This window comes from Arthrobacter sp. GAS37, from assembly GCF_044908325.1.
Lineage (GTDB): Bacteria > Actinomycetota > Actinomycetes > Actinomycetales > Micrococcaceae > Arthrobacter > Arthrobacter ramosus.
Window position 1 is genome coordinate 57,672 of the sequence record NZ_JBIYDB010000014.1, and the last position, 54,105, is coordinate 111,776.

The following is a 54,105-nucleotide window of genomic DNA, read 5'->3' on the forward strand; positions in this document are numbered from 1 at the left end:
CATGTACTCGTCGCGCAGCGCCACCCGGCGGGCGCCTGACGGTTCGATGCGGAGGTAGCCGGACCACTCCATCTCCGCAACCACTTCAGGTTCCAGGACGTCCAACAACACGGCGAGTGGGGCCGTTCGAATGAGGGCAAGAAGCTCCAGCGCTTCCTGGACCGCAGGGCTCTCCCGGGCCAGGCGCGAGCGGACCAGGTCGGTCAGGACTTCCGCGGAAGAAAGGTGGATTTCGCCCTTCATTGCCCAAACCTGCCCGGCCAGATGCAGGTTGCCTGAGCGGAGCTGTTCAGTGACGATGGCTTGGAGTACCAGGGGGTTTCCACCGCTGGACGCGTGCAAAGCGCTTGCAGCCGTAGCGGTCACTCGTTTCCCAAGGACCCCGCCGAGCAGTTTGGCAACTTCCGCGCGGGAAAAAACCTGAAGTTGAACCTCGTCCAGGAGGCCGTCTTTCAATAGCCTGACCAGGTCTTCCGGCATGTCTGTGGCTTGGCGGACAGTGACGAGGACTTTTGCTGTCCCACTGATTAACAAGTGCACCAAAAGGGCCGTGCTCATGCTGTCCAAAGCGGGAAGTTCCGAAAGGACCAACAGCACTTCGCGTCCCGCGGCGTCCGAACTTATCAAGTGCGAGATGCCGTGGATGATCGCGCCAGGGGAATCCGCGGCATCGACTGGCAGCCGCGCGAGCAGATGGGCCAGCGCCCCAAACGGAGTAGTGGCGTCCGTGGAGCCGTGGAGGTGCAGTACGTGGGTCCTTGGAGTGAGCCGGGCCTCCACCGAACGGGCAAAAGTCGCTTTGCCGACGCCGGGCCCGCCAACCACCACTACTCCGTACAACGACGGGTCGTCGAGCGCTTCAATGACCGTGTTCTGAAGATCCTGCCTGACCAGCGACGACCATTTTCGACGTTCTGCAGCGCCCAGTGCTTGCCGTTCCGTTGCGGGTCGCTCTGTTTCAGATTCCGGTGTTGCTCGCAATTTAGATCACGCTACCTTCGCAGCTCTGGCGGACGTGACGTTCAGCGGGTCGTTTGCATTTGTATTTCCTCTTCACCCCCAGCAGTGATTTGCAAAGTATCATAGCGATCGGCGCGAATCAATTAGTCAGCGGACGAACGATCAGGGTACTTGTTAACCACTGAATGAGTGTGCCCGAATCAACTGGCGGGCCCACGCCGCCGGGGTTCCTGGCCGAGCGAAGCGAGGTGAGGGAGGCGGTGGGGCTCAGGCCTTGACCGGGTGGAACTTCTGCTGGGCAGCCAGCAAACCTTCAGTCACCAATACCTCGACAGCATCCGCCGCTTCATCCAGGAGGAATGGAAGCTCTTTCTTCTCGGAGGCTCCAAAATCCCTGAGGACATAATCCGCGGTGTCCATCCTCCCGGGTGGCCTGCCGACCCCGACGCGAACCCGCAGGTAGTCCTTTGTAGCCAAAGCCTTGGAAATATCCCGCAGGCCGTTGTGCCCGCCCTCCCCGCCGCCGATCTTCAATTTAACGGTATTGAAGGGAATATCAATCTCGTCGTGGACGGCAATCACGTGATCCGGAGCGATGTCAAAGAACCTGGCCAGGCCGGAAACGGGTCCCCCGGAAACATTCATATAGCTCATCGGTTTCGCCAGTACTACGCGAGGCCCCCCGATTCCGAGCCTGCCCTCGACCACCTGGGCCCGGGCCTTGTGGGCTTTGAAGCTTCCGCCCATGCGCGCGGCAAGTTCATCCAGGACCATTTGGCCGACGTTGTGGCGGTTGTGGCTGTATTCAGCGCCGGGATTGCCAAGGCCTACGATCAGCCAGGTGTCTGTCATGGAGTCATCCTAGGGAATCAAGAGGGTGGAATGAAAAAGAAGTGGCCGGGCCCCCTCGGGGACCCGGCCACTCGCAAAGGCGTATGCCTCGACTAGTCAGGAAGACTACTCAGCGGCAGGAGCTGCCTCTTCCTCGGCTTCCGTAGTGGCCTCCGAGATGTGGATAACGAGCGTCTCCGGATCGGTAAGCAGTTCCGAGCCCGTCGGCAGGACGATGTCCGAAGCGTGGACGTGCTCGCCCGCCTTGCGGCCTTCGATGCTGATTTCGACGAAGGTCGGCAGGTGCGTAGCCTCGGCTTCGAGGGAAACCGTGGTGGCTTCCTGGTTGGCGACTGCGCCAATGGCAGCTTCACCGATAACGTGGACGGCCACGTCAACGGTAACCTTTTCGCCCTTGCGGACGGTCAGGAGGTCGATGTGCTCGATGATCTGCTTGATCGGGTCGCGCTGGATGTCCTTCACCAGGGCCAGGTGCTCTTCGCCGTTGACGTCAAGGGCCAACAGTGCGTTGGAGACGCGGACGGCCAGGGTGGTGGCACGGCCCGGCAGGTTGATGTGGAGGGGCTCCGCACCGTGACCGTAGATGACGGCCGGGATCTGGCCGGCTGCACGGGCGCGGCGGGCGAAACCCTTGCCGAATTCGGTGCGCAGTTCTGCTGCGAGCTTCTGCTCAGACATGTGTACTCCTTGATTACTGTGGCGCCGGCAAATTGCCGGCAAGTCGATCAGCAAGGGCGGAGGTCTGTGGTGACCTTCCACGCCCGGCGGATTGCCAGCCGCTGAGCAGCAGCTTCAGTCCGCCTTCGTTGAAGGAGATTCAGACCCAGTCGATAACGGAGACCCGCAATCCGGTTTTAACCCGGATGTGCTCTCCCTCGCCAAGGTATCCCCAAGAGTTTAGCAGCCGCGTCCCGCCAAAGGGAAAACGACCCTGGTCCGGGGACTAGGCGTTGCCGTCGAAGAGGCTGGTGACGGAACCGTCGTCGAACACTTCGCGGATCGCGCGCGCAATCAAGGGTGCGATCGAGAGCACCGTGAGCTGCGGGAAGCGCTTGTCGGCCGGAATCGGCAGGGTGTTGGTGACGACCACCTCGCGGGCACCGGAATCGGCCAGGCGCTGTGCCGCCGGCTCGGAGAACACGGCGTGGGTGCACGCGATGATGACGTCCTTGGCACCGGCGTTCTTGAGGACCTGGACAGCGCCGGAGATGGTTCCACCGGTGTCGATCATGTCGTCGATCAGGACGCAGGTGCGGCCTTCGATCTGCCCGACGACGGTCTTGGAGACAGCCTGGTTCGGCACCGTGAGGTCGCGGCTCTTGTGGACGAACGCCAACGGCGCGCCGCCTAGGCGCTCGGCCCACTGTTCCGCAACGCGGACACGGCCGGTGTCCGGCGAGACAACGGTGATGTTGTCCGCTTCGACCCTGGTGCGGATGTAGTCGGCAAGCAGCGGAATGGCCATGAGGTGATCCACGGGGCCGTCGAAGAACCCCTGGATCTGGGACGTGTGCAGGTCTACAGACATGATGCGGTCCGCGCCGGCAGTCTTGTAGAGGTCTGCCACCAAACGGGCGGAGATCGGCTCGCGGCCGCGGCCCTTCTTGTCCTGCCGGGCGTACGGGTAGAACGGCGAAACAACCGTGATCCGCTTCGCGGAGGCGCGCTTCAGGGAATCGATCATGATCAACTGCTCCATGAGCCAGTTGTTCAGCGGGGCCGGGTGCGCCTGGATGACGAAGGCGTCGGTCCCACGGACGCTCTCCGCTGAGCGCACATAGATCTCCCCGTTCGCGAAGTCGTAAGCGTCGATAGGCAGGAGTTCGGTTTCCAACTCCTTGGCGATTTCCTGCGCCAGCTCGGGGTGCGCCCGTCCGGCGGCGAGAACTAGTTTCTTCTCGCCGTGTGCGGTAATTTCGCTCATGCCTGTGTGCCCTCTTCTGTGGTTGCTGGAGTTCTTGAGGAATCGGGGGTGGCAGTGGAGCCATGCGCGGCTTGCGCAGCCTGTGCCAGCTGGGCCGAGTTGCTGCCCTGCCGGTTGGCGATGACCCAGCCCTCGGCGTTTCGCTGGGGAGCAACACTCAGGGTGAGGGCTCCGGCGGGAACGTCTTTGCGGATGATGGCACCGGCGCCGCTGTACGCGCCGTCGCCAATCGTTACGGGGGCCACGAAGACGGTGTTGGAACCGGTCCGTACGCCGGAGCCGATCACCGTGCGGTGCTTCTTCTCGCCGTCGTAGTTGGCCGTGATGTTGCCGCAGCCGATGTTGGTGTCCTCGCCGATCTCGGCGTCGCCGGCATAGCCGAGGTGGGACAGCTTCGAACCGCGGCCGATCGTCACGTTCTTGGTTTCGTAGAAGGCGCCGATCTTGCCCGTCTCCCCAAGGACAGTGCCGGGGCGCAGGTAGGTGAACGGACCCACGCTGGCTCCGGCACCGATAGTGGATCCCGAGCCGTGGGTGCGGGTCACCTTCGCGCCTTCGCCCACCGAAACGTCGGTGAGGGTCGTGTCGGGGCCGACGACGGCGTCGCGCGCCACGGTGGTGGTGCCGTGGAGCTGTGTGTTGGGCAGGAGGCGGACGTCTTCATCCAGGGTTACCGTCGAATCGATCCACGTGGTGGCCGGGTCAACGACCGTGACGCCGGCACGCATCCAGGCTTCAACGATGCGGCGGTTGTGCTCGGCTCCCAGCGCGGCCAGTTGGACGCGGTCGTTGGCGCCTTCCACTTGCCAGCGGTCCTTGGTGACGACGGCGGAAACCCGGCCTCCGGCGTCGCGCGCCAAACCGAGCACGTCGGTGAGGTACTTTTCGCATTGGATATTCTCGGTGGTCACTTTGCGCAACTGCTCGCGAAGCACTTTTGCGTCAAAAGCGTAGATGCCGGAGTTGACCTCTCGGATGGAGCGCTCAGCATCGCTGGCGTCCTTGTGTTCGCGGATGCCCAGCACGGTGCCGTCCTCGGCACGAAGGATGCGGCCATAACCATTGGCGTCGTCGAGGACCGCGGTCAGGACCGTCACTGCGTTGCCCTCGGATTCATGCGTGGCAACAAGCTCGGAGAGAAGGGAACCGGTCAGCAAAGGCACATCGCCATATGTGACCACCACCGTGCCGCTGAGTTCGGCCTTCGCGTCCAAGGCGTCAAGCGCTACTTCCACCGCGCGTCCGGTTCCCGGAACATCGTCCTGGTCCACGATGACGGCGTCGGGATCGATCAGTCCAATGTGCGCGGCGACGAGGTCCCGTTCGTGGCGGACCACCAAGGCCAGCTGCTGGGGATCGATGGAACGCGCCGCGAGGATGGCGTGCGCCACCATGGAGCGTCCGCCGATTTCGTGAAGGATTTTGGGAGTCCGCGACTTCATCCGCGTACCGGCTCCGGCAGCTAGGACAATTACAGCGGCGGGGCCAGTAGTATCGGGGCTCACGAAGTCGCTCTCCTTGCTCGGTTACGTCCGGGCGAACCCGGCTGCGGCATCTGCTCTATCCTACTCTTGCCGGTTCACAGCCTTCCGCGCAGCCAGTGGACAGCTTCGGGAGAGACGGTGCCTTCAGAGGCGGTGCCGGCAGACCACCGACAAGTTCCGCCCATAGGATTCGAACCTATACTCCACGGCTCCAAAGGCCGGGGTGCTGCCATTACACCAGAGCGGACCGTGCGCACGTGGCCCTTGCGGACGCAGGGTCCGCCGGGTTCCCGATTGACCGGGTCGCACACACAAGAATCTAGTTTGCCATGACCATTGCGGTGTTCGCGACTTGGTGCATTCCTGAGTCCTTTTCAGCGGTACTGACGGGCCCTCCCGACGCCGCTTCACGCTTGACATGAGGCATGATGGATGCGTGAGCAACAGCACAGGACTTCCCCGGCAATCGACGGGTTCCAGGGTGATCAACCATGCACCCGCAGCCCAGGTTGCCCGTGCCCGGATGACAGGCTCCCAGCGCCGCTCCCAGCTCATCGAAATAGGCCGGGGCCTCTTCGCCGCCCGCGGCCTTGACGCCACAACCATTGACGAAATCGCAGCCGCCGCAGGCGTGTCCAAGCCCGTGATTTACGAGCACTTCGGGTCGAAGGAAGGCCTCTACACGCAGGTTGTGGAGTTCGAATTCCGGATCCTGCTCGACGCCATCAACGAGTCCCTCGCCGCCGAAGCCAAACCACGCGTCCTCGTTGAACAGGCGGCCCTTGCCTTGCTTGGCTACATCGAAGAGCGGAGTGACGGCTTCCGGATCCTCATGCGCGACGCCCCGCCCTCCCAACCCGAAGGCGCCTTCTCCACCCTGCTCTCCCACGTGGCGGATCGCGTGGAAAACCTGCTCGCCGACGAATTCTCCCGGCGCGGATTCAGCGCAGCCGACGGAGCCATGTACGCCCAAATGCTGGTAGGCATGGTGGCCATGACCGGCCAATGGTGGTTGGACCACCGCGAGCCCGACAAGCGCGCAGTAGCCGCCCACCTGGTCAACCTCGCATGGAACGGCCTGACGGGCCTGCAAAAAGAACCGGAACTGCGGAGCGAGGTCTAGGGCGTCTGGCGCTCCCGTGCTCGACTCCGCGGCCCGACTTCCGTTCGCACATGTCCGTGCTCGTCTAGGCGCGTTTCCGTGGTCATCTCTGCGTCGCTACGGCCGTTCGCACGTGTCCGCGGTCACCTCCGCGGCGCAACGGCCCTTCGCCGTCGCCCTTGGTCGCGTCCGCCGTCACCTTCGCGCGTTTCCTTGGTAGCCCACGCGGCGCAACGGCCCTTCGCCGTCGCTTAGACACAGCGCATAAGGGGCCTTCCGGTCGCAGAGCGACCTCCAAACCCCGATGCGCCGCGATGCGCTCCTACCCGAAGGCCCGCAGCACCGCTCTTGCCAACGTTCCGTTTGGGATCACCCCGATGTGCGCTTCGTTGCTCCGTCCGACGCCCATGTGTCCCGCCGACGCGCAAAATTCCTGTCGACGCCCGTATCCGCGCGTCGTATTCCTCTTTCCGTGTCATAGGCACATTTGGGCGTCGAAACCCGCCCATTCCCCAAGCAACCGCCGTCCGACCCCCGCCCCGACTTCCGACGCTGATGTGCCCTGCCGACACGCAAAATTCCTGTCGACGCCCGTATCCGCGCGTCGGATTCCTCTTTCCGTGTCATAGGCACATTCGGGCGTCGAAACCCGCCCCCGATCCACCAAGCAACCGCCGTCCGACCCCCGCCCCGATTTCCGACGCTGATGTGCCCTGCCGACACGCAAAATTCCTGTCGACGCCCGTATCCGCGCGTCGTATTCCTCTTTCCGTGTCATAGGCACATTTGGGCGTCGAGAAGCGCCCGCGATCCACCAAGCAACCGCTTCCGACCCGCGCCCCGACTTCCGACGCCGACGAGCCCGCCGAAACGCAAAATCCCTGTCGACACCGGAATCCGCGCATCGAATTCCTCGAAATGCGGTGGGGGGCACATTTAGGTGTCGATTCGGACCCCGTCCCCATCTCACGTCTGGCGGACGACGCCGGCAGTCCGCCGCCCCTTAACCGCCGGACGGCGGTTCTTCGGAAAGGAGCGCATCGCGACGCAACGGGCTAGGAGCTCGCTCAGCGAGCGAGTAGCCCCTTTGCGTTGTGTCTAAGCGACGCCGAAGGACCGTTGTCCGGCCCCGGCACCCAAAGTGACCGCGGGAATCCGCGACGTCCCAGCCCGCCTACTCCCCCAGGATCTCCGCCGCCTCAAGCCATTCGAGCTCCAGGCCTTCTTTTTCTTCGAGGAGCTCCTGGAGCTTGGTGTTCAGTTCGCCGAGGCCGTCGAAGTCGCCGGATTGGGACTTGGCCGCCATTTGGACGTGGAGCTTCTCTTCTTGTTGCGCGATCTTGCCCAGCTGCCTGTCGATCCTGTTCAGGTCTTTACGGGCTTCACGCTTCTCTGCTTCGCTCGGCCCGGAAGCGGCGGCACTCGAGCCGCTTGCCGCCGTCGGCCTGGCGCTCCCGCTCGACGCTCCGCCGGTCACCGCACCGCTCGCCAACGCGGCTTCGCGCAATTCCAGGTACTGGTCCACGCCGCCCGGAAGCCCGCGCAGCTTGCCGTCGCCCAGGAGCGCCATTTGGGAATCCGTGACGCGTTCCAGCAGGTAGCGGTCGTGACTGACCACGACGAGCGTGCCGGGCCAGCCGTCCAGGACGTCTTCGACGGCGGCCAGGGTGTCGGTATCGAGGTCGTTGGTGGGTTCGTCGAGCATCAGGACGTTCGGTTCGCCCACCAGCAGGCGCAGGAGTTGCAGGCGGCGCCGCTCACCGCCGGAAAGGTCTGAAACCGGAGTCCACTGCTTTTCCTTCGTGAACCCGAGCTGCTCCACGAGCTGCCCGGCCGAGAACTCCTTGCCACCTACACTGAAGGAGCGCTTTTCGCGTTCGATAACCTCGATCACGCGAAGGTCGGATACGTCGTCGATCTCCTTGACATCCTGGCTGAGCACCGCGGTGACGACGGTCTTGCCACGCTTGACCTTTCCGGAACTCGGCGTGATCTCGCCGTTGAGGAGCCTCAGCAGCGTGGACTTCCCGGCGCCGTTGACGCCCACAAGCCCAAGCCGCTGCCCCGGCGCCAAGCGCAAGGTCACGTCGTCGAAGAGCTTCCGGCCGGCGTCGTCACCCTTGAAGTCGAGGGAGACGCCTTCAAGATCCAGCACGTCCTTGCCGAGCCGGGCGGTTGCCATCTTGCTGAGGGCCACCGAGTCGCGCGGATCAGGAACGTCGGCGATCAGCTCGTTGGCGGCTTCGATGCGGAACTTGGGCTTCGACGTGCGCGCCGGAGCGCCCCTGCGCAGCCACGCCAGTTCCTTCTTGACCAGTTGTTGCCGTTTGCTTTCGACGACGGATGCGGAGCGATCACGCTCGGCGCGGGCCAACACGTAGGCCGCGTAACCGCCGTCGAACGGGTCCACCATGGCGTCGTGCACTTCCCATGTCCGGTTGCAGACTTCGTCCAGGAACCAACGGTCGTGGGTCACCACAAGGAACGCGCCCTGGTTGGCCCGCCAGCGGGTCTTCAAGTGCCGGGAGAGCCAGGCGACCCCTTCCACATCGAGGTGGTTGGTGGGCTCGTCGAGCATGATCACGTCGTGGTCCTCGATGAGGAGCTTGGCCAAGGCGACCCTGCGCTTTTGTCCGCCGGAGAGGGCATGCACGTTGGCGTGCCAATCGACGTCGGCCACGAGGCCGCCCATGATCTCCCGGATTTTGGGGTTCGCGGCCCATTCGTGGTCAGCTTGGTCACCGACGATCGCGGCCCCCACCGTGAGGTCGCCGTCAAGCACGTCGGACTGGTCGAGGTAGCCGACATTGACGTCGCCGCGTTTGGTCACGCGGCCGGAGTCGGGAGTCGAGCGCAATGCCAGCAAGCGCATCAGCGTGGATTTACCGTCACCGTTGCGTCCGACCATGCCGATCCTGTCGCCGTCCTCCAAACCAAGGGTTACGCCGTCGAGGATAGTGCGGGTTGCGAACGAAACGGTGAGGTTTTCACCGCCGAGCAGGTGGGCCACTGGGTACTACTTTCTGGTGTGAATAGTCCGGAAAATCGCTACAGGCGACTTGTCAAAGGAGGGTATCGGAGATGATCCGGGCACCGGGAACCGGGCCGTGCACAGCAAGGGCATTATGTCCCAGGTGCCGGAGGTCCTCGGCGAGTCCCTCGGCCGCCCGGGGGTTGTGTGCGAGCAGAGCCACGGTGGGGCCGGAGCCGGAAACAATCCCGGCAAGGGCGCCGTTCGACTCCCCTATCCCAATGGTGTCCCGCAATTGCGGAGCCAGCTTGATCGAGGCGCGCTGGAGGTCGTTGATAAGGACTTTGCTCAGGGCGTCGGGATTCCCGTCGCGCAGGGCCTGCAGGATCTTGGCGTCGACCTCGAGCGGTTCAGGGATGTCGAGTCCCTCGGTGTTCCGAAGCCTGTCCAAGGTGTGGAAAACCTCGGGTGTGGAGAGTCCGTAGTCGGCGCAGACCAAGACCCAGTCCATCTGCGCTTTCGCGAGGGCGGGTGAGAGTTCGTCGCCGACGCCAAGCCCGACGGCGGTGCCTCCGAGGAGCGAGAACGGCACGTCCGCGCCCAACTCAGCTGCAAGGTGGGCCAGTTCTTCGCGTGACAAACCACTGTTCCAGAGCGCATCGCAGGCCAGGAGCGTTGCCGCGGCGTCGGCAGAGCCGCCGCCCATGCCTCCGGCAACGGGGACGCGCTTGGTGATTTCCAAGTGCACGCCCGTGGGGTTCTCCGAGACATCCCTCATGATGGCAGCAGCCTTGTAGGCCAGGTTCCGCTCGTCCAAGGGGATGTCCACGCCGTCGAGGTCCAAGGTGCTTGAGGGACCGATACTGACCGTAATCCCGGGCCCCTCAGTGCTCGTGGCAGCTACTTCCTCGTACAGGGACACCGCGAGATACACGCTGGCCACCGAGTGGTAGCCGTCGGGCCGCAAGGGACCGACGTTGAGGGAAACGTTCACCTTGCCGGGTGCCCGGACGCGTACGGTCCGTGCGACGAAGCGCCCGCGGTTCACACCGCTGATTGCCGGATTCATGCGTCCAGGGGGTGGCGTGCCTCGGCGATCCGGACAAACGCGTTGATATCGAGCACCTCTCCGCGGGCCGTCGGATCAACGCCTGCAGCCACGATGAAACGTTCGGCCTCCGCCGCGCTCCCGGCCCAAGTTGCCAGGGCCGCGCGGAGCGTTTTCCGGCGCTGGGCAAATGCGGCGTCGATGACCGCGAAGACCTGTTCGCGCGTGGCGTGCGTCGCCGGGGGTGCGCCGCGCGTGAAGGACACGAGCCCGGAGTGGATCTTCGGCGCCGGCCAGAAGACATTCATGCCGATCACGCCGGCCTTGCGCATGTGGCCGTACCAGGCGGCCTTGACCGAGGGGACTCCGTAGATCTTGGAGCCCGGACCCGCGGCCAGCCGGTCCGCCACCTCGTCCTGGACCATGACCAGCCCGTGTTGCAGGCTCGGGAAATGTTGGAGCAGATGCAGGACCACGGGAACCGCCACGTTATACGGCAGGTTGGCCACGAGGGCCGTGGGCTGTACTGGAAGTTCCGTAATCTTCATGGCGTCCGAGAGGACGAGATGGAAATCGTCCACGGCCTCCGGGCGCCACGTGCGCACCGTGTCCGGCAACTTGCCGGCCAGTACGGGATCGATTTCGACGGCGACGACTGTTCTGGCGGCGTCGAGCAAGCCGAGCGTCAACGAACCCAGCCCCGGCCCGACCTCCAGCACGGTTTCCTCGGGATCGATACCGGCGGCAGAGACGATCCTGCGGATCGTGTTGCCGTCGATGACGAAGTTCTGGCCCAGGGTCTTTGTCGGGCGGACACCGATTTCCTCGGCGAGCCGTCGGATGTCCGCAGCTCCCAGGAGGGGTGCGACGGCGGCGGGTTCGGAATTCGGTTCAGTCACCTAGGTATCGTATCGTCTGACCGACTGGCGGGAGCGCCCGCCCGCCGTTTTCACCGCGCGAAAAGGCCGGGCCCGAAGATTCCGGACCCGGCCAATTTCATTTTGCCTAGCTGGAGGCTGCCCAGCCACAGCCCCACGGTCCGAGGCCACGCTGTGCGTAGACGCGGTTGGCGATGTCGATCTGCTGGGCCTTGCTGGCGGCGGCGGCGTTGGGAGCGTAAGCGCCACCGCCGGAACCGATCCAGGTCTGGATGTCGAACTGCAGGCCGCCGTAGTAACCGTTGCCGGTGTTGATGGCCCAGTTCCCGCCGGACTCACACTGTGCAACCTTGTCCCACATTGCCTCGTTTGGCGCGCCAGTGGGTCCGGAAGCCGCGGGGGCAGGCTTGGGGCGTTCCTTGGTTCCGACCGTCACCTTCGCGGAGACCGGCTTGACGGTGACGTCAGAGGAGACCAAAGTCCGCGAAGCTTCACGACCATCCACCAGGACGAGCTTGAACGTCTTGCTGAGCAGTCCAAGGACCCCTTCCTGGGTTACCGTCTTCTGGTCGCTGAACTGGGTGGCGTCTTCCGTGGTGACCGTGTCGAACGGGACGTTCTCCGTCTCGGTTGCGGTCTTGCTGGTGTCCACCCGGGAAACCTTGATGACCATGTTCTGGACAACGGGAGCCGAGTTGGGCTGCGAAACCCGGTCGTTGGCGCCGAGCGAGACGCCGGCATCGCTGAGGACGGTTCCCACGTCGGCCGCCGTCGTGGTCTTTGAAGAGCTCTGACCGTCCACGATCAGGCTGATCGTCTTGGGGGTCAGGATCGAAACATAGGATCCGGAGACGGCCAGCTGCGTGTCTTTAGGCTGGGAGACAGCCGATGCGCTCGCGACGCCGAGTTCGGAGACGAGTCCTTCGACGTTCGGGGCCGTGGTGTTGACCGTCCGCTGGGCGCCATCAAGGCTGACGGTGACGGCCTTGGCCAGGTTGACGTTGATGATGGAGCCGTTCTGCACCGAGGCGTCCAAGGCCGGGGAGACCCGGTCTTCAGCCTTCAGATCAACCTTGGCTGCCTTGACCACCTGGTCAACGGTGTTGCCGAAGGTCTGGACGGAACTCACTTTGCCGTCGACGTTGAGGGTGACTGATTTGTTGTTGCCGGTAAAAGCAACGACTCCCAGTACCAGTGCCAAAAGCACCAGCAGCTGCGCACCTACCTTGACGAAACTGAACTTGCCGCCCGTGGTGAAGAACTTGACCATGTTTGCCCGTAACTTTTGGACCATCCGGGCACGGGGAAAAGCGCACAGGGGCCTCCTGCCGCGGTCCCGGATGCAGGCCGAAGCATGCATGAGGACTGCAGCGGAGTTGTGCGCCGCCACACTCAATTCAACTGAAAACACCAATTGCGAACGGAGTTAGTTGTCCGAAGGCCTTCCCCGACCCCGGCTACTGGTTACCCACTGTAACCGAAGCGTTATAAAGTGACCAAGATTTTTACATACTGGGTATGTAATGCGGATTCTGCTCAGTCCCAGGATCCGTAGGTCGCGACAGTGTTTTGAGCCAGTTGCGAGCACAGCGTGGAAAGCTCTGTTCCGGTCACTTCAGCCATGGAACGGACGGTGTACGGCACCATGTAGCTCGCGTTCGGACGGCCCCGGTAGGGGTGCGGTGTGAGGAACGGGGAATCGGTTTCGACGAGCACCAGGTCCGGATCCGCGATGGCCAGCGCGTCCCTCAGATTTGTCGCGTTCTTGAACGTCATGGTGCCCGCAAAGGACATATACCAGCCGTTCGTGTTACAGATTCGCGCCAGTTCTTCATCGCCCGAGAAGCAATGGAATACCACCCGCTCCGGGGCCCCCTCCTCCCGGAGAACCTGGACGACGTCGTCATGGGCGTCACGGTCGTGGATCTGGAGGGTGAGGTCCAGCCTCTTCGCAATATCGATGTGACGGCGGAACGAATGGCGCTGGTGCACCAGTCCGTCGCCGTGGGTGCGGAAGAAATCAAGCCCGGTCTCGCCGATCGCACGGACCCTCGGGTGGGCCGCCAGCTCTTCGATTTCCGCGAGCGCCGATTCCAGCTCTCCGCGGCCCGCGTAAACAGGGGCATCGTTGGGGTGGATGGCGACAGCTCCGAGGAGCCGCCGGTCCGCGTCAAGCGCCTGGACCGTGAACCGCGATGACTCAAGGTCGCAACCTACCTGCACCGCGCCCTGGACACCTACGGCCTCGGCCGCGTCCAAAGCATCCGCCACCGCGACTTCGAGCAGGCCGTGCCGGAAGTCGAGGTGCGTGTGGTTGTCCATTACGGGGACCGGCAGGGGCTCGGGAGCCGGCGGGTATTCCCTGCGGGAATCGCCGGTTTCGGGCGCGCGGTAGGAAGCCGGCGGGAGGGAATTGCACATGAATCCACCCTATCTTTCTCTGCTGATGCCTTCCTGATCACTCCTCCGGAAGCTGCCTCTGTCTGCGGCGGGCCTAGGCTGGGTAGTCTGGTACAAAAGGCGGTATATCCCGGCCAGGGCAACGCGGCCCGGCTGAGGTTCTGTCATGGCTGAGGGGATTGTCCATGGACTCAAAGCGACACGGCACCGTTGATGAACAGTTGCTGCCGGACGAGGCCGTGGTTGCCTTGCCACCTGAGCGCGAGTCCCTCAACGGGCACAAGCCGACGGTCATGGATCCTGAGCAATTCCACGCTGCCAGCGAGAAAATCCTGACGGCCATCAACAAAGTCATCGACGGCAAAGCCGAGGCCGCCAAACTTGCCCTCACCGTGCTCCTCGCCCAAGGCCACCTGCTGGTGGAGGACGTGCCGGGTGTCGGCAAGACGCTGCTCGCCAAGACCCTCGCCCGCACCATCGACTGCAAGGTCAGCCGTATCCAGTTCACCCCGGACCTGCTTCCTTCGGATGTCACCGGCGTCTCCATCTACAACCAGTCCTCGCGGCAGTTCGAGTTCCGGATGGGTGCGGTGTTCGCCAACATCGTGATCGGAGACGAAATCAATCGCGCCTCCGCCAAGACGCAGTCCGCCCTCCTCGAATGCATGGAGGAACACCAAGTGACGGTGGACGGCCATTCGTACCAGCTGGGCGAGCCGTTCATGGTTGTCGCGACGCAGAATCCGATCGAAATGGAAGGAACATATCCGCTGCCGGAGGCGCAGCGGGACCGTTTCATGGCCCGCATCTCGATGGGCTACCCGGACAAGCTCTCCGAGATCGAGATGCTCGAGACGCATCAGGCGGTCTCACCCCTCGCCAAAGTCACCCCGGTGGTCACTTCCGCGGACGTCGCCGCGATGATCGCCACGGTGCAGCAGGTCTACGTTTCCCAATCGGTCAAGGAATATACGGTTGCCTTGGGCCGGGCCACCCGGGACAGCGCCCGCCTGCGGCTCGGAGCCAGCCCGCGTTCCCTGCTGCAACTACTGCGGGCGGCCAAGGCGACCGCTGCCCTTGACGGAAGGGATTTCGTCCTTCCCGACGACGTCATTTCCGTAGCCGAGTCCGTCCTGGCCCACCGCATCATCCTTGACCGCAAGGCCGCGAGTTCCGGTGATACTCCGCAGAGCATCATCCGGGCGATCCTGGCCTCCCTCCCGGTAAGCCAAGACGCTGGCGCGGAACGCCGCGGCAGCTAGGAGAGCGAAGGAGGGGGCAGGCATGGCGCTGATCGATCTACTTCCGAAGCATCTGTTCACTACCCGCGGTTGGGGCTTGCTTGCCAGCGGTGCGGGTTCCATGCTGCTTGCCCAGATCATGGGCAGGCGGGACCTGCTGGCCCTCGGGATCCTGCTGGTGGTGCTGCCGCTGGTATCGCTTGCCGGCGTCCGTATCCTCAAACCGCGCTTCCAGGTGTTCCGCGAATTCCACCCCTCCTCCGTGGAGACCTCCTCCACGGCCACGGTGCGCTTGGCAGTTGCACGGACTGGGGCGGCCGCCGGGCCCGTGATCATGGAGGAGCAGTTGCCGCCGCGCTTCGGCGAACCCCCGGCCTTTCGCTTTCCTGCCCGTGCCGCTTCCGGCGGCACCAGCCGGTATGAATACCATTTGCGCTCCGGCAAGCGCGGCCAGTTCAGGATCGGTCCCGTCACGGCCGAATTCTGCGATCCCTTCGGCTTGTCGCTGCACCGGCACGAGATCGACGACGGCGACATCCTCACCGTGACGCCTGCCGCCGTCGAACTCCCCGCCACCGGCCTCGCCGGCGCACGCGGAAACGACGGGGTGACGGCCACCCGGATCCGCGCCAATCCCAGCGACGACGACGTGATGACCCGCGAATACCGGCACGGCGACCCCATGCGACGCGTCCACTGGGCCGCGACGGCGCGGCACGGCGAACTCATGGTGCGGCAGGAGGAATCCGTCACCACGCCGGAAGCGACCATCATCATGGACCAGCGCTATTCCGCTTTCGTATCGGGCTCGGCCGCGGTCTTCGGCCCTGCCCACGAGGACGCTTTTGAACTGGTGAGCAGCGATAACTTCGAATGGGTCGTGACGGCAGCGATGTCGATCAGTGCCCATCTTGCCGATCGCAACTATTCGCTGCGTTTCCTCGATGCTGCAGGACACCCCGCATTCCGCGCATCCCGCTCCGCCCCGTATCCCGAAACCGAGGAATTCAGCGGTTTGGGAGGCCTGCAATCCATTGCCGAAAGCCTCGCAGCCATCCAGCTCAGCGGCCCACGGCACGTCCACGGCGAGCGCGGCCGTAAAGAAGCGGCCGTCGTCGAGGGTGCCGAGGCGCCCTTCGACGACCACCTGATGGACAAGCTGGCGGCACACCGCCTGCGTGGCCCCGTTCTCGCGCTGCTCGGCAACATGCCGCTCTCCGAGGCCCGCGCGTTGGCGCCGGCGGCCGGCTACGGGGCCAACGCTTTTGCCCTCGTGGTTACCGACCACCCGCACCATGTCCAGCCCGTCATCGAAGCCTTGAAGCTGGGCGGCTGGCGTGCCGTCGCCGTGAGTTCGAGAACGGACCTTCCCGCGGCATGGGCCGGGTTCGATCAAGGAGAGATCCTCGCAGCTGCTGCCGCAGCGATGGATGTCCGCCGTGGCGCGGCGGTGCCGCGATGACCACTACCTCCAGGAACAGCCCTCCCGGACGGTCCCCGGGCCCGGAGCAGGCAGGGACAACGGACCCTTCGTCCCGTGGTCCGGGGAGCGCCCGTGGTCCGGGGAGGGCCCGCGGTCCGGGAAGGGCGCCCCGCCCGCGAACGCCAGGACCCGGAGCCTACCCTTGGGCAATGTCGGCGGCCATCGCTTTCGCCGTACTCGGCGCCTCGCTCTCGCTCAACGGGGTTTTCAGGGGTTGGGCCTGGCTGGTTCCCGCCATCACCACGGTGTTTGTCGTCGGATTGACCCTGGCTGTGCTTCGTGCCTTGAGGGTCCACCCCGTGCTCACCACTTTGGGCGGCTTGCTCGCCTTGGTGTTCATCCTCGACTTCACCTTCTTCCGGCCGGAAAGCATCGCAGGCTTCATTCCTTCCGGCACGACCCTTGACACGCTGGGCCAATTCCTCAAACGGGCCGGCGAAACGGTCGTATCGGAGACAGCACCCGTCTCCCCGAACGCCGGAATAGTGTTCGTCGCCTGCGCGGGCCTGGGCTTGGTTACTATCCTGATCGATGCCCTGGCGGTCCCGCTCGGAATGCCTGCGACGAGTGGCTTGGGCCTGCTGGTTGTCCTCGTGTTCCCGGCGACGATCAAGCCGCTGGGCGGCGGGCTGCCCGGATTCCTCGCCGCCGCCGTCGGCTTCATCCTGATCCTGGGTTGCAGCCAGTGGTTCGCACCGGACTCGCGGCTGCAGACCGACAACGCCCACGGCACGGGGCAGCTCAAACGGTCCATGGTGATCGGTGGCGTGGCCTTGGTGCTGGGGCTCCTGTTGCCGTTGGCGGTTCCGGGCTTCGAGCGCGGGACGTTTCCGGTCGGTTCGCGGCTGAATCCCTGGGGCGTCTCCAACGGCCTGAACCCCATGATCACGCTCGGCAACAGCCTGCGGAATCCAACCGGCGACGGCAGCATCACCTATGCCACGAGTTCCACGGCCCCGGTGTACTTGCGCTCCGTCACCATTGACAAGTTCGACGGCGATACCTGGGCACCGGACGACCGCGAAGCCTCCCGGCGCATTGGACCGGGACGCATGGCGCCGGACTACCCGCTCCCCTCCGAGCTGGTGCGCCAAGTGACAGTGATCGATACCGGGCAATTCACCAGTCCGTACCTGCCGGTCCCCTATGCGCCGACAGCCGTCAACGGTCTGAGCGGACGCTGGTCATGGGATCCCGCAACGCTCAGCATCCGTGGCGAGGACGGCACCACGAGGAACCAGCAGTACACGGTGTATTCGGCGCTGCCGGCCCTGACGTCCGCAACGTTGAGCCAAGACAACGCCAAGCCCACCTCCATCTCGCAGGATTTCATCCAGCTGCCAAGCAATGTCCCGGACATTGTGAAGAACACCGCCAAGGCAGTGACGGCCGGCGCCGACGGCAACTATGCCAAGGCGATGGCGATCCAGGACTATCTCCGCTCGTCCCAGTTCAGCTACTCCCTGCAGGCTCCGGTCCAGGGAGGTTATGACGGCAACGGCATGTCCGTGCTTGCCGATTTCCTGCAGCAGAAGAGCGGCTATTGCGTGCATTTCGCCTCTGCGATGGCCGTCATGGCGCGGCTGGACGGAATCCCGAGCCGCATCGCCGTGGGCTATGCGCCGGGCCACGCCACAGGGGCCACAGTTGCCGTGGCAGGACAGGAACCCCTGCCGGAGTACCAGGTGGATGCCCGCGATGCCCACGCCTGGCCCGAGCTCTATTTCGAGGGAGTCGGTTGGGTCGCCTTCGAACCAACCCCTTCCCGCGGCGTCGTCCCGCCCTATGCGAGCGAACCTGTCGCACCGGGCGGCCCGAGCACCAACCTGCACGACGAGAACCTGACCCCGGGTTCGCCGACTACCGCGCCGAGCACCGCCGCCGTACCGCCGCTTGCGGGTCCGGGGGTTGGATCGGGCACGGCCACCGGCTCCGCGACCGTTCTTTATGCCACCGCCGCCGCGCTCCTTTTGGCGGTGTTGGCCGCCTCCCCGCGGCTGGTCCGCTCCGGCATCCGGGCGCGGCGCCTGAGGCCGTCACGGGCCAATCAGACCGGTTCGGGGGGTGCGGCCGGTCCGGCCCCGCCCCGGGATGGTCCGGTTCTGGCATGGGCTGAGCTTCAGGACCTCGCCACGGATTACGGTATACCGCCCGTGCCCAGCGAAACGCCGAGGCACTTCGCGGCGCGATTGAGCAACTCGGCTGCGCTCGGAGCCCCGGCGGCGGCAGCGTCGCCGTCGGGAGCCGCCGACTACGCCGGGCAGCACGCGCTTGCATCGCTCACCGGCGACTTCGAACGGCAGCGTTACGGTCCCCCGGCGACCCCGGCGAATACTGCAGCGGAACAAGCGAACACGGCCGGGGACCGGATCGCGGCAGTCCGTGCCGCGTTCCGGCGCAATGCCTCCTGGTTCGCGGTTTTCCGTGCGGATTGGTTCCCGCCGTCGTTGATGTCCAGGTGGTTCCAGCTCTTGTGGTCACCTTTCCGCCGGCTGGGTGGCATTTCCGCCGCGGCAGCACGCCGGGCCGCAGCATCCGTGCAGAGACTGTTCGAAGCCATCCGCTGGCGGCGCTGACCCAACTAATCCCCACCGCCACCCTCGCCTCGCAAGTCCCCGCCGGCTCCCAGCCTTCGCAAGCTCAGGCAGGGACCCTCGCCGGCGGGGCCCCACGGCCAGGGAACCCTGGCGGCGTGGGCCCAGGCAGTAGATGTCGTTCTGGGCGCCGAAAACGACATTAACTGCGAGCTACTTGGGGTTGGAACGCCAAAGGCAGGGCACCGGAACCCAAAGGTCCAGTGCCCTGCCTTCACTCAACGGCAGTTCCCCGTTGCGAGAGGTCCGCCGAAGTTCTACTAGTCGGCGTACGGATCCGCGATGCCGACGTACTGCGTGGTGAGGTATTCCTCGATGCCTTCGAAACCGCCTTCACGGCCCAGGCCGGACTGCTTCACGCCACCGAAAGGTGCTGCGGCGTTGGAGATGACGCCGGCGTTGAGGCCGAGCATGCCGGTCTCGATTCTTTCGCTGACGCGCAGGCCCCGGTTGAGGTCCTTGGTGTAGACGTAGGCGACCAGGCCGTATTCGGTGTTGTTGGCCAGTTTGATGGCTTCGTCTTCGCTCTTGAAGGTGATGATCGGGGCCACCGGTCCGAAGATTTCTTCCTTCAGGATGCGGGCGTCCGCGGACACGTTCTTGAGCACCGTGGGCTGGTAGAAGTAGCCCGGACCGTCCACCGGGGCACCGCCGGTGACGGCGATCGCGCCGTTGGCAACGGCGTCGGACACGAGGGCATGCACGCCGTTGCGGGCCTTGCCGTCGATCAACGGGCCGACCGTGGAGTCCGGCTCGGTACCGCGCGCAGTGTTCAGCGCCGAGATCTTGGCAGCGAACTTATCGGCGAAGGCATCAGCGATGGAGTCGTGCACAATGAAGCGGTTGGCTGCGGTGCAGGCCTCGCCCATGTTGCGCATCTTGGCCGCGACGGCGCCTTCGACGGCCTTGTCCAGGTCCGCGTCCTCGAAGACCACGAACGGTGCGTTGCCGCCGAGTTCCATGGAGCTGCGCAGGACCTTGTCCGCGGCTTCGCGCATGAGGGACTGCCCGACGGCGGTGGAACCCGTGAAGGATATCTTGCGCAGGCGGTCGTCCTTGATGAGGGGCCCGGTGACTGCGCCTGCGGTTGAGGTCTGGATGACGTTGAGCACGCCTGCGGGGAGGCCGGCTTCCTGCATGACCTGTGCGAAGAGCAGGCTGGTCAGCGGGGTCAGGTTGGCGGGCTTGAGCACCATGGTGCAGCCGGCGGCAACCGCCGGGGCAATCTTGCGGGTAGCCATCGCCAGCGGGAAGTTCCACGGAGTGATCAGCAGGCAGGGACCAACCGGCTTCTTCTGGACCAGGATGCGGTTCTTGCCGTCCGGGGCGGCGGAGTAACGGCCGCTGACGCGGACGGCTTCCTCGGAGAACCAGCGCAGGAACTCGGCCCCATAAGCTACTTCGCCGCGGGCTTCAGCCAAGGGCTTGCCCATTTCAAGGGTCATGAGCAGCGCGAAGTCTTCGGCGCGTGCTGTGACCAGCTCGAACGCGCGGCGCAGGATTTCACCACGCTCGCGGGGAGCGGTACGGGCCCAGGAAGCCTGGGCGGCGGCAGCAGCGTCCAGCGCCGCGGCGCCGTCCTCTGCTCCGGCGTCGGAGATGCTGATGAGCACCTTGCCCGTGGCGGGATCCTCGACGTCGAACGTCTTGCCGGATGCCGCAGGCAGCCACTGGCCGTTGATGAGCAGCCCCGTGGGAACGGAGGCGAGAAGTTCGCTTTCGCGATCGGCGGTAACAGTCACAGTGACTCCTTCGTCAGTCGGCGCAGCTTGTAGAGATGCACCAACACTTGATTTTTGTGGAATTACTGTCACGGTACTGCCCGCCGCGAATCAGTGTCTACGCCTTCGCGCACTGCCGCGGGAGCAAGAGTTTGTGCAGTTGCACAGCCTCCGGTTGGAGCGGAAGCTAGCGCGCCGCGAGCACTGCAGAATACAGCTCGCGCTTGCTGATGCGGGCCTCCTCGGCTACTGCGGCCACCGCTTCCTTGAGCCTGATGCCCTTGGCAATGAGTTCATTGACCGCGGCAACATGGTCTTCAGGCTTGCCCGGCGCCTGTTCGGGGGCGCCGGCCACGACGACGGCAATCTCGCCGCGGACCTCGTTGTTTTCCGCCCACTCGAGCAGTTCCCGGACGGTTCCCCGGATGACTTCCTCGTAGGTCTTCGTCAATTCACGGCACACGGCGATGCGGCGGGCCGAACCGAACCGCTCGTGAAGGGCACGGAGCATGGGCTCGAGCCGGTGCGGTGCCTCGAAGAACACCATGGTCCGGCGTTCGTTGCCGAGGTCCGCAAGCCGGGAGCTGCGTTCGCCGGCCTTGCGGGGAAGGAATCCCTCGAAGCAGAACCGGTCCGTGGGCAGCCCCGATAGCGCGAGGGCCGTCAACACGGCGGACGGGCCGGGGAAGGCGGTGACGAAGAGCCCTGCTGCCACGGCTCCCTCCACGAGGCGGAAGCCGGGGTCGGACACTGCGGGCATGCCGGCGTCGCTCACCATGATGATGGTCTTGCCCGCCCGGACGTGATCCAGCAGTTCCTCGGTCTTGGCAGCCTCGTTGTGCTCGTGGTAGCTGATGACCCGGCCGGACACGGTGATGCCGAGCGACTGGACCAGCCGGTGCAGGCGACGGGTGTCCTCTGCGGCGACGATGTCGGCCGTCTGCAACAACTCGATGAGCCGGCTGGAGGCATCGCCGACGTTGCCGATGGGCGTGGCAGCCAGCACGATCCGGCCCACGCCGTCGGGCAGGGCGGGTAGCGCCTGCACTTCAAGAGGCTCCGTCTCCGCCTCAAGGGACTCCGCCGAGTCAGGAAGGGTGGTTTCATCCGGGGAGCTCAGCTGTTCAGTCACCCAACAAGCCTAATGCCCCGGCTCCCGCTTTCAGGGAGCTACCGGAGGCAAAAGGTAGCATGGGCTGAGTGACCGATACCTCCGTGCGCCCCGCCCCGCAAACCTGGTTGATACGGCCCCGGGAGGCTTTCACAGCCGAGGCCCTGCGGACGCGGCTCATTGGCAGCATCCAAAGCTGGCGGGACTATCCGCCGTCGTTGAGGCTGTGGTTCTGGCTGATCCCCACCATTACTGCCGTGATCGGCGGGATCCTGCGTTTCGTCCGCCTCGACGCACCGCACAGCCTCGTCTTCGACGAGACCTACTACGTCAAGGATGCCTACTCGCTCCTGGTCAGCGGATACGAGCGAAGCTGGCCGGACAAGGCCAACGATGCCTTCAATGCAGGCAATCCCAACGTCCTGCTCAACTCCCCCGAGTACGTGGTACATCCCCCGGTAGGGAAATGGATGATTGCCTTCGGGATGTGGCTCTTCGGTGCGGACAATTCCTTCGGCTGGAGGTTTTCCGCGGCCCTGACGGGCACCCTCTCCATCGCCTTGATCGCCCTGATCGCCCTGAAGCTGTTCCGTTCCCACATCCTGGGCGCTGCCGCGGGGCTGCTGCTCGCCGTCGACGGCCACCACCTGGTCATGTCACGGACGTCCCTGCTGGACATCTTCCTGATGTTTTGGCTGCTCGCGGCCTTTGGCGCCCTGCTGATGGATCGCGACGACGGACGGCGACGGCTGGCGGCACGGCTTGCGGCGCTGGCAGGCGCCTCGAAGGACGGCCGCCCGACGCCGTTGCACCTCGCCTCGGGCCCGTGGCTCGGATTCCGATGGTGGCGGCTGGCGGCCGGTGTTTGCCTCGGCCTGGCGGTCGGTACCAAGTGGTCGGCACTGTTCTTCGTGGTTGCTTTCGGCCTGTTGACCGTGTTCTGGGACATGAGCGCACGGCGTATTGCGGGCATCCGGAGCTGGCCCAGCGCCGGGATCATCAAGGACGGCATTCCGGCGTTCTTCACCATGATCCCCGTGGCCGGAGCTGTGTACCTGTCTACATGGACCGGCTGGTTCCTTTCCAAGGACGCCTACTACCGGCACTGGGCGGATACGAATCCCTCCGACGCGTGGGGATGGATTCCCGGGCCGCTGCGCTCCCTGGCGTACTACCATATGGAGGCTTACAACTTCCATCAGGGCCTCAGCTCGCCGCACCCCTATTCGGCGAGTCCGTGGACCTGGCTCGTCATGGGGCGGCCCACGTCGTTCTACTATGAGTCCCCCAAGCAGGGAACCCCCGGCTGCGATCTGCCCAACTGCACTTCGGCGATCCTGTCCGTCGGCAACCCGGTGATCTGGTGGGGTGCCACGATTGCACTCTTCGTGGTGCTGTTCTGGTGGGCGGGACGGCGCGACTGGAGGGCCGGGGCCATCCTGGCCGGCGTCGCTGCAGGGTACTTGCCGTGGTTCATGTATCCGGAGCGCACCATGTTCTACTTCTACGCGCTTTCCTTCGAGCCCTTCCTCGTGCTGGCTCTCGTCTATGGATTGGGACTGGTGCTCGGCAGGAGCGGGGCTCCTCCGTGGCGCCGCCGCTCCGGCCTGTACCTGGTCGGCCTTGTGGTGGTCCTTGCGGTGCTGGTGTCGGCGTTCTTCTATCCGGTATGGACGGCAGAAGTGATCAGCTACCAGGACTGGCGCATGCGTATGTGGATGCCGTCCTGGATCTAAGGGCCTGCCCGGAAGGTCGGGACGGCAAGCACACAAAGAAGCGGCCCGTCTGGGACTGAATATTCCGAGGCAGGCCGCTTTTTCGTTGTTGCGAAGGTGCTACTTCTCCGGTGCGCCGGCCTCCGTGAGGGCCTCCGGGTCGGTATCTGCGCTGTCTTCAGCAGCAGCTTCGTTCTTGGGAGAAAGTCCGCGACGACGGCGGGTAGGCCAGGTGAAGATGAGGGTCAGCAGGGCCGTGATGAAGACCAAGGCGCCGATCGCAATCCCGGAGTCCATCCAGTACTGTCCCGGGAACAAACGGATCAACGTGTCGTCGAGCGCAAATGTCCAGGTGCCGTTGGCGAAGAAGATGTGGTGGAAGTCCGTGAAGAACTGCTGCCAGCCCAGTGCAGCAAGCGTTCCCAGTCCCAGGATGAGCACCAAGGTGACGATCGAACCGGCAAACAGTCCCCGGCGGATCCCGCCCGTGCTTCGCTTGCGCAGATAGATCATTGCGATGATGCCAATGATGATCATGAGGGCGCCGGCACCGAATGCGGAGAGCATCACGGTCTTGACGTCGGCCATGTGGGCAACTTCGCCCTCCTTGAACAGCTTCTCGCCGTTCTGGTTGACGAGCTCGCCCAAGTAGCGTGGCCCGGACCAGTTACTGAGATAGTCCAGGGCATAGGAACCATAGGTCATCCGGTCATCGGCGTTGAAGCCATAGCCGTCGCCCGGGAATCCCGGCCGGTAATACTCCACCCACAGGAACAGCGGGCTCGCCACGGCGCGGATTGCCAGCACCAGGAGGACCACGGGGTAGAAGACGGCCAGCAGGACCTGGAAGATGCGCGGCGCCAGCGGCTTGGCGTTGGCGGCCTGCTCGCGCTCGTGGTTGCGACGTTCCACCTCGGCTTCCGGTGGGCGGACCTGTAGGGCCGACGTCGGCAGGGGCTCTGCGAAGAGGGCCGGTTCCGGCCCGGCCTCCGCAGCCTCGGCGGCTTTGCGGTCTGCCCGGCTCTCCGGCTGTTGTCCTGCGGCGGGCCGTTCGGCGAGAGGCCGTGCAGCTTCGCCTGCAGCTGCCCCTGACGTGGACCCGGCTCCCGGTTTGCCCTCTTCGGGCACCCGCTTCGTCGAAGAGTCCTGGGCGCCGTGAGCGGCCCCTGCCGGGCGTGCGTCAGCGGCCGCGGACTTGGGGGCGGGCTTCATCCATTCGAAGGCCGGCTCATCGCCGTCGTCGTTGATATCCGCGTCCGGGTCTTTGGGGATCGGGCTCTTCTCGGTCACTTCGATTTCACTTCCGTAGGAGTCACATGCCGGAGCAGGAACGGTCTGCTGGCAATCTTCTCTGCCATCGAGCCTACCGTCAGCCCTCGCGGACAGACGATGAGCCACCCCGGGAAACGTCGGATTGCGGCCGGACCCGGGTGCCTCAGGCGGCTATCTCCCGGTAACCGGCGTCGTTTGCGTCCAGGTCGCCTGTGGCGCCGGCACGGAATGCCCGCCCGCCCAGCACCAAGGCATAGACCCAGTATGCCGCGAGAACGAGCGAACCGATGAGGATCTTGGCCCACACGGGAAGCGGGCTGGGCGTCACAAAGGCCTCGACGAGTCCGGAAACGAACAGGACAAGCACCAGGCCCAGGGCCACTGTGATCAGGGAACGCCCCTCTTCCGCCACTGCCTGCATCCTGCGCCGCGGGCCCGGGGAGACCATGGCCCAGAAAATGCGGAGACCGCCCGCGGAGGCGATGAACACGGCCGTCAGCTCCATGAGGCCGTGCGGGAGGATGTAGCTGAAAAACAGATCCATCTTGCCGGTGGCGGCAAAGACTCCCGCAGCGACTCCTACGCCCTGTGCATTCGAGAACAGCATGTACGGCACCCAGAAACCGGTGATGCCCAAGGCCACGGCCTGCGCCCCGATCCAGGCATTGTTGGTCCAGACGGCGCCGGCGAAGGACGCGGCAGGGTTCTCGGAGTAGTAGCCGACGAAGTCATGATCGACGTATTGCTTCACGGCATTGCTGCTTCCGAGGGCCCTCAAGGCGTCCGGGGACGTTCCGATCCAGAGCGTGTAGGCGCCGGCCACAAGGCAGAAGAAAACCCCGCAACAGACCGTGAGCCAGCGCAAGCGGTAGAACGCGGCGGGCAGGGACACCACGAAAAAGCGGGCGAGGTCTTCCATGAAATTCGACCGCGCCCCGGTGAAGCGGGTACGGGCCTGGGCGAGAGCCGCCGACAAAGAGGCGGAGAGTGCGCTCTCCGGGGCCACGGACCGGATGAGGGAAAGGTGTGATGACACCACTTGGTACAAACGCAGAAGCTCGTCGGCTTCACCGCCGTCGAGGCGTCGTTTGTGCGCGAGCTCGTGCAAACGGGACCATTTGGTCCCGTTCACGACAGAGAAGGCATCCATGTCCACGGCACTACCCTAATCCCAACCCTCCCCAAACAGTCCCACATCCACGCAAACCCCTCCTCCGCATCCATGGCCGCGGTTAGACTCGATCCAGCGGGAGCCGTCCGGTCCTGCAGACATCGTGGCAATGCTTGGGGGCGGGCTTGAGTTCGATCATTACCGGCGAGGCCGTGGTCCTTGAACTGCGGCCGGCATCGTTCGGGGCCAGGGCCCTTGGTCTCATGCTCGACGTCGTGGCTCACGTTGTGTTGCTGCTGGGTCTTTTGTTCCTGCTCAGTATGGCTGCACCCCATCTGGACGTGGCCGCGGGTCGCGCGATGGCCTTGTCCAGCGTGGTGCTGTGCCTCGTGGTCGTCCCCGTGGCGGTGGAAACGCTGAGCCGCGGCCGTTCGCTGGGGAAGCTGGCTACCGGGCTCAGGATCGTGCGCGACGACGGCGGATCCATCCGCTTCCGGCACGCGGTGATCCGCGGCTTGATCGGTTTCCTGGAGATCTACGCGACATTCGGCGGATTGGCCATTGCCGTGGCACTGTTCAACGACAAGTCGAAGAGACTCGGAGACGTCGTGGCCGGAACCTATTCGCTCAGGCAGCGCGTTCCCGCTGAACCCAAAATCCTCCCCTATGCCCCTCCGTACCTGCAGGCGTGGGTGGGACTCGCGGATATCGGCAGGGTTCCGGACGGCACGGCGCGGCGGGCATCACAGTTCATCCAGCAGGCCTCACGGATGGCGCCGGACTCACGCGCACACCTGGCCGTGGCCCTCGCGAGCGAACTCGCCGCTTACGTCGCCCCACCGCCGCCGCCCGGAACGACGCCGGAAGGCTACCTGCACGCCGTGTTGGGCGAGCGGCGAAACCGGGACCTGGAACGGCTGCGCCGCGCAGAACAACGCAGCGCCATTGTCGGGGACCGACTCAACAGGCTCCCATTCACGCGCTAGCCAAGCGCGGCACTCACGGCGCGCCCCGCCGTCGGGCACCACTGCGGCACGTCCCGGCAGCGCTCAGCGCTTCGCGTAGCCGGCCCAGGCAATGTTCCAGTCGCCGAAGCCTTCAAGCGGCTCCACGGCGGGGGCGCCGGTGTTCAGGACCTGCAGCACCACATCCCCCGTCCGCATGTTGTTGAAGAACCACGCGGCGTCGGCCGGGAGCAGGCCAACGCAGCCGACGACGAGCGGTGCGTAGTAGCCCTTGTCACCGGGTTTGAGGCCGATGCTGCCGGCGTTGAACTTGGAGTGGCGTTCCCGCTCCATGATTACGGCGTAGCCAGTGGGCGAGAGCCAGTCCGGGCTGCCGAGGGTGACGGGAGCTGTGGTCAGTTGGCGTATTGGGCCCAGGGGATGTTCCAGTCGCCAAAGCCGTCATCGAAATTGGCGTAGTCACCCTGGGTATTGACCACCTGGACGACGTCTCCGGTTGTCATGTTGTCGAACACCCATTTCGCACCGTCAGGTCCCAATCCGATGCAACCGTGGGAGAGGTTCGTGACGCCGATGTACGGCAAGGCCGAGTCGGTGGCCTGGTGGATGAACTCGCCGCTGGGTGTCAGGCGCGTGGCGTAGTTGACGTCAAGCTGTCCGTAGTAGGCCGGATCCCCCGGCTTGAGGCCGATGGTGGAGGCGTCCATGTGCTCTACCCGGTACTTTTCCATGAGGACCAAGTAGCCGCGCGCGGAAGGGAACCTGGTGTCGCCCATGGTGTCCGGCCACTGGCCCACTTGCTGGTCGTTGACACTGACCGTGAACGTGTGGGCAACCGCGTCGGCCACCGCCACCTTCTTATCGCCGATCTTGAAGGTGTTCGTCTTGTTGAAGTTGCCGATCTGGCCGTTGCCGAAGTCCACCCCGAACAGCTTGAGGTCCACGGTGACCGTGCTGTTCGCTGCCCAGAAGTTCTCCGGACGGTAGCGCACCATGGTGTCGCTGAACCAGTGGAAGGCCCCGGCCTGGCCCGACGTGGAGGTGACCTTGATGGCCTTCTCGACGGCGGCTTTGTTGACCACGGGTTCACTGAACGTGAGCTGGAGCGGCTGCGCCACGCCTACCTTCGCCCCGTCCAGGGGGTACATGGCGGCGTCGGCCTCGTTCTGCGTGGAAACCGTCGTGAAGGATCCGGTCTTCGATGTTGCGCGGCCGGCCGCATCTGCAACGGTGTAATTGAAAGTGTAGGAGGAGTTGAATTCGAGGGGCGTGGATGCGGTCCAGCTCAGTCCATCCGGGGTCAACGCACCATCAACGGTCTTTCCCTGGGAACTCGTCAAGGAGACCCTGTCCAGGGTTCCGTCCTTGACGCTGATCGTGACGGGCGCAGCCGGGTTCACTTGCTTGGCCCCGCTCGCAGGCGAGGCAACCACAGTGGCAGGCTTCACGACGGGCAGCACGGCTGCCGCCTCGCTGCGTTCACCTGATGATCCCTCGGACTCGATTGCCGCGCTGGCCGCACGCGGGGCCACTGCAGCAAACGTGCCACTGAGCGCGGCAATGAGGCAGACAACCACGATCCAGGCCACCTTGCGGAACCTGCTTCGCTTCGTCTGCACAGTGTCGTCCAAGCGCACAGTGTCCAAGTACGCAGTGTCCACGTGCCGCGCACCGCCGCTGTCCTGCTCGGTGTCGAAGAGCCGGGCAGCGTCCACATGCTCGAAAGTGTCCGCTTGCTCGCCGTCGGGATTAAGACCCATTCCTGTTTTCTCCAAAACTCACGCCCCCCAAAAAACTCACGCCCCACAACCGCATCCTAAAGGGCGCGGCTTGATATTGGCTGGGAGCCCGCCTCGGCGTGCTCCCAGCCGGTGTTCTTAGTACCGGTAGTGTTCCGGCTTGTACGGCCCGGCAACGTCAAGGTCCAGGTACTCCGCCTGTTCCTTGCTGAGCTCGGTCAGTTCCACGCCCAAAGCATCCAGGTGCAGGCGGGCGACCTTCTCATCAAGGATCTTGGGCAGCACGTAGACCTGGTTCGAATATTCGCGCTCGGCCTCGGGCTGGTCCTTCTTGGTCCACAGTTCGATCTGGGCGATCGTCTGGTTTGCGAAGGAGTTGCTCATGACGAACGAGGGGTGACCGGTGGCGTTGCCCAGGTTCAGGAGGCGGCCTTCGGAAAGCACGATGATCGATCGCTCGTCGCGGCCGTCGGCTGCGGCGAACACCCACTCGTGCACCTGCGGCTTGATTTCCACCTTCTGGACGCCGGGGACCTTTGCCAGTCCGGCCATGTCGATCTCGTTGTCGAAGTGGCCAATGTTGCCCACGATCGCCTTGTTCTTCATGCGGAGCATGTCGGAGGCCATGATGACGTCCTTGTTGCCGGTAGTCGTGATGAAGATGTCGCCCTGTTCCAACACCGAATCCAGCTTGGCCACCTGGTAGCCGTCCATGGCCGCCTGGAGTGCGCAGATGGGGTCGATCTCCGTCACGATCACGCGCGAACCCTGGCCGCGGAGCGCCTCAGCGGCGCCCTTGCCGACGTCGCCATAGCCGCAGACGACGGCGACCTTGCCGCCCATGAGGACATCCGTGGCACGGTTGAGGCCGTCCGGCAGGGAGTGGCGGATGCCGTACTTGTTGTCGAATTTGCTCTTGGTCACCGAGTCGTTGACGTTGATGGCCGGGAAAAGGAGCTTGCCCTGTTCGGCGAGCTGGTAGAGACGGTGCACGCCCGTGGTGGTTTCCTCGCTGACGCCACGGATGCCGGCGGCGATGCGGGTCCACTTCTTCGGGTCGGCGGCAAGGCTCTTCCGCAGGACATCAAGGACGAGTGCGTACTCTTCGGGATCGCTTTCCGTGGCGGTCGGTACCGCGCCCGCAGCTTCGAACTCGACGCCCTGGTGGACCAACAGCGTGGCGTCGCCGCCGTCGTCGAGGATCATGTTGGGGCCTAACTCCGGGTTGGCATCCGCGCCCGGCCAGCTGAGGATCTGCTCGGCGGTCCACCAGTATTCGTCGAGGGTCTCGCCCTTCCAGGCGAATACCGGAACGCCCTGGGGATCCTCGACGGTTCCCTTGCCGACCACGACGGCGGCAGCGGCCTCGTCCTGCGTGGAGAAGATGTTGCACGAGGCCCACCGGACCTCGGCGCCGAGGGCCGTCAGCGTCTCGATGAGCACCGCGGTCTGCACGGTCATGTGCAGGGATCCCGCAATGCGTGCGCCCTTGAGCGGCTGGCTCGGACCGAATTCGGCGCGCAGCGACATGAGGCCCGGCATTTCGTGCTCGGCCAGGCGAATCTGGTGGCGCCCGGCCTCAGCCAGGGAGATGTCTGCAACCTTGTAGTCGAAAGTCATGGAAGTCCTTTGGAAGTACCGAATGGTCAAGTCAGGTGGGGCTCAGGCGTCGCGGGGACCGTCGTGCTGGTCTGAGGCCGCGGCGTTGGCGGCGGCAAGCAGCTCCGGGGGCAGCAGCAAGGGGATTCCGTCCTGGATGGCATAGCGGAGCTTCTCACCCGAAGCGGCCGCGGCCGTCGACACAAGTTCCTCGCCGTCCTGCTCCAGCGGGGACCCGGTGACAGGGCACCGCAGGATGGACAACAATTCAGGACTGACCTTTGGCATGGTTGAAGCTCCCTGGATGGCATCTCGCGGACGCCGCTTTGGACAGATATGGCAGCTTCCAGAGTACAACCCGGCGGCGTCGCGCACGGTGTCACAAAGCTCGTCACCCAGGGAGCGGCGACACATAGGGCGACACACAAGGTCAGGGGACGCGCAGTTACTGTCGTCCAGGGTTCAGGAAGGATCGCGCAGGATGCGCAGGTGGCGCCTGGTTCCCTCTGGAGGGACCGGCCCGTCAAAGGGGGCGCGGATTGTGCGCTGTTCCGACGCGGCCGGCACCGATGCGGCTTCGCGCACGGCGTTCGCCAGGGCAAGGAGATCGTCCGGCCCGGGCTGGGGCGGGGAGGACGGCATCGCGAGCCGCATGACTTCCCAACCCCTCGGCACAGTCAGCGACTCGGCGTGCTGCGCGCACAGATCGTAGGAATGCGGCTCGGCATACGTGGCCAACGGACCCAGCACCGCCGTGGACTCGGCGTAGACGTACGTCAAAGTAGCCACCGCGGATTGGCGGCAGGCTGATCTGGAACACTGACGAATTGCACCCACAACATCCCAGATTAGCCGCACTTCCCCGCGGCGCGGTGCATTGCCCCTTTGCGCGCATTATGTCGCGTTGGCGGAATCACGGGTCTAGAGTCGATATATGCAGTCACAGCACCACGTTCCGGGCTTCACAGTCCGTTTGTCCGACACCGGGGACAGCCAGGAAACGACGACGGCGGGCACATCCGCACGCGGCTTCAGGGAGCGCCGAAGGAACCGCCACGGGCGGGGGTTGCGCGGGGAAATCATACTTCCCAACCTTCCCGGCTACCGGACGCGTGCCGAAAGGTTCGACGACCTCGTGCTCGATTCCGCCGAACGGCTGCAGGACATGTGGGGCAAACGGCTCGACGGCGTCGCGTTCGCCGTCGACGAGATCCCGCCGAACCTTGAGCAGCTGGTGGCCGAGGGAACCGCGGCACCGCTGGGTTCATACACCCCGGCGGCTCACGGCGCAGGACCCGTCATCACCATCTATCGGCGCGTCGTCGAGCACACTACCGGCGGCCGCGAGGACCTCCAGGACCTGGTGCACGACGTCGTCGTCGAGTACACCGCGGAGATGCTCGGAGTGCCGCCGGAGACCCTGGACCCCGTTTACCGCCGTCGTTATCAGTAACCCAGCGTGACCTGTACTTTTTCGTGCCCGGCCGCGCCATCCTGGATGGTCAGGACCGAAACCCCGGGTTGATCGCCCTGGCCAAGCACGAGCGCACCATAGGCCGCGTCGCCTGCCGCCGACACGATGTAGCCCGAGACCGCGGCGCCGTCGGACTTATCCGGAACGCCGATGACCGCGGTGGTTCCGCCGGCGATATCGACCGTTTGCGCCTTGTGTACCTTGCCGTCCGAGGTGACCGGCGTGTAACTGACCGTGGCCCGGCCCGTCGGCACGCCGAAGCTGAGGAAGCGGGTCCCGCTTTGGGGCACCGCCATCACATGCTGGCTGCCCAAACGGACCGCGGCCGGAGACCAAGCGAAATCAACGGGGTCCTCGGCCTTGAGCCCCCGCGTTACGCGGGAGGACGCTGCGAAGGAAACATCCGAAGTAGCGCTCACGGTATACATGCCGGCCGGGACGCCCGTGAGCGGCACTTCGGTAACCGAACCCGCTTTGGCGGTCACCGCTCCCCCGCCGGGCAAAGCGCGCTGGCCGTTCGGCCCGAACAAACGCACGTCCACCACAGCGTCCACCGGACCGGGGACCGTGATCTGCAAGGCCGGAACGACGTCGGCAAAACCGGGCTTGTCCGCGAGTGACTTCACGGCGGACGGGTCCTGGACGTCCACCCCGGTCATGACCTGGGAATCGGCGGCGCCGGCACCGGGAGTAATGACCTCGACACCACCGGCAGTGAGGCCTCGGAGAACGCTCTGCTGGATGGTTGCTGCGACCGGGCCGCCGCTGCTGCGCAGATGCACCGAGAGCTGACCTTCGTTCGGGGCAAGTCCGGCCAAGTTGATGGACCGGGTGGCTCCCGGCGAAACCAGCAAGCCACGGCTGTCCGGGGCTTGGATCTGTCCATGGGCACCGAACAGCTCGAGATTGACGGTAGCCGGCGTGCCCGAGGCATTGCTGATATTCAAAACCGCCGTTCGCCCCAGTGCGGTGTTTGCTCCCAGGAGCCATGCATCGTTGACCGGCTGCTGGCAGGGTGCCGCCGCCAGTCCGCGGAGGTCGCCGTCGCTCGCGGTGTAGCTCATCAAACCCGCTACTGCAGCCTTCTGGCCGCTGATGGGATCGGCGTCCACCACGGTGACGTCGCCCGCGGGCCTCTGGGCCACGACGCCGGCGTTCAGCACGGGAGGCCCCGACGCCGGGGGTTGGGTGGCGGCGGGGGGCTTGGCAATGTCGGCGATCGCTGAGCCACCGAGCGAGGCGAGATTGCTCCCGGGAACGGATCCGGAGGCGTCACTGAGCACCAGCGCATCCAGGAAGCTCTTTGCCGAACGCGAAACAGGGCTGAACTGGTTGTCAGTGCCCGTGGCGGTTCCCTCGGGGAGCCGCGGAGGTGCCGGACACACTGCGGTTGTCCTGCCCGCCGGGACATCCGCGAGGGACATGTCCAGCGTTTTGCTTCCCGACGGGGACGGCAGGATGGATGCTGCCGACACCATCCCGGCCCCTGCGGCAAGGAGCAACGTCGCGGAAAGCGCTCCCAACACAACGGCCTTGTTCTTGTTCCCGGTTTTGCGCTGGCCGCGCTTCCTCGACCCCGCTTTGAGTTCGGGTGCCGGGCCTTGGTTGTCAGACACTGCTGTACTCCTTACGGAGGGAGTTTCGTTCCTTCAGGAGGCTGGCTTTCGGCCTGCGGGCAGGCATGGGGATGGCCAGCAGGACGGTCAATCCGATCACTACGGCCTGAAGAATGCTGAGCCAAGGCTCCCAAACGGTGGTGTAGCGGATCTCGATCTGGCCGCCTGTAGACGGCAAGGTGAATGCTTGGGCCCATCCGGACGTCGTCGGGCTCAGTTGGCGGCCGTCCAACCAAGCGCTCCAACCGGCGTCTGCCCGCTCAGCGAGCACTACCAGGCGTCCGTCCCCGCCTGCCGGGATGTTGCCGGCGGCAGAGGTTCCGAGCGAGGGCAAGAGGGCAACAACGGCGCCCTTGGCATCCACCACCCTGACGCGGTGCGCCGTCTCGGCGTCGGCTGCGGCGGCTTGGTTGAGCGGCGTGACCCGCCACAGCCACCCCGAATCGGTTTTGCCCACAGCCACCAGGCCGGGAACGGAATCGATCCGGTTGGCCGTCAGCTGGGCAGCTGTGTCGGCTGACTTCAGAACCACGAATCCGGCACCGAGCTGCTCAAGGCCGGGCCGGGGGTCCACGCCTGTTCCCGCGACAATCGTGGCTACGGCGTTACGGATGGACGCGGTAGCGTCGTCGTCGGCCACGAGGCGTTCCTGTCCGGGTGATCCCACGATGGAACGTCCCGCCGCGATAGTCGAGAGCGAGTCCAAGGTAGTGCCGGCTCCGCGCATGAGGGATGACGTGTAGCCACCGTTCTCACCGGCGGTGATGACCAGCGTACGCGTCTGTTCCGGCCCCTGGCCGTGGTCGACGGCGGTGGCCGGCAAGGTGCCCTGCCCTGAGGGCTGGACCAGGCGCGGCGTGCCAAGCGCCCCGCCGGCCGAAGCCGAGGTGTCGGCGCTGGCCAGGACATTCTGGGTTGCCCACAGGCCCATGCTGGCCAGGGGGCCGGCAATGAGGAGAAGCGTTGCTACAGCGGAGACGATTCGCACTGCTGCGCGCTGGACCGGGCGGCCATCCTCTGCCTTGGCTTTCAGCTGCAGGAGGCTATCGGCGCCGATCAACGCCGCTCCCAGGAACGCGAACCCGGCTGCGGAAACTGCCGGCCCCGTGAAGGGTGCGACGAGCAGGTTGCCCTCGACACCAGTCGCCACATGTCCGGCGAGCCATGCCCAGGCGAGGAGCAAAAGGGCCCCGGCCCAGAGGAAACGCGTGACGCGCGACCGCCTTCCGGGCACAAAGAGTGCGGCAATTGCCAGGAGCAGGACCGGGGCACCGAGCAGCAGGGCAAGCGCCAGCGCCCACGGAATACCCGACGGGCCGAATAGTGCCAAGCCGGCCAAACCGCCGTTGACGTCGAATTTCAACGGTTGGCCAAGCAATTGCTGCCACAACGGTGCGGCTTCGAACCCCAGGGGGAGGCCTGGATCGGCCAGCATGGTGCGGGGCCGTTCAAGGACCGAGAGGACGTACGGTGCAAAGAGCGCGGCGCTCGGAAGGAGTGACCACCAAATGGTCCGCCCGCGCCGCCCCAAGGCGATGCCGCAAAAAACAATGAGGACTGCAAAAGGAGGCAGCAGGGACGGTGCAGAGGCCGTCACCAAAGCCAGCGCCAGGCCGGCCGCGGCAGCAGCCGTCCACGATGGAGTGCCGTTGACGCCCGGCTTGCCCGTCAACGGCTTGGCTGCGGCGTAGCCGGATGGCTGGATCCGTTGGTGATTCAGCGCCGCGTCCCGGCCCAGGGCCGATCCAGTGGCCCGGAAGAGGGCCAGCACCAGCAGGGGCATCGCCACGTGGGCCAGGAGGGCGCCGGCCCTTCCTTGGTTCAATGCGACTTGGAGGGCCGGCGCTCCGGCCCAGATCAGCGCCGCAATGAAACGGTAGCGGCGCAGCGTGGTCATCGCGCCCGCGGCAAACCAGGCGCCCAGGCCTGACAGCGGCATGGCCAGCAACAACAGCCACACGATGGCTGCGCTGGAGGCGCCTCCTCCGAGCAATGACACAAGCCAGAGGATGTAGGCGAAGGGATCCCCGTGTCCGGGCAAGCCTGCACCCAGGCCAATCCACCACGTGGACGCGGACCGCCAGATGTCGCCTGCGGCGGACAACGGCAAGAGGCCTCCGCCCGTCACCCCGTTTGCCCCCAGGAGCCCCAACAGCCCCACGATGGAAGCGGCCAGCGCAACAAATCCGGCGGCCGCTGCGCCCGTGCCGATCCAACCCCGCTCATTCGTTGCGAGGGCCACGAAATCGTCACCGGCGTCGCCGCTCGGTTCCGGAGCCAGGGAATCCGTCTCCTGGAATTCGTCTGCGCCAATCGCCTCGACGAGGGAGCGGCGGTGGGCCCAAACCTCGCGCCGCGGAGTCTGCAGACCCTTGACCATCGACCGTGGCACGCGCCGCGTACGGGCAGCATTCCGCCTGGAACGCCAAACCGCCCCGGGACGGCCGAGCGCCGCAACGGTCGCGCCAAGCTGGGAAATTCCGTGACCGGGCTCTTTGACCAGGATGCTCAAGACGAGCCTGGCCATGCTTCCGAGCAACGCGCCGAGCGCGTGCAGCGGAACCTTCCAGGACGATGCGTGGGTGAGCCTCAAATGGACTTGGCTCTTGCGTGCGGCCGCAGGTGTCGCCAGGCTGTGGGGACGGTGCTCCACATGGAACATGCGCGCCGCCGGAACCACAACAACCCTGTTGCCCGCAAGCCAGTTGCGCCAGCAGAAATCGACGTCGTCTCCCACGCCCGGAAGCGCGGGGTCGAAGCCGCCCAGCTGCTCCCATGCATCGCGGCGGATCAGCATGCCTGCGGAATTCACCGCGAACGTGTCCGTGCGTCCGTCGTACTGGCCCTGGTCGAGTTCGTCAGCCTCAATGAGCGTCAGCCGTTCGGCCCAGCGGCTCGTGGACAGGCCGGCGTCGATGAGCCTGCGTTCCGCATTCCAGGCCAACTGCTTGCAACCGGCCACAGTGACCGAAGGAGCGCGCTCGACTGCCTGAAGCAGCTCGGCGAGTGCCTCCGGGGCGGGAGCGGCGTCGTCGTGCAACAACCAGATCCATTCCACGGTGCCCTGCTCCTGCGGAGGAGCGGAACGGGCCAGGCCGGCCATGACGGCCGCACCGAAACCTACTTTGTGCTCGCCCGTGCTGGTGACATTGGCCTTGCCGAGAGCCCGCTGCAGCAACGCGGCGGACTTGTCGCGGGAGCCCGTATCAATGCCAATGGCGGCATCTGCCGGACGCGTTTGGTCCAGCAGAGCCGCCAGGGTTCTGGGGAGATAGTTACCGCCGTCATGCGAGACGACGACGGCGGTAACGTGTACTGCCTTGAGAATCAGACCGCTCGCTTCCTCAGCCTGCGGCGTTCACGCTCGGAGAGCCCGCCCCAGATACCAAAACGTTCATCGTTGGCGAGTGCGTATTCAAGGCACTGCGAACGGACATTGCACGCACCGCAAACCTTTTTGGCATCCCGCGTGGAGCCGCCCTTCTCGGGGAAGAACGCCTCCGGGTCCGTCTGGGCGCACAAGGCGTCCGTCTGCCAGCCGAGTTCGCCTTCGTCGTCGAAGTCTCCCTGGCCCGGAAGCCCGATCCACACCGGCTGGGCCGGATTGTCGAGCGGACGGCGCAGCTCCATGGGGGGATCGTCAAGATCGTCCTCCGGATCTACCGGCGCGCCTCCCACAAGAGCCTCGTGGGCAGCAAGAAAGGCTGTTGCCTTGTCTTCCAGCGACTCCCGAGTGGTCTCTATATAGCGGTCCGCCGCCTGCGGATCTGCCGGGTCAACATACCAATCCCCCGGAACTTCGCGCGACCGGTACTTCACCGACGCATAGTCCGCGACGACTGCATCTTCCTGGATACGCAACGCTTGCCCCATGGCGTCCCTCCTGATGTGTGCAGCTGCTGCCGTGCTCATTCGGTACTCGGTTATGTACCCGATACTCCCGCAGCGGCGTTCGATATCTAATTACACGCGTGTAACTACCGTGCCGTCAAGCCACGCCGGGATAATAATCAACTTTCCGTACTAACTACCGTCACGCCACGCCCGCGATTTTTTCGCCCCACCCGCGCACACCCGGCGAAAAACGGAAGCTTCACATCACTTAAGATGTATTTTCATTGAATTTCAGGGAAATCACTTGACCCCTTGAGCGCCGTCCTGTCGCCACCCCTTTGGCCCCATGTGTTGCAACTCACACGGCCCCGACGGCGGGCCGGACGCCCCGTGGCAAGATGTAGCCATGAGCACCCCCGCGATGAACCTGATGGCAGCCCTGCGTTCCGGACACGCCACATCCCCACGCCTGACCTGGTACGGGCCGGACGCCGAACGGGTGGAGCTCTCGGGGCGGGTCCTGGACAATTGGGTGGCCAAGACCAGCAACCTGCTCCAGGACGAGTTCGACGCCGAACCAGGCATGAGCCTTCGCTTGGACCTGCCAGCCCATTGGAAATCCCTTGTGTGGGCGCTGGCCGGGTGGCAGCTGGGCATGGAACTGGTGCTCGACGGCGGCAGCGCCGATTTGCTTGTCACGGACACCCCCGACGTCGGAGCGGGAGCCGGCTTTGACGCCGTCGTCGCCGTGCCGCTTGCGGCACTCGCGATGCGCTGGCCGGGAGAGCTGCCGGTCGGCGTCGTGGACTACGCGGCTGAAGTCCGCTCCCACGGCGACGTGTTCATGGCGCACGCCGAACCGGACGCCGCACTTCCGGCCCTGCGCCGCCCTGAAACCGGACACTCGCACGGCGAATTGCTGGACAGCTTCGCCAAGGAACATGACGCCGGCGTCCGCCTGCTGGTCCGCGCGGCTGACGGTTTGGAGTCGGCCCTCGCGGACGCACTGGGTGCGTGGAACAAAGACGGTTCAGTAGTCCTGGTGCACCCGGACGTTGCCGTCACCCAGCATCTGCTGGACAACGAGCGCGTCAGCGGCGCTTGACCGCGTCTTCGCCTTCATCGGAGCTAGCCGCGGCGCTTGCGGCATGGATGGCCTTGGCCTTGGCCTTGTGGTGGGCTTCGATGATCTCGTGGTCATGCGAGAAGGCCGGCTCTTCGTCGAGCTCCTTGTTGAACACCAGGAAGCGGTAGGCAAAGAAGCGCACCACGGTGGCCACGAGGATGCCGACCACTCCGGCAGCGAACAGGACATTTTTGTCCTGGATGTTCATGCCGTATTTGGCAATGGCGGTCAGGCCGGTGGAGATACCAATGCCAATGCCGTTGATGATGATGAACATCACGAACTCGCGCACCACGTTCGCCTGGCGACGGTGGCGGAAGGTCCAGAAGCGGTTGGCGATCCAGGAGAATACCGTGGCCACGGTGGCGCCGACGAAACGGGCCTTCGCCTCACTGTCCGACATCGGGCCGTGCATGAGATAGTAGGTCAAACCGTTATCTATGACGAACGCAACACCGCCGACAGCGCCGAACTTCGCTACTTCGCGCCAAAAGAGCGAGGCGAGCCCGCGCATGCGATCTGCAAGTGTGTTGATCATGACCCTCCATGGCCGTTGTTCTAGGGGGCCGATGGGCCGAAGCCTCCATTTTAGCTCCGATTTCTTGGAGCTTGCCCAATTATTCCGTGCCAGCGGCCTCGAACCGGGTCCCACGGACCCGGCGGCGCGCAGAATCTGGGAACCAGCTGCTGGTTCGGTAGGCTGAACCTTGTGACTTTTCCTGTAATCGGCGTGGTGGGCGGCGGCCAGCTCGCACGAATGATGGCCCCGGCCGCAACCGCTCTTGGCTTTGAACTTCGGGTCCTTGCCGAAGGTGAGGACGTTTCCGCGGTCCAGGCCGTGGCAACGGCTCCCGTCGGCGACTACAAGGACCTCGCCGCCCTCCTTGAATTCTCGGAGGGCTTGGACGTCATGACCTTCGACCACGAGCACGTCCCCACCGAGCACCTGAGGGCGCTGATCGAGGCCGGAGTCAACGTCCAGCCCGGCCCTGATGCCCTGGTGCACGCGCAGGACAAACTCGTGATGCGAGCCGCGATCGACCGCCTCGGGCTCCCCAATCCGGCGTGGGCTGCCGTCCACGGCGCCGAAGACCTCGTGGCTTTCGGCGAACAGACCGGCTGGCCGATCGTCTTGAAGACCCCCCGCGGGGGCTATGACGGCAAGGGCGTGCGCATCGTCCATTCCGCCGACGACGCCCGGAGCACGACGGACTGGTTCGAAGCCATGAGCCCGCTATTAGCCGAAGAGAAGGTTGACTTCAGCCGCGAGCTCTCCGCGCTCGTTGCGAGGACCCCCGACGGCGAATCCCGCGCTTGGCCGGTTGTCCACACCGTCCAGGTGGACGGCGTCTGCGACGAAGTGATCGCGCCGGCCCAGGACATTCCCGTGGAGGTCGCTGCGGCGGCCGAAGAGGCAGCGCTGCGAATTGCCAATGAACTCGGAGTCACGGGCGTCATGGCGGCGGAGCTCTTCGAAACGCCCGGCGTCGGAGTCGGGTTCCTGGTCAACGAACTCGCCATGCGGCCGCACAACACCGGCCACTGGACGCAGGACGGCTCCGTCACCAGCCAGTTTGAACAACATTTGCGCGCTGTCCTCAACCTCCCGCTCGGTGCCACCGACGCCCTGGGTGCGGTGGTTGTCATGAAGAACTTCCTGGGCGGCGACAACCAGGACCTCTACAGCGCTTACCCCCAGGCCCTCGCCTACGAACCGGCTGCAAAGGTCCACTGCTACGGCAAGTCCGTGCGGGCCGGCCGCAAGGTCGGGCACGTGAACCTCGTCGGCAACTCGACTGCAGACGTCGCCTCCATCCGACACCGCGCCACCGTTGTGGCCGACATCATCCGCAACGGCCGCATGCCGGCCGAGACCACCTCCGGAGAAACCGCATGAGCGTAGATAACACCGATGCCGAAAACGCGGGTGCGGCGAACGCAACCCCGATCGTAGGACTCGTCATGGGCTCCGACTCCGACTGGCCCGTCATGGAAGCTGCAGCGGACGCCCTGGCCGAATTCGGCATCCCCTTCGAAGCCGACGTCGTCTCCGCCCACCGCATGCCCACGGAAATGATCCGCTACGGCCAGAACGCCCACGAGCGCGGCATCCGCGTCATCATCGCCGGAGCAGGCGGCGCAGCCCACCTGCCGGGCATGCTCGCCTCCGTCACCCCGCTGCCCGTCATCGGCGTCCCGGTACCGCTGAAGACCCTGGATGGCATGGATTCCTTGCTGTCCATCGTTCAGATGCCCGCCGGCGTTCCCGTGGCTACCGTCTCCATCGGCGGCGCCCGCAACGCCGGCCTCCTGGCCGTGCGCGTGCTGGCGTCCGGAACCGATGAGCTGGCCGTCCGGCTTCGCGGCGAGCTGCTCGAATTCGCCCGGGAGCTCAACAACACCGCCACCGAAAAAGGGGCCAGGCTCCGCGACAAGGTCGCCGAAGTCTTCTCCACCGCGAACGTCTCCGCCCGCAGCAGCCGCTAAGAGCCCGGGCAGCCGCTAAGAGCTCATCCCCGGCAATCCCGAAAGAACCGTCCCGCAATGACAAGGATTCCCTGCCGTGTACCAGCTTGAGAATGTTCTCCGCCCCTATGCATGGGGATCGACGACGGCGATCGCCGCTCTGCTGGGAAGGCCCGCCTCGGGCGGTCCGGAGGCGGAGTTGTGGATCGGAGCGCACCCGGACTCGCCGTCCGTGGCCACCCGTCCGGATGGGTCTTCCGTCGCTTTGGACGCGCTGATCAGCGTGGATCCTGTGCACTTCCTTGGTGAAACGAGCGTGGCTGAATTCGGTCCCCGCTTGCCGTTCCTCACCAAGCTCCTTGCAGCCGACAAGCCCCTGTCCTTGCAGGTCCACCCTCGCCTGCAGCAGGCCAGGGACGGCTTCGCGAAGGAAAATGCCGCAGGTATGGCAGCGGACGCACCTGAGCGCAACTACCGCGACGACAACCACAAGCCGGAGATGATCTTCGCGCTGACCCCGTTTCACGCCCTCTGCGGTTTCCGTCCCGTCGCCGATTCGCAGCGTGTCTTCGAGCACCTCGCGACCCTCCTGGACCTTGCCGCCGTCGACGTTCCTGACGTCATCACGGGAGTCATCGCGGACCTTTCCGGGTCCGATGAGCCCTCGGCACTTAAAGCTGCGTTCACCCGGCTGATTACCGGCGGGGATGCCGTCTCCGCAGCGACGGATCAGGTGGTTTCCATCCTGAAGTCGGGCGCGCCGATGGGTCAGCACGCCACGGAACTCTCCACGTTGGTGGACATCAACAGTGAGTTCCCGGGCGATCCCGGTGTCCTGATTTCCCTGCTCTTGAATCTTGTCTTCCTGTCCCCGGGCGAATCGGTGTACCTTCCGGGCGGAAACGTCCACGCCTACCTGAAAGGCCTCGGTGTGGAGGTGATGGCGGCTTCGGACAACGTGCTCCGTGGCGGCCTCACCCCCAAGCACGTCGATGTCCCCGAACTCCTGAAGACCATCGAATTCGCTTCCCTCGGCGTACCGCGCATCGAGCCCAGGACCTCCGGATTCGGCCAGGATCTTTACGTGCCACCGTTCCGGGAATTCCAGCTCCAGCGCATCGAGTTGGCTCCCGGAGCGGAACCGGTGCCGATGGCCCAGGCCGGTCCCGCCGTCGTCGTCGTGGTTTCGGGTTCCGTCGTGCTCGACTCCCCCAAGAGCGAGCTCGCCGTGGAGCGCGGCGGGAGTGCGTTCATCCCGGCATCCGAAGAGCCCGTCATGGTGCACCCGGTTGCCGGCGCAACGGGAACCAGCGTCGCCTTTGCCGTCACAACAGGCCTCGGGAACTAAACGGTGGAGTACTTCCTGCAGACGCCCGCATGGGCGTCCTTCCAGCGATCCCTCGGCCGTACCGTGCACGAGGAGTCCGGCCCGGGGTGGCGTTTCCTCGCTGTGGAGGAAAAGAACCCTGGCGGCAAGGTCATCTACACGCCTTACGGACCCGTGGCCGACTCATTGGAGGCCTTTGACGAAGCCGTAGCCGCACTTGTAGCGATAGCGCGCCGCAGCCGGGCGGTGTTTGTCCGGATGGAACCCGTCACCGCCGGCTTCGAAGCCGCCGACGCCGGTGCGGTACTGCGGGGACGCGGCCTGCAGCCGGCGCCGTCCAACCAGCAGCCGGAATTGAGCTGGATCGTGGATCTGGACGGCGACTTCAATGACGTCCTCGCGGGCATGAAACCCACCAACCGGAACCTGTACCGCAACATCCACAAGAAGGGTGTCACCTTCCGGTCCTCGCAGGATCCTGAAGACATCTCGGTCCTTCTCGACTTCCTGCACCTGACCGCGGCACGCAACGGCTTCAAGCCGCAGAGCGATGACTACCTGAGCTCGGTGGCCCGCTCCCTCATGCCAGCCGGTGCCGGCACCCTGTTCATCGCCGAACTCGAGGGCGAGCCGATTGCTGCCGCCTTGGCGTACGACTCCGCCGACACGCGTACCTACGCCCACGCGGCACTCGATGACACGCACCGCAAGCTCGGCGCGGGCATTCCGTTGCTCGTAACGCTCATGGCGGATGCCAAGGACAAGGGACTCAAGCACGTGGACCTGTGGGGCGTGGCCCCGGAGGACGAGCCCGACCACAAGTGGGCCGGATTCACCGCCTTTAAGAAGTCCTTCGGGGGCCGGGAAATCGCCTACCCGGGCACATGGGACCTTCCCGTCAACAAGCTTCGCTACGGCGCCTACCAAGTGGCCCGGAAGCTGCGCGAAAAGCTGCGCTGACGCTTCTCCATCTCCGCGCGAACTGGCAGCAGATGCCCTCAAAATCCGACTTTGCGGGCACCTGCTGCCAACTCGCGGCCAGCCCACAGCGCGCGGCGGACTTTTTCCACCACTTCCGGCCGGGGCCCGAGCAAATCCTCATGGTGGACCCGGACTTCGTGCCAACCCAGCCGTTCCGTTAACGCTTGGCGCCTGATGTCTCTCTGGTACTGCTCAGCTTCCCCATGATGCCGCCCGTCGTATTGGAGGGCGATCCGCTCCTTGAGGTAAGCGGCATCGGGCCACACAGCAGGGGCACCCCACTCGTTGAAGATGACGTGGTTCAGCGTGGGTTCAGGCAACCCTGCATGCAGCAATATGAGGCGCATCTGCGTTTCCTGCGGCGAATCCGCGCCGACTCGAACCAGATCCAGGGCCAGCCTGGCCTTACGTACGCCACGCATTCCCGGGTGGGCTGCGACCATCGCCTTCAAATCCTCAATGGTTGCCAAAGCCTCGCGCGGCCTTGGATGGTTTTCGCTGTGCTCGACAACGATCGAGTCGCCCGCCGCGACAATGTCGTCGATACTCATTACTTGGGCCAAGTCCAGCCACGTCCGGGCAGGCGAGGTGAGCCGGACGCCGTCGAGCACTATTTCTTCACCCGGTTTGAACGTGAGTTGGTGCCCAACAACATTCCGCCTCCGCGGTTTCCACCTCTCGCCCGGGCGGGCCAGATGGATCCGCCAATCCTCTTCAAGCGCTTTGGACAAACTGATGCGATGGATTCGCGCGGCGGACCCGTGGCTCAGGCAACATTCGGGGTCGAGCTCGATGTAACCCCGCAAGTGTTCCGCGACGGTTCCCGTGCTGTGCAACGGCAGGCGCAGTCCCCGCGACAACGTGACAATGCCGTCGCGGCGCAGTTGCTTCTGGCTCAATCCGAGGGTCTCAGCGGCCGACGCCGGAAAGGAACCGTTTGGAAGCTGCGGGGGCATCGGAGTCCGGGACATGCTCAATTCTTGCCCGGCTTCGGTCCCTAAATTGAGTTATCCACAGGACGGATTCCACTGCTTAACGCGAACTGGCAGCAAATGCCTCCAAATCTGGATTCAGAGGGCATTTGCTGCCAGTTCGCGCGGGAGGGTGGGTCCTACTTGCGGGCGTAGCCTTCCCACTTGCTGGCCTGGTGCTCGCCGTCGACGAAGCGGATGGTGCCGGACTTGGAGCGCATCACGATGGACTGGGTCAGGACCTTGTCCTTGGAGTAGCGCACACCCTTGAGGAGGTCGCCGTCGGTGATGCCGGTGGCTGCGAAGTAGCAGTTATCGCTCGTGACGAGGTCGTTCGTCGAGAGGACGCGCTCGAGGTCGTGTCCGGCGTCGATGGCCTTCTGCTTCTCGTCGTCGCTCGTGGGCCACAGGCGGCCCTGGATGACACCGCCGAGGGACTTGATGGCACACGCGGCAACGATGCCTTCCGGGGTACCGCCGATTCCCATCAGGGCGTCGACGCCGGTGCCGGAACGTGCGGCGGCGATGGCGCCTGCAACGTCGCCGTCCATGATGAACTTGGTGCGGGCACCGGCTTCGCGGATTTCCTCCACCAGCGGGCGGTGGCGGTCGCGGTCGAGGATCATGACGTTGAGCTGGTTGACCTTGACGCCCTTGGCCTTGGCGATCAGGTGCAGGTTCTGCTTCACAGGCAGGCGCAGGTCCACCATGTCGGCGGCTTCGGGGCCCGTGACGAGCTTCTCCATGTAGAACACGGCTGAGGGATCGAACATGGTGCCCCGTTCGGCAACTGCCAGCACGGCGAGGGCGTTGTTGATGCCCAGGGCAGTCAGGCGGGTTCCATCGATGGGGTCGACGGCGACGTCGCACTCGGGTCCGGTGCCGTCACCGACGTGCTCGCCATTGAAGAGCATGGGGGCTTCGTCCTTCTCACCCTCGCCAATGACAACGACGCCGTTGAAATGGACGGTGTGGAGGAAGGAGCGCATGGCGTCAACGGCGGCGCCATCTGCCTTGTTCTTGTCGCCGAATCCAACCCAGTGACCGCCGGCAATGGCGGCAGCTTCGGTAACCCGGACAAGTTCGAGGGCCAGGTTGCGGTCCGGCTCATCGGTCCCGACGGCGAGCGCCGGCGAAATCGTGGAATACTTCTGGGACATTGGCGCTGGAGACACGTGAACCTCTTCTTCGATGACGCGATTCGTGGGACCAGGAATGGCTGCGCTTGGCGGCCTGAATGATTCCTCTACAAGAGATCATAGTCGCGGCGGGGCGGCACGGTCATGGGATGACCAACACCCGGAACGCCCCTTGCGCGGACCGGCCGATGTGTATTAGCCGCTTGGATAGGAGACTATTGAAGCGTGAGTGAAACGCAAGACAAAGCAATTGCCGCCGCCCCCTCCGGCAACGGAGGCACCGGCGCAGCCGGCACCGACGACGCCGGTCAGCCTGCCGTCAAGCCCGTTATCGCGGCGAAAGCAGCCAAAAGGGCCAACGCATCGGTCATTGGCATGCTCATCGCGTTGCTCCTCTGCGTGTTGGCGTTCCTGCCGATCGTGCTCATGAATCCGGCGCCGAAGAGCAACGGTTACAAGCCCAACGTCGATGTGGCCGCAACCGCAGCCAACGCGAAAGATGTGGCGGGTTTCACACCTGTGGCGCCGGATACCGGCGACACATTTAGTCCCAACTACGCTCGCTGGGTATCCGGGACCGGCGATGGCGTACCCACATGGGAAGTCGGATACGTCACCCCCAAGCAGGCGTTCATCGGAATTGTCCAGACCCGCAAGGCCAATCCAACCTGGATTTTCCAGCAGGCCGGCAGCGCTCCGGTGACAGGCACACGCAGCGCCGGCGGCCACGACTGGGAACTCCATGACACGGCCAAGGGCAACCGCAGCATGGTCCTGAACTACCGCGGCACCACGATCATCCTGAGCGGCAGCGCAGGACTGGACGAGTTCTCCACATTGGCCGCGGCCGTGGTGAAAGCAGCAGACGCAGCTCCTGTCGCTTCAGCGGACGCGAGCACGAAGCCGGGCGACACAGTTTCGCAGCCTGCCACCGCAAAGCCGTAAAGTAGCGCCGTGGCTACCTATCTGACTCCTGCCCTTGCCTGGCGCCGTCTGCGCGAAGGAAACGAACGCTTTGTCGCCGGGGAATCGTTGCACCCCAACCAGGACGCTTCCCGCAGGCATTCCTTGGTCGAGGACCAGCATCCATTCGCAGTGATCTTCGGTTGCTCGGATTCCCGCCTGGCTGCTGAGATCATCTTCGACCTCGGCCTGGGCGATGCCTTCGTGGTCCGCACGGCCGGACAAGTGATCGACGACGCCGTCCTTGGTTCGCTGGAATACAGCATCTCCCAGCTGCATGTTCCGCTCATCGTGATCCTTGGCCACGACAGCTGCGGCGCTGTGACCGCGACCAAGAGTGCCGTCGAGACCGGTGACATGCCCGCAGGTTTCATCCGTTCCCTCGTGGAGCGCATCACGCCTTCCGTCCTCACCGCACTGCGCAATGAGCAGACGGACGTCAACGAGATGGTGGTGGAGCACGTCAAGCAGACAGCCCGCCGCCTGGCCGACAGTTCCCGTGTGATTTCCGACGCGATCGACGACGGCCGGGCCGCCGTCGTCGGGCTTTCCTACAAACTGGACGAAGGCCGCGCGGCGCTGGTTTCCGGGATCGGCAAGCTCTAAGCGGGATGCCGGGCCGCCCCCGAAGGGGCGGCAAGCAACGGCCGTAGCTTCGGCCCGCCGGTTTTCGGTCAAGCGGCTGCTCGCCATAAGCTAGCCCCATGACTTCCACTCAAGAATCCAACACGGCCGAGTTCCGTATTGAACATGACACGATGGGCGAAGTTCGCGTTCCTGTGAACGCCCTGTACCGCGCCCAGACGCAGCGCGCCGTCGAGAACTTCCCGATCTCCGGCAAGACGCTTGAGCGCGCCCACATCGAGGCCCTGGCCCGCGTCAAGAAGGCCGCGGCCCTGGCGAACGCTGAACTGGGAGTGCTCGACGGCGAGCTCGCCGAGGCGATTTCCAACGCTGCCGATGAGGTTGCCGCCGGAAAGTACGACGGCGATTTCCCCATCGACGTCTTCCAGACCGGTTCGGGTACCTCGTCCAACATGAACACCAACGAGGTCATCGCTGAGCTGGCGACGCGTGCCCTCGCGGCCGCCGGGAGCGACAAAGTTGTCCACCCGAACGACCACGTCAACGCTTCGCAGTCCTCCAACGATGTCTTCCCGACGTCGGTCCACGTCGCCGCGACGTCGGCGCTGATCAACGACCTGATCCCGGCGCTCGAGTACCTGGCTGCTTCCCTGGACCGCAAGGCCGTGGAGTTCAAGGACGTCGTCAAGTCCGGCCGAACCCACCTCATGGACGCCACTCCGGTGACCTTGGGCCAGGAGTTCGGCGGCTACGCCGCCCAGGTCCGTTACGGCGTCGAGCGCATCAACGCAGCCCTCCCCCGCGTCGCCGAGGTCCCCCTGGGCGGAACCGCGGTCGGCACCGGCATCAACACCCCGGAAGGCTTCCCAGAGCGCGTCATCGAGCTCCTCGCGGCCGACACCGGCCTGCCGCTGACCGAGGCACGCGACCACTTCGAGGCGCAGGCCAACCGCGACGGCCTCATCGAGGGCTCCAGCCAGCTGCGCAACATCGCCATCTCCTTCATGAAGATCAACAACGACCTCCGCTGGATGGGCTCCGGCCCCAACACGGGACTCGGCGAAATCTCCATCCCGGACCTCCAGCCGGGCTCGTCGATCATGCCGGGCAAGGTCAACCCGGTCATCTGCGAAGCATCGATCATGGTCTGCGCCCAGGTCATCGGCAACGACACCGCCATCGCCTGGTCCGGTACCAACGGCGCCTTCGAGCTCAATGTCGGCATCCCCGTCATGGCTGCCAACCTGCTCGAATCCATCCGGCTCCTGGCCAACACCAGCCGCGTCATGGCCGACAAGATGATCGACGGCATCACGGCCAACGTGGAGCGCGCCCGCTTCCTGGCCGAGGCTTCCCCGTCCATCGTGACCCCGCTGAACAAGTTCATCGGTTACGAAGCAGCGGCAAAGATCGCCAAGAAGGCCGTTGCCGAGGGTTTGACCATCCGCGAAGCCGTGATCTCCCTTGGTTACCTTGAGCGCGGCGAACTGAGCGAAGAGCAGCTCGACAAGGCTCTCGACGTCACCACCATGACCCGCCCGGCCCACAAGGCCTAGCTTCCCGCCAGCCCGACTGGCCAGCCCGACGGCGGCCGGCACCTCCCCCGCGGATGGTGCCGGCCGCCGTCGTCGTTTCCGCTCGAAGGAGTTTTCTTGCACTTTCGATAGAAAAGTGCAAAACTTTACTTTGTGGAAAATAGTGCAATTAACGACGGCGGGCTCCGGGAGCGCAAGCGCGCCCAGACCCGCGCGGCGATCTCCGCCGTCGCACGGTCCCTGACCGCTCAACACGGACTCAACGGTTTCACCGTCGAGGAAGCCTGCGAACAGGCCGGGATATCGCGGCGGACGTTCTTCAATTACTTCCACACCAAGGAAGACGCGGTGATCGGATCGTTCTCCGACGAGCTTCCCGAAGAGGCGCTGGAGACCTTCAACCGCAACCCCGCCCGTGCCATCGGCACGATCTCCGACTCGCTGTTGTCCGCCCTGCGCCACTTCACCCTGGCCGTCCTCGAGCGGTCGACCGTCAGCCCTTCAGAGATCCGCCAGCTCATCGCGGCCGTCACGGCCGAGCCCCAGCTCCTGGGCCGGTTGACCCGCGAAGGCGCAGTCCGCGAGCGCCAGTTCGCCGAACTCATCGCCGCCCGGGAAGGCCTCCCGGCAGACCACATCGAGGTCATCATGGCCGCCGCGGTCTTCGGCGCAGTCACCAAGAAGACGAGCAAACAGTTTTTTTCCGAAGAGAACACCGAGCCCTACCGCAAACTGCTGGACCAGAACCTCAACGCAGCCCGCGCACTCTTCGCCCAACCGCTGGACACCAACCCCGTCGAACCCCAGAAGGACCAACCGTGAGTACCACTCTCAAGACCAAAGCGGCCGCACCGCTGCTCTTGACCCAGAGAAGGATCTGGATCATTTTCTCGGCGCTCATCGCCGGAATGCTGCTCTCCAGCCTGGACCAGACCATCGTGTCCACGGCCATGCCCACTATCGTCGGCAAGCTCGGCGGCGTCGAGAACCAGGCCTGGATCACCACGGCCTACTTGCTCGCCACCACCATCGTCATGCCGATCTACGGCAAATTCGGTGACATCCTGGGCCGGCGGAACCTCTTCCTCATTGCCATCGGTTTGTTCACGGCAGCTTCCATCGCTTGCGCCTTCGCCACCGACTTCTGGGGCTTGGTGATCTTCCGCGCCATCCAGGGCCTGGGCGGCGGCGGACTGATGATCCTGTCGCAGGCCATCATCGCGGACATCGTGCCTGCCAAGGAACGCGGCAAGTACATGGGCCCCCTCGGTGCCATCTTCGGCCTCTCCGCCGTGGCCGGTCCGCTCCTGGGCGGCTTCTTCGTCGATCACCTGACGTGGGAATGGGCCTTCTACATCAACATCCCCGTCGGCATTGCCGCGTTCACGATCGCCTGGTTCACGCTCACCCTGCCGAACAAGAAGGCCGAAAAGCGCATCGACATCCTTGGAGTCCTGCTGCTGTCCGCGGCCACGGCCTGCCTGATCTTCTTCACCGACTTCGGCGGCAAGAAGGACCAAGGCTGGGACTCCCCCCTCACCTGGACCTTCGGTGCAGGCATGGTGCTTGCTGCCTTCCTCTTCGTCCTCGTGGAGCGCAAAGCGGAAGACCCCATCATTCCGCTGAGCTTGTTCAAGAACCGGATCTTCATCAACGCAACGGCCATCGGCTTCACCCTGGGCTTGGGAATGTTCGCCGCCATCGCCTTCGTGCCGACGTTCCTGCAGATGTCTTCCGGCACTTCAGCCGCCGTCTCCGGCCTGCTCATGCTGCCGATGATGGTTGGACTCATGGGTACGTCCATCTACTCCGGTATCCGCATCTCCAAGACCGGCAAGTACAAGATGTTCCCGATCCTCGGAGCGAGCCTCACGATCGTTGCGATGTTGTGGCTCACCACGCTCACGGCAGCAACTCCGATCTGGGTCATCTGCATCCAGCTGTTCATCTTCGGCGCAGGCCTGGGCCTGATCATGCAGGTCATCGTCCTGGTGGTCCAGAACGCGGTTCCGGCCGAGCAGATCGGCACGGCAACGAGCACCAACAACTACTTCCGCGAGGTCGGGGCTTCGTTGGGCGTTGCCGTCTTCGGCTCGATCTTCACCACTCGGCTGGCCGAGTCCCTCACCAAGGCATTCACGGGCGCCGGGGCTTCCGCTGCACAGGCTGCACAGTCCACCAGCAAGCTTGATCCGCAGACCTTGGCCCAACTGCCGGTCCAGGTCAAGGATGCCATCGTCAACGCCTATGCCGGTTCATTGGCACCGGTGTTCTGGTACCTGATCCCGTTCATCGCGGCCGCCCTCCTGCTCGCCATCACCCTCAAGCAGATCCCGCTCTCCGATACCGCCGGAATGGTAGCCCGGGGCGAGGCTGTCGGGGGCGTGGAAGCGGAACGCCTTGAAGCCGAACGCCTCGGAGGATCCCCCGAGGCGTCCGTCGAGGGGGCCGTTGACGGGGCCGTTGACGGGTCCGCTGACGCGGACGCCGAGCCGGAGTCCGGCCCGGTGGGCGACAACGACGGGGAGCTCGCCCGGCGCTGAAGCCAGGACATGCCCGGCCTTGGGTCGGACCAGTGGACATATGCGGAATATGCCCACCGACCGGATGCAAGGGCGGGCATGTCCGCTGGGCCGAACGTCGGGCTCGAGGAACAGCCGCGCGGCCAAGAGGGGCACCGCAATCTTTGGGGGTTGCGGCGCCCCTCTGTTGTCCGGCCCTGTGGCGTCTGGCTTAGGGGCGTCTGGCTTAGTGGCGCCTGGCTTAGGCTGGAACCCATGAGTTCAGAGCCCGAAGAATCCGCGAACATCAGCCCGGCCGTTCGATGGGGATTAGGGGCAGTCCTTTTCGGCCTTCTGGCCGTTTCCATAGCGTCCGCCAAGGGCGAATGGTGGACCATCGTGGGTGCTATCGCCTGCGGTGCCGCCGCGTGCCTCTTCGCTGCCCGCGCGATCCTCGCGGCCCGTCAATCGCGCTGATACGCGACGGCGGAGCCTGGCTCCAGGGCAAGCCGGATGGTTTCGCGGTGGCCGGCACTGATCTCAGGCAACTCGTCGAGGGCAAACCAGCCGACGGCGATTGACTCGTCGTCGTTGACGCGGGCCTCCCCCGAGACATAGCGGCACTTGAAGGCAATATCCAGGAAGTCGCAGACGTCTCCGTTGGGATAGGTGACCGGGCCGATCACGCCCACCGCCAGGATGCGCTCGGTTTCGGCCACTACGGCAGTCTCCTCGAAGATCTCGCGGAGCAAACCGGGGGCCGGGTGCTCCCCCGGTTCAAGCATTCCGGTGATCAGGGTCCACCGGCCACTGTCAGCCCGTTGGCACAGCAGGACCCGGTTCTCGTCGTCCAAGACCACGCCCCGAACGCCGGGTAGCCACAGCGGGTCGTTGCCGATCTTTTCGCGGATTTCCCGGATGAATTCCGGGATCGCCACGGCCTAGCCCGCTTTCGTTGAAACAGTCATCACCAACAAGAGCTCTGCCTCCGCTTCCGGATCGGATCCGCCAGTAGGGCGAGTATCCCACCGGCAATGCCCGAATGACAGCGGGCAAGGCTGCTCAAACCGCCGTCTCTCGCTCCGCTTTGCTCACGGCTCCTCACGCGGGCAGGGCAAACATCGCCGCAGCGGCACCGGCCAGCATGAACGGCCCGAAGGGTATTGATGATTTCAAGGTTCCCCGCCGGGCCGCCAGGACTCCCAGGCTCCACAGGCCGCCGAAGAGGAACGCCGCAAACGTTCCGGCGAAAACATGCGCCCAGCCCAGATAGCCAAGGTAAAGGCCGAGGACACCAGCCAATTTGACGTCGCCGAAGCCCATCCCCGGCGGGTACACCAAGCGCAGGATGAAGTAGAACACCCACAGCACCGCTCCCCCGGCCACGATTGCCAAGGCGGGCACCCCGAGGAAGGAGGCACCGCCGTCGGGCGCGGACCCCGCCGCTCCGGTGCTGAGGTTCCCTGCCGCTCCGCCGCCCAGGCTGACAGCGACCGCCGCGCCGAGCAGCAACACACCGGCGATGGCATAGGACGGGAACACGATCCGGTTGGGCAACAAGTGGTGACGGACGTCGATGACCGTGAGGCGGGCAGCCGTAATCGCAAAGTACACACATGCTGCGAGCAGCAGCCAGAAGGCCGGGAAACTGGTCCCCCACAATTCGCCGAGTCGTCGGATCACCCTCGGATGCTATCGGTTTTCTCAAAGCTGCGCCGGTCACGCACCCTTAGACTGTGGATATGGGGCGCTACAGTGCAGAAATCCAAGGCAATCCCGACGCCGACATGTCTTCCACCTTCCGAAACCTATGCCGTTCCTCCCCATGGAAATGGACCAGCCTGAGGTTCGAATACCTGGACCGGCCGGGCGACACCGGAGCCACAGTGCGCGCCTGGCTGCGCCGGCCGGGGGCGCTTCGGCTCGAAACCATCGACGGCGCGTTACTGCATAGCACTACGGGCATCAACGATTCCCGCGACGGGCTTTACCTTGGCTCCAAGCGCAAGTCCTGGCTGTTGCCGGCACATTTGGTGACCCCCGTTTACGACTCCGCTGGCTTGGTTCGCCGGCGTCCCGAGGCGGCCTACGGTGAACCGTCCTTCGGGAACGGTCGGCTCGCGGCAGCCCTCGATCCTGTCGAACTCGCCGGGAACGCGCCGGTGCCGATGGAGTTTCCCGAGTCCAACCGGGTGTCGTTCGGCTCTATTCGGGAAGTGGATCACGAGGGGCGTCCGGCCCTCGAAACCATCGCGACCCCGGGATCCAGCTACGTGGCTTCTCATGCGGCAACGCCGCTCTGTTTCCACGGACGCACGCTTTTGCGCGTGGACTCGGGAACGGGCGTGTGCGTGTCCAGCCAATCGCTCGACGGCGGTACCACCGGTCAGGGGCATTGGATGCGGATCCTGGGGGTGGACGAATACATGCTGGACGATCTGTTCCTTGCCGAATCGATGAACCTCACCGACGTCCGGAAGCACATCAGCTGGGACATCGGCCCCCGTTCGTAAGGATCGTCCCCCTCTCGCCAAACGCCCGCTCACTTATACGCCCCTCCCGCCAAACCCTCGCTCACTTATACGCCCCTTTCGCCAAACCCTCGCTCACTTGTCCAGTGGACCTGGTCGACCGATGACAAGCTTTCCCGGCCTGTCCGCTAGGCTTCCCCGATGAACGAGCTAAGCGCCATCTGGCCAACCTTCGGTCTTACGCTGACCACGCCCCGTTTGGTCTTGCGCCCCATCCAGGACGCTGACATCCCTGCAGCGGTCGGGGCAGCCCTCAGCGGCATTCACGCCCCTGGGAAGTCGCCCTTCAGCAACCCCTGGACGGAACTCCCCGAAGATGAGTTGGGTGCCAACATGGCCCGATGGTACTGGCGCTGCCGGGCAGGAATGACCCCGGAATCATGGACGCTCCTCCTCGGCATCTGGCACAACGACGATTTCATTGGCTGCCAGGATGTGGAGGCGAAGAACTTCGCATCGTTGAAGACTGTCTCCACCGGCTCCTGGCTCAAGAAAGGCGCCCAAGGCCAAGGCCTCGGCAAGGAGATGCGCGCTGCCGCCCTCAGTTACGCCTTCGACTATCTGAACGCAGAAGTAGCGACCTCCGAAGCCGCCATTTGGAACAAGCAATCCCTGGGCGTTTCCGCCAGCCTCGGCTATGAACCCGACGGCAGTTACCGCGACCAATGGGGCACCGACGTCGTCGAAGTCCAACGCGTTCGCCTCACCTCGAGCTCCTTCACCCGACCCGGTTGGAAGCTAAAGGTAGAAGGCCATGAAGCCGCAGCTGGGTTCCTGGGTTTGTGAGCGAGCCCCTCATCGTCAAGCTGGTTGTGAGTCATTCATGACCTGTTGATTGAAGGAGCCGGCGATGGCCGTTGATAACAAGGGTTTCACGCGTGAAGAG

Annotated in this window: 47 protein-coding genes and 1 tRNA gene (1 of these 48 cut by a window edge); 20 read left to right on the forward strand and 28 right to left on the reverse strand. The window is 64.8% G+C overall.

Annotated elements, in window-relative coordinates; genetic code table 11:
* The 6 genes from ABH924_RS13100 to ABH924_RS13125 form a co-directional block, all read right to left on the reverse strand.
* Positions 1 to 981: the 5' end (the start) of a LuxR C-terminal-related transcriptional regulator gene (locus ABH924_RS13100; protein WP_404499401.1), read on the reverse strand. Its footprint begins 1,740 nt before the window's first position; only the first 981 of its 2,721 coding nucleotides appear in the window; it begins with the start codon at positions 979 to 981; the stop codon falls past the left edge of the window.
* Between the two features lie 246 nt (positions 982 to 1,227).
* On the reverse strand, positions 1,228 to 1,812 hold the full coding sequence (gene pth / locus ABH924_RS13105; RefSeq protein WP_404499403.1) for an aminoacyl-tRNA hydrolase: 585 nt from the start codon (positions 1,810 to 1,812) through the stop codon (positions 1,228 to 1,230).
* A gap of 105 nt (positions 1,813 to 1,917) precedes the next feature.
* Positions 1,918 to 2,490, reverse strand: a complete 573-nt coding sequence (locus tag ABH924_RS13110) for a 50S ribosomal protein L25/general stress protein Ctc (protein WP_234750863.1) — start codon at positions 2,488 to 2,490, stop codon at positions 1,918 to 1,920.
* A gap of 265 nt (positions 2,491 to 2,755) precedes the next feature.
* The gene (locus ABH924_RS13115) at positions 2,756 to 3,736 is read right to left on the reverse strand and encodes a ribose-phosphate diphosphokinase (RefSeq protein WP_028266439.1); all 981 of its coding nucleotides are present in this window, start codon (positions 3,734 to 3,736) and stop codon (positions 2,756 to 2,758) included.
* Positions 3,733 to 5,241, reverse strand: coding sequence for a bifunctional UDP-N-acetylglucosamine diphosphorylase/glucosamine-1-phosphate N-acetyltransferase GlmU (glmU, locus tag ABH924_RS13120; RefSeq protein WP_404499406.1), 1,509 nt, complete (start codon positions 5,239 to 5,241; stop codon positions 3,733 to 3,735). The genes ABH924_RS13115 and glmU overlap by 4 nt, the downstream gene beginning before the upstream one ends.
* Positions 5,242 to 5,395: 154 nt before the next feature.
* A tRNA-Gln gene (locus ABH924_RS13125) sits at positions 5,396 to 5,467 on the reverse strand.
* A 276-nt stretch (positions 5,468 to 5,743) separates the two neighbouring features.
* Between ABH924_RS13125 and ABH924_RS13130 the strand changes: the two genes are divergently transcribed.
* On the forward strand, positions 5,744 to 6,343 hold the full coding sequence (locus ABH924_RS13130; RefSeq protein ID WP_234751058.1) for a TetR/AcrR family transcriptional regulator: 600 nt from the start codon (positions 5,744 to 5,746) through the stop codon (positions 6,341 to 6,343).
* Between the two features lie 1,153 nt (positions 6,344 to 7,496).
* Here ABH924_RS13130 and ABH924_RS13135 read toward each other — a convergent pair.
* The 5 genes from ABH924_RS13135 to ABH924_RS13155 all read right to left on the reverse strand — a co-directional run bounded on the left by ABH924_RS13135 (position 7,497) and on the right by ABH924_RS13155 (position 13,640).
* Positions 7,497 to 9,332 carry an ABC-F family ATP-binding cassette domain-containing protein gene (locus tag ABH924_RS13135; RefSeq protein ID WP_404499408.1) on the reverse strand — a complete coding sequence of 612 codons (1,836 nt, stop codon included), beginning with the start codon at positions 9,330 to 9,332 and terminating at the stop codon, positions 7,497 to 7,499.
* A gap of 52 nt (positions 9,333 to 9,384) precedes the next feature.
* Positions 9,385 to 10,362: a 4-(cytidine 5'-diphospho)-2-C-methyl-D-erythritol kinase gene (locus ABH924_RS13140; RefSeq protein ID WP_234750866.1), complete on the reverse strand. Its 978-nt coding sequence runs from the start codon at positions 10,360 to 10,362 to the stop codon at positions 9,385 to 9,387.
* Positions 10,359 to 11,240, reverse strand: a complete 882-nt coding sequence (gene rsmA, locus ABH924_RS13145) for a 16S rRNA (adenine(1518)-N(6)/adenine(1519)-N(6))-dimethyltransferase RsmA (protein ID WP_234750867.1) — start codon at positions 11,238 to 11,240, stop codon at positions 10,359 to 10,361. Before rsmA ends, ABH924_RS13140 begins: the two co-directional genes overlap by 4 nt.
* 106 nt (positions 11,241 to 11,346) lie before the next feature.
* A complete protein-coding gene (locus ABH924_RS13150) occupies positions 11,347 to 12,489 on the reverse strand; it encodes a resuscitation-promoting factor (protein ID WP_234750868.1) in 1,143 nt (380 codons plus the stop codon).
* A 266-nt stretch (positions 12,490 to 12,755) separates the two neighbouring features.
* Positions 12,756 to 13,640, reverse strand: a complete 885-nt coding sequence (locus ABH924_RS13155; protein WP_404499410.1) for a TatD family hydrolase — start codon at positions 13,638 to 13,640, stop codon at positions 12,756 to 12,758.
* A gap of 164 nt (positions 13,641 to 13,804) precedes the next feature.
* Here ABH924_RS13155 and ABH924_RS13160 point away from each other — a divergent pair, with 164 nt between their 5' ends.
* The 3 genes from ABH924_RS13160 (at position 13,805) to ABH924_RS13170 (ending at position 18,919) form a co-directional block, all read left to right on the forward strand.
* Positions 13,805 to 14,881: an AAA family ATPase gene (locus ABH924_RS13160; protein ID WP_404499412.1), complete on the forward strand. Its 1,077-nt coding sequence runs from the start codon at positions 13,805 to 13,807 to the stop codon at positions 14,879 to 14,881.
* Positions 14,882 to 14,903: 22 nt separating this feature from the next.
* Positions 14,904 to 16,322 carry a DUF58 domain-containing protein gene (locus tag ABH924_RS13165; RefSeq protein WP_234750871.1) on the forward strand — a complete coding sequence of 473 codons (1,419 nt, stop codon included), beginning with the start codon at positions 14,904 to 14,906 and terminating at the stop codon, positions 16,320 to 16,322.
* A 170-nt stretch (positions 16,323 to 16,492) separates the two neighbouring features.
* Positions 16,493 to 18,919 carry a transglutaminaseTgpA domain-containing protein gene (locus ABH924_RS13170; RefSeq protein ID WP_404499414.1) on the forward strand — a complete coding sequence of 809 codons (2,427 nt, stop codon included), beginning with the start codon at positions 16,493 to 16,495 and terminating at the stop codon, positions 18,917 to 18,919.
* A gap of 278 nt (positions 18,920 to 19,197) precedes the next feature.
* Here ABH924_RS13170 and ABH924_RS13175 read toward each other — a convergent pair whose 3' ends face one another.
* Together ABH924_RS13175 and rsmI are read right to left on the reverse strand one after the other, a co-directional pair.
* Complete coding sequence (locus tag ABH924_RS13175) at positions 19,198 to 20,679, reverse strand: NAD-dependent succinate-semialdehyde dehydrogenase (protein WP_234750872.1); 1,482 nt, start codon at positions 20,677 to 20,679, stop codon at positions 19,198 to 19,200.
* 166 nt (positions 20,680 to 20,845) lie between these two features.
* On the reverse strand, positions 20,846 to 21,706 hold the full coding sequence (rsmI, locus tag ABH924_RS13180) for a 16S rRNA (cytidine(1402)-2'-O)-methyltransferase (protein WP_404499463.1): 861 nt from the start codon (positions 21,704 to 21,706) through the stop codon (positions 20,846 to 20,848).
* A 152-nt stretch (positions 21,707 to 21,858) separates the two neighbouring features.
* Between rsmI and ABH924_RS13185 the strand changes: the two genes are divergently transcribed.
* Positions 21,859 to 23,505: a dolichyl-phosphate-mannose--protein mannosyltransferase gene (locus tag ABH924_RS13185; RefSeq protein ID WP_404499416.1), complete on the forward strand. Its 1,647-nt coding sequence runs from the start codon at positions 21,859 to 21,861 to the stop codon at positions 23,503 to 23,505.
* Between the two features lie 99 nt (positions 23,506 to 23,604).
* Here ABH924_RS13185 and ABH924_RS13190 read toward each other — a convergent pair whose 3' ends face one another.
* Together ABH924_RS13190 and ABH924_RS13195 are read right to left on the reverse strand one after the other, a co-directional pair.
* Positions 23,605 to 24,774, reverse strand: coding sequence for a TIGR01906 family membrane protein (locus ABH924_RS13190; protein ID WP_404499418.1), 1,170 nt, complete (start codon positions 24,772 to 24,774; stop codon positions 23,605 to 23,607).
* A 145-nt stretch (positions 24,775 to 24,919) separates the two neighbouring features.
* Entirely contained in the window at positions 24,920 to 25,912 is a 993-nt protein-coding gene (locus ABH924_RS13195) for a stage II sporulation protein M (protein WP_404499420.1), read from the reverse strand.
* 140 nt (positions 25,913 to 26,052) lie between these two features.
* Here ABH924_RS13195 and ABH924_RS13200 point away from each other — a divergent pair, with 140 nt between their 5' ends.
* Positions 26,053 to 26,853 carry an RDD family protein gene (locus ABH924_RS13200; RefSeq protein WP_404499422.1) on the forward strand — a complete coding sequence of 267 codons (801 nt, stop codon included), beginning with the start codon at positions 26,053 to 26,055 and terminating at the stop codon, positions 26,851 to 26,853.
* 63 nt (positions 26,854 to 26,916) lie between these two features.
* Here the strand turns inward: ABH924_RS13200 and ABH924_RS13205 are convergent, their stop codons facing one another.
* From ABH924_RS13205 to ABH924_RS13225, 5 genes are all read right to left on the reverse strand, one after another.
* Positions 26,917 to 27,165, reverse strand: coding sequence for a hypothetical protein (locus tag ABH924_RS13205; protein ID WP_404499424.1), 249 nt, complete (start codon positions 27,163 to 27,165; stop codon positions 26,917 to 26,919).
* 62 nt (positions 27,166 to 27,227) lie between these two features.
* Complete coding sequence (locus ABH924_RS13210; protein ID WP_404499465.1) at positions 27,228 to 28,463, reverse strand: Ig-like domain-containing protein; 1,236 nt, start codon at positions 28,461 to 28,463, stop codon at positions 27,228 to 27,230.
* Positions 28,464 to 28,709: 246 nt separating this feature from the next.
* Positions 28,710 to 30,191 (reverse strand): adenosylhomocysteinase, encoded by a 1,482-nt coding sequence (gene ahcY / locus ABH924_RS13215; RefSeq protein WP_404499426.1) that lies wholly within the window; start codon positions 30,189 to 30,191, stop codon positions 28,710 to 28,712.
* Between the two features lie 42 nt (positions 30,192 to 30,233).
* The gene (locus ABH924_RS13220; protein ID WP_234750879.1) at positions 30,234 to 30,458 is read right to left on the reverse strand and encodes a Trm112 family protein; all 225 of its coding nucleotides are present in this window, start codon (positions 30,456 to 30,458) and stop codon (positions 30,234 to 30,236) included.
* A 174-nt stretch (positions 30,459 to 30,632) separates the two neighbouring features.
* A complete protein-coding gene (locus tag ABH924_RS13225) occupies positions 30,633 to 31,007 on the reverse strand; it encodes a DUF3499 domain-containing protein (protein WP_404499428.1) in 375 nt (124 codons plus the stop codon).
* 97 nt (positions 31,008 to 31,104) lie between these two features.
* Between ABH924_RS13225 and ABH924_RS13230 the strand changes: the two genes are divergently transcribed.
* Positions 31,105 to 31,623 (forward strand): metallopeptidase family protein, encoded by a 519-nt coding sequence (locus tag ABH924_RS13230; protein WP_404499430.1) that lies wholly within the window; start codon positions 31,105 to 31,107, stop codon positions 31,621 to 31,623.
* Here the strand turns inward: ABH924_RS13230 and ABH924_RS13235 are convergent.
* The 3 genes from ABH924_RS13235 to ABH924_RS13245 are packed head-to-tail and all read right to left on the reverse strand — an operon-like array spanning position 31,617 to position 37,133.
* Positions 31,617 to 33,260, reverse strand: a complete 1,644-nt coding sequence (locus ABH924_RS13235; RefSeq protein ID WP_404499432.1) for a DUF5719 family protein — start codon at positions 33,258 to 33,260, stop codon at positions 31,617 to 31,619. The two genes, ABH924_RS13230 and ABH924_RS13235, sit on opposite strands and share 7 nt — an antisense overlap.
* Positions 33,253 to 36,588 carry a glycosyltransferase gene (locus tag ABH924_RS13240; protein WP_404499467.1) on the reverse strand — a complete coding sequence of 1,112 codons (3,336 nt, stop codon included), beginning with the start codon at positions 36,586 to 36,588 and terminating at the stop codon, positions 33,253 to 33,255. The genes ABH924_RS13235 and ABH924_RS13240 overlap by 8 nt, the downstream gene beginning before the upstream one ends.
* Positions 36,588 to 37,133, reverse strand: coding sequence for a WhiB family transcriptional regulator (locus tag ABH924_RS13245; RefSeq protein WP_404499469.1), 546 nt, complete (start codon positions 37,131 to 37,133; stop codon positions 36,588 to 36,590). The genes ABH924_RS13240 and ABH924_RS13245 overlap by 1 nt, the downstream gene beginning before the upstream one ends.
* Before the next feature lie 367 nt (positions 37,134 to 37,500).
* On the opposite strand from ABH924_RS13245, the gene ABH924_RS13250 reads away from it, so the two are divergent.
* Positions 37,501 to 38,199 carry a TIGR03089 family protein gene (locus tag ABH924_RS13250; RefSeq protein ID WP_404499434.1) on the forward strand — a complete coding sequence of 233 codons (699 nt, stop codon included), beginning with the start codon at positions 37,501 to 37,503 and terminating at the stop codon, positions 38,197 to 38,199.
* Here the strand turns inward: ABH924_RS13250 and ABH924_RS13255 are convergent.
* Positions 38,186 to 38,758 (reverse strand): GtrA family protein, encoded by a 573-nt coding sequence (locus tag ABH924_RS13255; RefSeq protein ID WP_404499436.1) that lies wholly within the window; start codon positions 38,756 to 38,758, stop codon positions 38,186 to 38,188. The genes ABH924_RS13250 and ABH924_RS13255 overlap by 14 nt on opposite strands.
* Before the next feature lie 171 nt (positions 38,759 to 38,929).
* On the opposite strand from ABH924_RS13255, the gene ABH924_RS13260 reads away from it, so the two are divergent.
* From ABH924_RS13260 to ABH924_RS13275, 4 genes are all read left to right on the forward strand, one after another.
* Positions 38,930 to 40,117 carry a 5-(carboxyamino)imidazole ribonucleotide synthase gene (locus ABH924_RS13260; protein WP_404499438.1) on the forward strand — a complete coding sequence of 396 codons (1,188 nt, stop codon included), beginning with the start codon at positions 38,930 to 38,932 and terminating at the stop codon, positions 40,115 to 40,117.
* Entirely contained in the window at positions 40,114 to 40,707 is a 594-nt protein-coding gene (purE, locus tag ABH924_RS13265) for a 5-(carboxyamino)imidazole ribonucleotide mutase (protein ID WP_404499440.1), read from the forward strand. Before ABH924_RS13260 ends, purE begins: the two co-directional genes overlap by 4 nt.
* 76 nt (positions 40,708 to 40,783) lie before the next feature.
* On the forward strand, positions 40,784 to 42,034 hold the full coding sequence (gene manA, locus ABH924_RS13270) for a mannose-6-phosphate isomerase, class I (protein ID WP_404499442.1): 1,251 nt from the start codon (positions 40,784 to 40,786) through the stop codon (positions 42,032 to 42,034).
* Between the two features lie 3 nt (positions 42,035 to 42,037).
* Positions 42,038 to 42,973, forward strand: a complete 936-nt coding sequence (locus ABH924_RS13275; protein WP_404499443.1) for a lipid II:glycine glycyltransferase FemX — start codon at positions 42,038 to 42,040, stop codon at positions 42,971 to 42,973.
* 38 nt (positions 42,974 to 43,011) lie between these two features.
* Here ABH924_RS13275 and ABH924_RS13280 read toward each other — a convergent pair whose 3' ends face one another.
* Positions 43,012 to 43,965: an endonuclease domain-containing protein gene (locus ABH924_RS13280; RefSeq protein WP_404499445.1), complete on the reverse strand. Its 954-nt coding sequence runs from the start codon at positions 43,963 to 43,965 to the stop codon at positions 43,012 to 43,014.
* A gap of 140 nt (positions 43,966 to 44,105) precedes the next feature.
* Positions 44,106 to 45,125 carry a class II fructose-bisphosphatase gene (gene glpX / locus ABH924_RS13285; RefSeq protein ID WP_171983398.1) on the reverse strand — a complete coding sequence of 340 codons (1,020 nt, stop codon included), beginning with the start codon at positions 45,123 to 45,125 and terminating at the stop codon, positions 44,106 to 44,108.
* Between the two features lie 204 nt (positions 45,126 to 45,329).
* Here glpX and ABH924_RS13290 point away from each other — a divergent pair, with 204 nt between their 5' ends.
* From ABH924_RS13290 to ABH924_RS13315, 6 genes are all read left to right on the forward strand, one after another.
* The gene (locus tag ABH924_RS13290; RefSeq protein WP_234750889.1) at positions 45,330 to 46,049 is read left to right on the forward strand and encodes a DUF4245 domain-containing protein; all 720 of its coding nucleotides are present in this window, start codon (positions 45,330 to 45,332) and stop codon (positions 46,047 to 46,049) included.
* 9 nt (positions 46,050 to 46,058) lie between these two features.
* Positions 46,059 to 46,673 carry a carbonic anhydrase gene (locus ABH924_RS13295; protein WP_234750890.1) on the forward strand — a complete coding sequence of 205 codons (615 nt, stop codon included), beginning with the start codon at positions 46,059 to 46,061 and terminating at the stop codon, positions 46,671 to 46,673.
* 98 nt (positions 46,674 to 46,771) lie between these two features.
* Positions 46,772 to 48,208, forward strand: coding sequence for a class II fumarate hydratase (locus ABH924_RS13300; RefSeq protein WP_404499447.1), 1,437 nt, complete (start codon positions 46,772 to 46,774; stop codon positions 48,206 to 48,208).
* Between the two features lie 132 nt (positions 48,209 to 48,340).
* A complete protein-coding gene (locus ABH924_RS13305) occupies positions 48,341 to 49,009 on the forward strand; it encodes a TetR/AcrR family transcriptional regulator (RefSeq protein WP_404499449.1) in 669 nt (222 codons plus the stop codon).
* A complete protein-coding gene (locus ABH924_RS13310; RefSeq protein ID WP_404499451.1) occupies positions 49,006 to 50,730 on the forward strand; it encodes an MDR family MFS transporter in 1,725 nt (574 codons plus the stop codon). The genes ABH924_RS13305 and ABH924_RS13310 overlap by 4 nt, the downstream gene beginning before the upstream one ends.
* A 234-nt stretch (positions 50,731 to 50,964) precedes the next feature.
* The gene (locus ABH924_RS13315; RefSeq protein WP_059387958.1) at positions 50,965 to 51,165 is read left to right on the forward strand and encodes a hypothetical protein; all 201 of its coding nucleotides are present in this window, start codon (positions 50,965 to 50,967) and stop codon (positions 51,163 to 51,165) included.
* On the opposite strand, the gene ABH924_RS13320 is transcribed toward ABH924_RS13315, so the two are convergent.
* Positions 51,153 to 51,626: an NUDIX hydrolase gene (locus ABH924_RS13320; protein ID WP_404499453.1), complete on the reverse strand. Its 474-nt coding sequence runs from the start codon at positions 51,624 to 51,626 to the stop codon at positions 51,153 to 51,155. The two genes, ABH924_RS13315 and ABH924_RS13320, sit on opposite strands and share 13 nt — an antisense overlap.
* Before the next feature lie 163 nt (positions 51,627 to 51,789).
* The gene (locus tag ABH924_RS13325; RefSeq protein ID WP_404499455.1) at positions 51,790 to 52,371 is read right to left on the reverse strand and encodes a prepilin peptidase; all 582 of its coding nucleotides are present in this window, start codon (positions 52,369 to 52,371) and stop codon (positions 51,790 to 51,792) included.
* Between the two features lie 59 nt (positions 52,372 to 52,430).
* Here ABH924_RS13325 and ABH924_RS13330 point away from each other — a divergent pair, with 59 nt between their 5' ends.
* Both ABH924_RS13330 and ABH924_RS13335 read left to right on the forward strand, forming a co-directional pair.
* Positions 52,431 to 53,201 (forward strand): hypothetical protein, encoded by a 771-nt coding sequence (locus tag ABH924_RS13330; protein WP_404499457.1) that lies wholly within the window; start codon positions 52,431 to 52,433, stop codon positions 53,199 to 53,201.
* 159 nt (positions 53,202 to 53,360) lie between these two features.
* Positions 53,361 to 54,005 (forward strand): GNAT family N-acetyltransferase, encoded by a 645-nt coding sequence (locus tag ABH924_RS13335; protein WP_404499459.1) that lies wholly within the window; start codon positions 53,361 to 53,363, stop codon positions 54,003 to 54,005.
* The last annotated feature ends 100 nt before the right edge of the window (positions 54,006 to 54,105 follow it).

Excerpts from the sequence above, each read along its gene's own strand:
- ABH924_RS13115 (WP_028266439.1), bottom strand. The coding sequence starts at position 3,736 with ATGAGCGAAATTACCGCACACGGCGAGAAGAAACTAGTTCTCGCCGCC.
- ABH924_RS13165 (WP_234750871.1), top strand. The coding sequence starts at position 14,904 with ATGGCGCTGATCGATCTACTTCCGAAGCATCTGTTCACTACCCGCGGT.
- ABH924_RS13155 (WP_404499410.1), bottom strand. The coding sequence starts at position 13,640 with ATGTGCAATTCCCTCCCGCCGGCTTCCTACCGCGCGCCCGAAACCGGC.
- ABH924_RS13315 (WP_059387958.1), top strand. The coding sequence starts at position 50,965 with ATGAGTTCAGAGCCCGAAGAATCCGCGAACATCAGCCCGGCCGTTCGA.
- ABH924_RS13255 (WP_404499436.1), bottom strand. The coding sequence starts at position 38,758 with ATGATCAACACACTTGCAGATCGCATGCGCGGGCTCGCCTCGCTCTTT.
- ABH924_RS13205 (WP_404499424.1), bottom strand. The coding sequence starts at position 27,165 with ATGGAGCGGGAACGCCACTCCAAGTTCAACGCCGGCAGCATCGGCCTC.
- ABH924_RS13150 (WP_234750868.1), bottom strand. The coding sequence starts at position 12,489 with ATGGTCAAGTTCTTCACCACGGGCGGCAAGTTCAGTTTCGTCAAGGTA.
- ABH924_RS13170 (WP_404499414.1), top strand. The coding sequence starts at position 16,493 with ATGTCGGCGGCCATCGCTTTCGCCGTACTCGGCGCCTCGCTCTCGCTC.
- ABH924_RS13230 (WP_404499430.1), top strand. The coding sequence starts at position 31,105 with ATGCAGTCACAGCACCACGTTCCGGGCTTCACAGTCCGTTTGTCCGAC.
- ABH924_RS13130 (WP_234751058.1), top strand. The coding sequence starts at position 5,744 with ATGACAGGCTCCCAGCGCCGCTCCCAGCTCATCGAAATAGGCCGGGGC.
- glpX (WP_171983398.1), bottom strand. The coding sequence starts at position 45,125 with ATGTCCCAGAAGTATTCCACGATTTCGCCGGCGCTCGCCGTCGGGACC.
- ABH924_RS13245 (WP_404499469.1), bottom strand. The coding sequence starts at position 37,133 with ATGGGGCAAGCGTTGCGTATCCAGGAAGATGCAGTCGTCGCGGACTAT.
- ahcY (WP_404499426.1), bottom strand. The coding sequence starts at position 30,191 with ATGACTTTCGACTACAAGGTTGCAGACATCTCCCTGGCTGAGGCCGGG.
- ABH924_RS13110 (WP_234750863.1), bottom strand. The coding sequence starts at position 2,490 with ATGTCTGAGCAGAAGCTCGCAGCAGAACTGCGCACCGAATTCGGCAAG.
- ABH924_RS13160 (WP_404499412.1), top strand. The coding sequence starts at position 13,805 with ATGGACTCAAAGCGACACGGCACCGTTGATGAACAGTTGCTGCCGGAC.
- ABH924_RS13335 (WP_404499459.1), top strand. The coding sequence starts at position 53,361 with ATGAACGAGCTAAGCGCCATCTGGCCAACCTTCGGTCTTACGCTGACC.
- ABH924_RS13140 (WP_234750866.1), bottom strand. The coding sequence starts at position 10,362 with ATGAATCCGGCAATCAGCGGTGTGAACCGCGGGCGCTTCGTCGCACGG.
- pth (WP_404499403.1), bottom strand. The coding sequence starts at position 1,812 with ATGACAGACACCTGGCTGATCGTAGGCCTTGGCAATCCCGGCGCTGAA.
- ABH924_RS13280 (WP_404499445.1), bottom strand. The coding sequence starts at position 43,965 with ATGTCCCGGACTCCGATGCCCCCGCAGCTTCCAAACGGTTCCTTTCCG.
- ABH924_RS13300 (WP_404499447.1), top strand. The coding sequence starts at position 46,772 with ATGACTTCCACTCAAGAATCCAACACGGCCGAGTTCCGTATTGAACAT.
- ABH924_RS13220 (WP_234750879.1), bottom strand. The coding sequence starts at position 30,458 with ATGCCAAAGGTCAGTCCTGAATTGTTGTCCATCCTGCGGTGCCCTGTC.
- purE (WP_404499440.1), top strand. The coding sequence starts at position 40,114 with ATGAGCGTAGATAACACCGATGCCGAAAACGCGGGTGCGGCGAACGCA.
- ABH924_RS13250 (WP_404499434.1), top strand. The coding sequence starts at position 37,501 with ATGAGCACCCCCGCGATGAACCTGATGGCAGCCCTGCGTTCCGGACAC.
- ABH924_RS13330 (WP_404499457.1), top strand. The coding sequence starts at position 52,431 with ATGGGGCGCTACAGTGCAGAAATCCAAGGCAATCCCGACGCCGACATG.